A 57,671-nucleotide genomic window follows, 5' to 3' on the forward strand; every position below is an offset into this window, starting at 1 on the left:
TCAGAACGTCGTGAGACAGTTCGGTCCCTATCTGCTGTGGGCGCAGGATATTTGAGAGGATTTGTCCCTAGTACGAGAGGACCGGGATGAACGAACCTCTTGTGCACCGGTTGTTTCGCCAGAAGCACCGCCGGGTAGCTATGTTCGGAATGGATAACCGCTGAAAGCATCTAAGCGGGAAGCCAGCCTCAAGATAAGATATCCCCATGAGAGTCCAGGAAGACGACCTGGTTGATAGGCTGGGTGTGTAATCACCGTAAGGTGTTCAGCAGACCAGTACTAATTCTCCATTGTTCTTTTTCTGGCTTGATGCGCACCGTGCATTTTTTGATCTTGACGCTTCAGATCAAAAGAGATACAACCCTGAGTGTTTGGAAGAAACGCATATTCAACTCGACTGCCAGTCAGTCACGCAAAACCGTTTTTAACCGTTTTGCCTGGTACCTATAGGGCAGAGGCCACACCCGTTCCCATTCCGAACACGGAAGTTAAGCTCTGTTCCGCCTACGATACTTGGGCTTAAGCCCTGGGAAAATCGGACGGTGCCTGGCAAATTACCTTATAGATCAGCCCCGCAGGAGTCTTCCTGCGGGGCTGATTGCGTTGGAAAAGACAGGCAAAAGGTAACAGCAGACACAACAGCCGGAGAAGCTCTCCGGCTGTTTGTGCAGGGAAATCAAAAACGGTAGCGGAAGCTCAGGCGAATGTCTGACGCGCTGTCAACACCTGCTGCCAGGCGAGCTGGAAAACGGCGCTCCAGGACATATCCTTCATTATTTCAGGGCAATAAGCAGATTCTCCAGGTTTTTTCGCATAAGCGAGAAGTACGTTTGACCAGCTGCGAGATCTTCTCGTCGCAGATTTTCTATGGGATTGAGCACCAGGGTCTGAGCTCCGGTTTCGGTGGCAATTGTCTGGGCTACCCGGTTGCTGACGGTGGTCTCAAAGAAGACGTACCCGATGTCATTGGCTCGCAGAAAGTCTATGATGGCCATGACCTCACGTTGGCTGGGTTCTGAGCCCGGGTGAACGCCGGCTATGGCTATCTGCTCAAGATCATAGCGCTCTGCCAGGTAGGAAAACGCTTTGTGGGGTACGACAAAGTGACGGTTTGTCAAGTCCCGCAGGCTCTCAGTGTACTGCCTGTCCAGTTCAAGGAGTTCATCTTTGAGATGTTGGAAGTTCAAGGAAAAGAAGGGGGCATGCTCTGGCTGCAGTTGAATCAGGGTGTCATGAATTTTTTGCGCCTGCTGGAGGGCAAGGGTAGGGTCAAGCCAGACATGGGGATCGTCGGGGCCGTGGTCGTGATGATGGTGATGATGATGTCCAAAGAGGGAGCGCACTTTTCCCCAGGCGCTGCTGAAAAATCCATGGGAGTGGTCGTGATGATGGTGATCATCATCAGCTGCAAGAAGATCCATGCCCTCAGTAGTATTGACTATAGTCAGTTGATGGTCGCCTTCCAGTGCCTTCAGCAGTTTGTGAATCCAGAGTTCAAAGCCCGCGCCATTATAGACGAATATATCCGCCCTGGTTATCTCCAGCATTTGGCGGGCAGTGGGTTCATAGTCGTGAGCGTCGGCGCCTGGAGGAAGAATTGGCTTTACGTTGACTTTTTCGCCGCCGATTCGCTGACTGAATTCCGAGAGGGGATAGGTGGATGCGTACAGGGTCAGAGGAGCGGTCTGCTCCGCCCATACCGGGGTGGTAAGAAGAATCAACGCTGCCAGGAGAGAGAGGGATATTGCGCGCATGCTGGTGCTCCTTGTTTTTGAGGGTTGCATGGGGAGCACTGTACGAAATTTGCACGCTGAAGTAAAACGAAATCGTAACGATTACGATGTATGGGGTCGCTGGTGGAGTTGGGGTTCAGCTGTCGGGAAACTGCTTGCGAATAAGCCAGAATTCTTCTTCGTTGCGCAGGAAGGCATCTACGATTTCCGGATCGAAGTGCAATCCTCGCTCTTCGAGGATAATCTGATAGCACTGTTCACGGGGAAAGGCCGGCTTGTAGCAGCGTTCACTGCTCAACGCATCAAAGACGTCCGCAAGGGCGACGATGCGTGCACTGATTGGAATATCATTACCTTTGAGACCGTAAGGGTAACCGAATCCATCGAAACGTTCGTGGTGATAGAGGACGATATCCCTGGCGATACGAAGGAACTCTGAGCCGATCTCCTGATAAGCTTCATCGAGAATGGTTCCGCCGATTACCACATGTTCTTTCATGAGTTCGAACTCCTCTGTGGTAAGCTTCCCTGGTTTATTGAGAATCTCGTCGGGTATGGCCACCTTGCCGATATCATGCAGACTGGAGAGAGAGAATAACGTTGTGATAATACTGTTGTTCAGATCACTGTGACCATGCTCAGCCAGATCCTGGGCGAGCAGCCGGGTATAGTGCTGAACTCGCTCAATGTGGAAACCGGTTTCCGGGCTGCGATAGTCGGTGAGTTTTGCCATCAGGAGGATGATGCGTTCCTGGCTCTGGATGCGGATAAGTCGCTCGGATGCTTCGAGGCGAACGCGCATTTCATCGGGATGAAAGGGTTTGACAAGATAATCGCTGGCGCCGAGTGATATGGCCCGGATGATGTTCTCTTTTTCCGCCAGAGAACTGAGGACTGTGATGTGGGTATACTGAATCTCGTGTTTACGGATCTGTCGAATGAGTTCGAATCCGTCCATATTGGGCATTTCCAGGTCTGTGATCACTACCCGAGGTTGTATGGCGCGGAATATCTCTAATGCCTCCACGCCATCTGAGGCGCTGAGGACATTGTAGCCAAGGGTTTGCAGGTGATTATCAAGTATTTTTCTCTGGACCCGGGAATCTTCTGCTATGAGTATAGTAGTCGCAAAGCTGCTCTTACTTGGTGTGATCTTTTCGTTCATGGACTCAGGGGCCTCGTTGCAACCATCGCTTACTGGTTATGACGTTTGAGTGGAAAGTATACACAATTCCAGCGGTAAACATTACCATGGAACACCTTAGTTGGAAATACTTTTTCTGGAGACATATTATGAAAAGTTACCGTAAAGAATTATGGTACTGTGCTTCTCAGCGGCGGCAGCTCATCAATATTACACCGCAGTTGACTGAATGCCTGAGGGAAAGTGGAATTCGGGAAGGGCTTCTGTTGTGCAATGCCATGCACATCACTGCCAGTGTCTTTATTAATGATGATGAGGGGGGGCTGCACCAGGATTTTGAGCAGTGGCTGGAGCAGCTGGCACCGGAAAAGCCCTATTCGCGTTATCGTCATAACAGTTATGAGGATAACGCCGATGCCCATTTGAAGCGAACCATCATGGGACGGGAGGTGGTCATTGCGGTAACCGAGGGGAAACTGGACTTTGGTCCGTGGGAACAGGTCTTTTATGGGGAGTTTGATGGAATGCGCAAGAAACGGGTACTGGTGAAGATTATCGGGGCCTAGGCTGAACGGGGAGGCAAAGTGCCTCCCCGTTATCAGTTGTGGGTTACCACTCAAGTTTCGCATCTTGTTGTCTTAGGTTAAGGTGTTATTATTCTGATATTTATCGCGCTGAGACTGTATTGGTTTTGAATACTTGACTTATCTTGTATTCCACTTTTGTTTCCGGATATTGTCCTTTTTGACCGCGCAAAAAGGACGCAAAAACGCGCCCCCCCCGAACGCCCGTTTTTGCGGCTCGTTGGCTTGCCTGTTCTGGAGATCCGGCAGCAGGCTGCCCAAAGAGGCCCATCTGCTGCGTTGCCGGGCATCGCTCGTCACTGCGACGTACAGGGAGTACGCCTCCCTTCTCGCTTTGCCCGCGCCTTGCACCTGGGCCTCTTTGCGTTGCCTGACCGCTGCCTCCCTGCAGTGCTGCCGGACCACTCACTTCCTGTGAGTGTCCTGTTCAGGTCTTGCCAGCCAGGCTTCGCACTCACCGGACGGGCTCAGGGGGTCGCTTTTGCGCCACTTTTGGCGACCCAAAAGTGGCAAAAGAAACTCATAAACAGGGTGAGGGAATGTCAAGCGACGCAGTCTGTGCAGAACCATTTCCTCCATTTCAGCATGGCATGTGGGTCAGCGCCGACAACCTGCCGCTTCGGGGGTGCGAAACTTCAGTTACCAGTTGTAAGCCTTGATCTCAAAGTGATTTTTGGGGTGAGCGCAGGCGGGGCAGAGGTCAGGAGTTACCAGGTCGTCGTGGACATAGCCGCAGTTACGGCACTTCCACTTGACTGCGGTTTCCCGTTTGAATACGCGGTCTTTGATGATGTTGTCCACAAAGGCCAGGTAGCGTTCTTCGTGTTCCACTTCTACCCGCGCAATGTTCATGAAGATACTGGAAATTCCGGCAAATCCTTCTTCTTTGGCAATTTTAGCGAAACCAGGGTAGAGGATGGTGTGCTCTTCATGTTCGCCAGCTGCAGCTTCCTTGAGGTTAAAAAGAGTGTCTCCCAGGGCCACGGGATAATCCGCATTCACATTGACCATTTTGGGTTGCTCGTCAATGCCATCGAGAATTGCGTCAAAGAAGCGCTTCGCATGGGCGCGCTCGTTGTCGGCAGTCTCCAGGAAAATTTCTTCAATCTGGTTGTAGCCGTCCTTGCGGGCGCGGGAAGCGTAATAGGTGTAACGCATGCGCGCCTGGGATTCACCGGCAAACGCTTTCATAAGATTTCCAAGGGTTTGTGTGCCTTCAAGTTTTTTTGCCATTGAGGCCTCCTTCATGATCTAGTGCTTAGGGGGTTAACAGGAATGAATTCCATAGTTAGGAATTATTCTTATATAACTGAACGTAAAAGTCAAGAAATACCCCTGCGGTGGGCAAAAGAGCGCATTACCTGGAACAGGAATACATTGAATCCTATAGCTGCAAGCACCGGATTGACCAGCTCCTGGGATGATAACTCAAGCAACAGGGCGAGAGCTCCGGAAACAGTCATGGTAAGGGCGGCAGCCCATGGCCGCGCCCGCAGGCCGAGGAAGGCGTACAGAACCAGCATGGCCGGGCCAGCTGCGTAGAAGGTGTACGCAGTCTTCATCATGTCCAGGATATCCGAAAAGTACAGGGCCAGCAGAATTCCACTGATGCCCATGACCAGGCTGGCGAACTTGAGAACATTCAGAGACAGCGCATGGCGAAACAGGTCCCGGTTGAGGGTGGTAACCGCTGTCATTAACACGGTGTCAGCAGAGGATATCATGACCAGCAGAAACATGATCCGCAACAGTGCGTCAAAGGGTGAACTGAAAACCGTGTCTATGATGGTGGGGAAGAGCAGGTAGCTGTTGGTGAGCGCTGGCAGCACTGTCAGTGATTTCCATGCGATATATCCGATGGTCAGAGAAATACTAATTTTCAGGATGCCACCGAAAACGAGCCCCTGCCGGGCAGAAGCCACATTTCGCGAATACAGGGCGCGGCTGCTGACATCGGGCCCGGTCAGGCCGGAAAGAAACATCATGATGAAAAAGGCCAGCTGTTTGGCGGTTTCCAGTGACTGGGGGACGTGTTGGGGGGTGTAGGTGCTTTCGGCGGTGAACATGACCACCGCGAGGGTGATAAAACCACCGACCATGATGGCTGCCTGGAGAATATCCGTGTAAAAGACACCACGCTGGCCACTGAGGAAGATGTAGAGCAGAAAACACAGCCCTGCGGCAATAATCGCGCTGTTGCCCTGCAGGAAAAAGTCTGGTGGGAGAAAAAGCGTAAAGGACTTTATCAACAGGCCAAACCAGGTCAGCTCTACCAGGACAATAAAAATGGCACTGATGCGGCCGACCATCTTTCCGTACTGCAGTTCCAGATAGTGGGCCAGGGTGTCGGCACCGCTGTTGCGCAGAGTACGGGCAAAGAAGAGGCCGAAAACCAGCAGACCAATGCCAATGGGCAGGTCTATCAGCAGTCCGCTGGGTCCATGGTGATAGACCATATGGGCTAGCACAATGGTCGCGCTGCCCCCTATGGTCGTTGCCGCTGTGGAAAGGCCGCTGAGCCAGCCGGGAATATTCTTCCCGGCGTAGAGCCAGCCTGAGGTGTGTGTGTTTTCGCGAAAACGCCAGCCGAGGAGGATAAATGTACCGAAAATACCGGCAAACAGTATGGTAAAGGCCATTCAGCTCTTCTCCTCCAGCTGGATGCAGTCGATATTCGCTTCCTCGAAATACTGTCTGGTCATTTCGTCGGGGTAGCCATGGACGTACTTGACCTCACGTATCCCTGCGCCGATGATGATTTTTGCACAGATGGAGCAGGGTTGATGGGTGCAGTAGAGGGTTGCCCCTTCAACCGATGTCCCAAATCGCGCGGCCTGGAGAATGGCGTTCTGCTCGGCGTGCAGTCCGCGGCATATTTCATGCTGCGTGCCACTGGGTATATTGCGTTCATCGCGCAGGCAGCTGCCGATTTCCATGCTGGAACGCACACCCGGTGGAGCGCCATTGTAGCCGGTCGCAATGATGCGCTTTTCCCTTACGATAATCGCGCCGATCTGGCGACGCAGGCAGCTTGAGCGTCGGCCAACCTCAGCGGTTATATTCATGAAATACTGATCCCAGCCGGGACGCGCGCGATTCTCCATGGATCAGCAGCCCAGCTGCTGCAGCAGGTCACGGTAGAGGGGGAAGCGGGCGCTGAGTTGATGAACCTCGGTGCGTACTTCCTTCTCAACAGCTTCGTTCCCCATGTTTTCCAGTATGCGCACGATCATGCGTGCCACCGCACGCGCTTCCGCTTCTTTGAAGCCACGGGTGGTGATGGCCGGAGTTCCGACCCGGATACCGCTGGTGACAAAGGGGCTGCGCGTATCAAATGGTACACCGTTTTTGTTCACGGTGATGTCGGCATTACCCAGTGCCTTTTCCGCATCCTTGCCGGTAATGTCCTTGCTCGTAAGATCGATCAGGATGAGGTGGTTGTCCGTACCTCCACTGACCAGATGAAAGCCAGCCGCGCTCAGTTCCTCCGCCATGGCTCGTGCATTGCGAACCACCTGCTGCTGGTAGCTTTTGAACTCAGGGCTGAGTGCTTCCTTGAAAGCGACTGCTTTGCCGGCGATGACGTGCATCAGCGGGCCACCCTGCATGCCGGGGAAGACCCGTGAATTGATTTTTTTCGCGATGTCCTCGTCATTGGTCATGATCATTCCGCCACGGGGACCACGCAGGGTCTTGTGGGTGGTGGTGGTGACCACATGGGCGATGCCCACGGGGCTGGGGTGTTCACCGGCGACGATCAGGCCGGCGATGTGGGCGATATCGGCCACCAGGAAGGCGCCAACTTCGTCGGCAACCTTGCGGAAAGTGGCGAAATCAATAACACGCGGATACGCCGAAGCACCACAGACGATAATTTTGGGTTTATGCTCAAGGGCAAGGCGGCGAACTTCATCATAGTCAATCTGTTGGGTGTCCTGGCTGACCCCATAGGAGACGATCTTATAGAGCAGTCCGGAAAAATTGACGGGGCTGCCGTGGGTCAGGTGCCCACCATGGGCCAGATTCATGCCGAGAATGGTGTCACCGGCATCGCACAGTGCCATGTAGGCGCCCATATTGGCCTGGGAGCCGGAGTGGGGTTGTACGTTGACATATTCGCAGCCAAAGAGCTCCCTGGCACGGGCAATAGCCAGGTCCTCGGCCTTGTCCACCGCCTGACAACCGCCATAGTAGCGCTTGGCAGGGTATCCTTCGGCATACTTGTTGGTCAGGGTTGATCCCACGGCCTCCATGACCGCCGGACTGGTAAAGTTTTCACTGGCGATGAGTTCAATGCCTTCTTCCTGACGCATTGTCTCTTCACAGACGATATCGAAGATTTCACGGTCGACTTGCTTCAGCTGTTGCATAGGGTTCACCTCGTATATTGGAGAAAATAAAAAATGGCAGTCTGTTTGAAGGATTACATGAAGCCGTGCTGGCGCAGCAGCTCCATGGAGACGCCACCCTGGGATGCCGGGGTGGCGCCGGATGTGCCGAAACCGAGCAGTCGCTCAATGTACTTGGCCACCAGATCGCACTCAATATTCACCACATCACCGGATTTTTTTGTGGTCAGTGTGGTCAGTGACTGGGAGTGGGGTATCAGGTTGAAAGTGAAGGATGCTGTCGCGGTATCCACATCAAATACGGTCAGGCTGACGCCGTCGATGGAAGCGGATCCGCGTTCGATAAAGTAGCGGATGCACTCGGGCTGGTGCAGTCTGAGGCGAAACTTCCAGGAGTTGCCATCCCGTGAAATATCCATGATCTGCGCTGTGGTATCCACATGGCCCGCTACCATATGACCATCGAAGCGACCGGTGGCTGCCATGGCCCGTTCAACATTGACCCCGTCACCGCTTTTGAGTTGTCCCAGGGAGGTCACTCTCAGGGACTCATTGGAGATATCTGCCTGAAATCCGGCACTGTCATGCCTGGTTACGGTAAGGCAGACACCGTTGACGGCAATGCTGTCACCATCTTTGACACCACTGAGCACATGGTTGCAGCCAACACTGATGATGGCTCCGCTGTTGCTGCGGTGTATGGAGAGAACGTTGCCGACTTCCTCAATGATTCCAGTAAACATGGTGTCTGCCTTGAAAGTGTAATGTTGCCGGGGTGAGCGGAATACTGCACAGGACACGGAATGTACTGAAAGTTCCGCGTTTTGACAAGGGCAGCCTGGTTATTCAATGCCGCTGGAGCCAAATTTCTGCGTGCCGCGCTGGCTTGGAGAGAGCTCCTCGCTTATGACCAGATTGACGCGGGGTACAGGCAGGATCAGCATCTGACAGATGCGGTCGGCATTTTTTATCAGAAAGGGTTTGGCGCTGAGATTGGCGGCGATGAAGTGCACTTCACCGCGGTAGCCGCTGTCGATGGTGGCCGGAGAATTCGGGCAGATCAGGCCCTGCAGGCTCAGCCCACTGCGGGGACGTATCTGGGCCTCGTAGCCATCGGGAAGTTCAATGGCCACGCCCAGGGGAACCGGATGAATGAAATCCACATGCAGGTGGTTGCGGTCAATGCGCCTCTGCTGACACCAGCGTGCCGTGCGCTCCTGGGCGTCATCAACGTTGGACGCCCACTGGGCGGGCATCAGAAGCAGATCCTGCTCCAGGCGGGCGTAGCAGTCAAGGCCTGCGTCCCCTTCATAGGTATAGCGGGGAATGATGCCACCTTCGATCAGTTGAATGCGTATGTCGAGGGTTCTGATGTGTTCCAAGGGTGCCTCGCCTCAATCCAGGGTAATGATTTGCAGAAAGTTGCTCTCGCCGTGGTGCTCGAAGGGGTAGCTGCTGGTGATAATGACCTTGTCGCCGGTTTTCACCACGCCGCGATACTCCGAGATGCGCCGCGCGCTCTCCATCAGCTCCTCAATGGAGTGTACGGGTTCGATAAGTACGGGATGAATACCCCAGAGCAGGCTCAATCGCCTGTACAGGCTGACATGGGGAGTGAAGGCCAGTACGGGAATGCGGGGCCGGTGGCGTGAGGCCAGACGGGCAGTACCACCCTTCTGGGTATACACCCAGACCGCCTTGATGGGAAGCCGGTTGGAAATAGCTTCAATGGCGCCACCAACCGCGTGGGGAACGGCGTCCACATCGGCAAAGTTCATGGCCTCAAGACGCAGGGCGTGATCCTGCAGCATACCCCGCTCCACTTCGGTTGCGATACGCGCCATCATGCGCACGGCATCCACAGGGTATTTTCCCCGTGCCGTTTCGCCACTGAGCATCACCGCGTCGCTGCCATCCAGGATAGCGTTGGCCACATCACTGGCTTCAGCTCTGGTGGGCCGTGGATTGTTTATCATGGACTCCAGCATCTGCGTTGCCGTTATCACCGGGATCGCGCGCGCATTGGCCATGTGGATAATGCGCTTCTGGATAAGGGGAACCTGCTCCGGCGGAAGTTCAACACCCAGGTCTCCCCGCGCCACCATGATGCCGTCGGCGATGGAGAGAATCTCCTCCATGCGGTCAACAGCTTCAGGCTTTTCTATCTTGGCGATTATGGGGGTATTTTTGCCCTTGCCGGCGATGATGGTCTTGAGTTCCTGTACATCGGTGGCGGAACGCACAAAGGAGAGGGCTATGTAGTCCACCTCCTGTTCCAGCCCGAAGCACAGGTCCTCGTAATCCTTTTCCGTGATGGCCGGGATACTGACCTGAACTCCCGGCAGATTGATACCCTGCTTCTCTGCCAGGGTACCGCCGTTGAGTACTTCTGTCTGCACACTCCGGTCGTCGGCGGAGATAACCCGCAGCTCGATCAGGCCATCGGAGAGGAGAATGCGATCGCCCTTCTTGACATCCCGCGGCAGGGGGGTGTAGGTGGTGCTGACCTGTTCATTGTCGCCGATGATATCGTCTATGGTGATGGTGAATGTCTGGCCGACCCGCAGTTCCACTGGCGTGGCGTCCCTGAGTTTTCCGGTGCGCATCTTGGGCCCCTGAAGATCCTGCAGGATGGCGACGGGAATGCCCATTTCCGTGGAAACTTCACGGATCGTGCGGATCACCTCCGCGTGATCGCTGTGGGTGCCGTGGGAGAAGTTCAGGCGCGCGACACTCAGACCAGCGCGGATCAGGCTGGTTATAGCCTCTTTTGAGTTCGAAGCTGGACCTATGGTGGCAACTATCTTGGTTTTGCGCATGGTATTTGACCCTCCCAAATGGCAGAAATGTGTGTATACTACACCACAAAGCCTCTTCCTCTCCAGTTCTATTTCAAGGAGTACTCAAATGGTCCCCACCTATCACGTCTATGGCATTGGCAACGCATTGGTTGATTACGAATACAGGGTAAGTGATGCCCTGCTGGCTCGTATGGGCGTGGAAAAAGGGGTGATGACCCTTGTGGATGAGGCTCGTCAGCAGGAAGTGCTGGGTGCCCTGGGGGACACTTTCTGTAAGCGCGCCAGTGGCGGCTCGGCTGCAAACACCCTGATAGCGGTTTCCCAGCTTGGGGGTCGCGCTTTCTACTCCTGCAAGGTTGCCAGCGATTACAATGGCGACTTTTACTATCGCGACCTGGTGGCAGCCGGAGTGAATACGAATATCGGCTCTGCAAACCGCGAAGCCGGAGTGACCGGCACCTGCCTGGTCATGGTCAGTGAAGATGCCGAGCGCACCATGAATACCCACCTTGGCATAACTGCGGCCATTTCGGAAGCGGAGCTGGTGGAAGAGGCGATTCTTGACTCGCAGTACATCTATATGGAAGGGTATCTGGCCCCTTCGCCGAGTGGGCAGCAGGCGACGCTGAAGGCCCGCCAGATCGCCCGGCGTCATGGCGTCAAGGTGGCACTTACCTTCTCGGATTCCAATATGGTGCGTTTTTTCCGTAAGGAGCTCGACCTCATGGTTGGTGATGGCGTGGACATCCTCTTCTGCAATGAAGCGGAAGCACTCCTGTACACCGGCAAAGCAGACATCTTCGCTGCCGCCGACGCGCTTCGGAACATTGCTGGCACCTTCGCCGTAACGCGCGGTGAGCAGGGAGCCCTGCTGTGGGACGGCAACGCCATGGTTGAAGTGCCAACTCCCAGGGTGCAGCCAGTGGACACCAACGGTGCTGGCGATATGTTTGCGGGAGCCTTCCTCTATGGCATAACCCATGGGCTGAGCTTTCCGGCAGCTGGAAAACTGGCCTGCACAGCGGCAGCGCACGTGGTGACACAGTTCGGACCGCGATTGACCCTGGAGCAGACGCGCCAGCTACTGGAAGAAATGCACTGAATCTGCTACAAGGAGCAGTAAAGAGAAATGCTCCCGGGGTGCTTTGTGCGAGCACCGGTGGCACGCACAACACGGAACAGGATTTTTTATGTCAAGCAGTAAGCCGCGTATTGAAGAGGAACTGGATCTGGCTGTCAAGGAGCCGCGCCCCTATATGGTGTTGCTGCTCAATGACGACTTCAGCACCTGGGACTTTGTGGTCGAAGTGCTGGTGCGGGTTTTCCGTAAAACCCGCGACGATGCCGATAAAATTACCTATCACGTTCACCATAATGGTCAGGGCGTTTGTGGAATCTATCCCTTTGAAATTGCCCAGACAAAGGTTCAGCAGGTGCATGAACTGGCCAAATCCCGTGGGTATCCCCTGCGCTGCGTGATGCGGGAGGTGTGACCATGATCAGCAAAGCCCTGAACCAGGTACTGTCTGCAGCCTTTCAGGATGCCAAGGAGCGAGGCCATGAATACCTGACCCTTGACCATCTGCTGTATGTCCTGCTCGATGACACCACGGTGAGCCAGGTCATACGCGAGTGCAACGGCAACCTGGAAATATTGAAAAATCAGCTGAACGAGTTTCTGGGGACACTGGAGTGCTTGCCGGAGGGAACCCGTGAAGATCCTGTGCAGACGGTGGCATTTCAGCGGGTGGTGCAGCGGGTGATCATCCATATCCAGAGCGCCGGCAAAGAGTTTGCTGACACCACTGATTTGCTGGCAGCCATGTTCATGGAAAATCACTCCATGGGAATCTACTATCTGCGCTCCCAGGGGATTGAGCGGGTGGACGTGCTGGAAGTTATATCCCATGGTCTGGCCGTTCAGGAGGAGCGGCCGGTGGACGAGTCCCGGCACGACGAAGGAGTGACCGATGAGAAAACCGCTGACGGCAGCAAACACTCCATGCTGGAAAAGTACACGCGGGAGCTGGTGCAGGCTGCCCGAGATGGCCAGATTGACCCCATTGTCGGCCGCGAACGCGAGCTGCATCGCACCATGCAGATCCTCTGCCGACGCAAGAAAAACAATCCGATTCTCATCGGCGAACCAGGAGTCGGCAAGACGGCCATAGCCGAAGGACTGGCTCTGAAAATAGCAGAGAGCACTGTTCCCGCGCCGCTCAAGGACGCGCGGGTCTACCTGCTGGATATGGGTGGCCTGCTGGCGGGTACCCGTTATCGCGGCGACTTTGAAAAGCGTCTCAAGGCCATCGTGGCAGAGCTGCAGAAGGATGCCGCCAACAGTATTCTCTTTATTGACGAAATTCATACCATTGTAGGTGCCGGTTCTACAGGCGGAGGCTCCATGGATGCCTCCAATATCCTCAAGCCGGCCCTGGCTTCGGGAAAACTGCGCTGCATAGGTGCTACTACTTTTTCGGAGTATCGCAACAATTTCAAAAAAGATACTGCCCTGAGCCGTCGCTTCCAGAATGTGGACGTTGGCGAGCCTTCCATTGAAGAGGCCGTTGCCATCCTGCGCGGGCTGAAGTCCCACTATGAAGCCCATCACGGGGTACAGTACAATCGCACCGCCCTGCGCGCCTGTGTGGAACTTTCCAGCCGCTATATTACCGAGCGATTTCTGCCCGACAAGGCCATCGACCTCATGGATGAAACCGGTGCCGCTTTTCGCATGCTCAGCGGCAGCCGCAGGCGCAAGACTGTCACTGTTTCCGATGTGGAAAAGGTCGTGGCGACCATGGCGAAGATTCCGGAAAAAACGGCCACCCTCTCCGAGAAACAGCGTTTGCGTACCCTGGAAGAAGATATGCTCCGCCGCATCTTCGGGCAGGGTAACGCCATTACGCAACTGAGTCGCTCCATCAAACGCTCCCGTGCCGGGCTTGGCAATCCGCGCAAACCCATGGGATCATTTCTCTTCACTGGTCCTACCGGCGTCGGCAAGACCGAGGTCAGCCGGCAGCTGGCAGAGCTTTTGGGCGTTCACTTTCAGCGCTTTGACATGAGCGAATACATGGAAAAGCACGCCGTGGCGCGCCTGATCGGCTCACCGCCGGGTTATGTGGGTTTTGAGCAGGGGGGGCTGCTGACGGAGACCATTCGCCGCCATCCCCACTGTGTGTTGCTGTTGGATGAAGTGGAAAAGGCCCACCAGGATATTATGAATATCCTGCTGCAGGTCATGGATCATGCCACTCTGACCGATAACACGGGGGCCACAGCGGATTTTCGCAATGTCATCCTGATCATGACCAGCAATTGTGGGGTCACCGAACCCGCCAGCCTCGGTTTTGGCAGCTCTCTGCAGCCACGCGCCGCCGATGCCGTCGAGCGATTTTTCTCACCGGAATTCCGCAACCGGCTGGACGCCATGATCGCCTTTGCGCCCCTTGATCAGTCGGTTATGCGTCGCATTGTTGATAAATTCATTGCAGAATTGTCAATCCAGCTGGAAGAAAAGAATGTGTCCATAGCCATCAGCGAAAAGGCTGCCGACTTTCTGGCCCGCAAGGGGTACAGTCCGAAATTCGGTGCCAGGCCTCTGGCCAACCTTATTCAACAGGAGATTCACGATCCCCTGGCCGAAGAGATACTCTTTGGGCAGCTGGAAAAGGGTGGCATCGTCCAAGTGGATTACAATGACAGCGCGGATGCCCTGTGTTTTCATTACCAGTGATCGGGGCACACCGCAATGGTGGGCCTGAAAGGCAGTGCTGTGCACAACGGGCGGTGAGATGCGCGTGAACTGCTCAACCGCCGGTGTCTTTTTCCTGGCAGCGCTGCTGTTCCTGTGGCTGCTGCATGGCGCATGGCACTGGCTGTACCTGGGGCCGCCAGGTCTGACACAGCTTCTCGCCTGGCAGGTCTGGCTGTTCTGCGCCACCATTGCCCTGATGGTGACCGGGGCTGGTGCGCTGGCATGCCGCTCCTTTTTGCGTGGTGGTGCCATTGTCAATATCACGGGGCTGCGCTACGAGGAGATGTGGAACACGGCCCTTTTCTTTAGTGGTTATGGCGTCTGGGAGTGGTTTCCCTCCGAAGGCCGGCTGAAGTGCTCTATCATGTGGAGGCAGATGCAGGGGCTTTCCGACGATATTTCTGAATCCGAGGTACTGAGAGACTGGCTTGAACGCATTCACCCCGATGATATCAATATCATGCAGGCTCGGGTGCAGGAGATCATCGAAGGTGGTGGCGACGTCTTTGAGAGTGAGTACCGGGTGCGCAATGCGGCTACCTCCGAGTATATGTGGGTGCTGGACAAAGGGCGCGTATTGCGTCGCGGCAGCGATGGTCAGGCGTTGCACATTGTGGGTATCAACACCGATATTTCGCGACGCAAAACCATTGAAGAAGAATTGCGCAAAGCGAAGGAGAACCTGGCTGAAGCGCAGCAGGTGGCCCATGTGGGGAGCTGGGAGTGGGATCTGAACACCGATCAGGTCACCTGGTCCGATGAGCTTTTTCGGCTGTTTGGCTACGATCCTGGTGAAGTGGCCAACGGCTCTGTCAATACACCATCTATCTATGACCCCGGTTACTGGGATCCCAACGACTGGTATAAGCTGCAGATGGCCGTGGCCGGAGCCATGGCCGATGGCGAAGAGTATGAGCTGGATTTGAGGGTACATCGCAGCGACGCGAAGCCCTGTTACGTCTTTGTACGCCTCAAGCCCATCCACGATGAAAATGGGGCAATTGCCAAACTGGTGGGAGTGGTCATGGATATCACGGCCCGCAAGGAGATGGAACAGAAGCTCAAGGAAATCAACCTGACCCTGGAGCAGCGCATTGAGGAGGAGATGGCCAAGCGCACCAGACATCAGGAGCTCTTTGTGCAGCAGTCAAAGATGGCGGCCATGGGAGACATGATCGGCGTCATCGCTCACCAGTGGTCCCAGCCCCTGAACGCCATTGGCCTGCAGGCCCAGTTCATGATGTATGACTTTGAGAGCCATGATAAAGCCTATTTTCAGGACGCCTCCGACACCATCATGCGGCAGGTCGAGTTCATGACCCAGACCCTCAAATCCTTCCGTGACTTTTTCAAACCGACGCGGGAAAAGACCGTCTTCCACGTGGGCAAAGCCATAGAAATCATCGTGGACCTCTTCGGAGTACAGTTCACCAAACACAATATCCATATCACCATTGACGCCGGGGGGGTGGATTACGCCAGCCTCCATGTGCTGGGCCTGCCCAACGAATTCAAGCAGGTGGTCCTGAATATGCTGCTCAATGCCCGTGACGCTATTCTGGATTTCATAAAACAGCATGGGGACAGTGACGGGGAGCACTTTATCCGCGTGGTTTTCGAGGAGGAGGCTGGAGTCATCCGCATCCGTATTCTCGATACAGGTGGTGGTATCCCAGCTGAAATCAAAGATCAGATATTCGACTACTACTTCTCAACCAAGGGCAGTGCCGGAACCGGTATCGGCCTCTATATCTCCAGAATCATCATCGAGCAGAACATGGGGGGGCGGATTCTGGTCAGCAACTGGGAGCGGGGAGCTGAGTTCACCCTGCAGCTGTGTCGTGCCGAACCTGCCACTGGGCAGGAAGAAACCCTGCCGGACTTCCACTGACAGCGCCCGTTTCGTTACGATTCACCGTGAAGAGTTTCTCCACGCTTTGCCATAACCCAGTGGTAGACAATGGGTATAATAAAGAGGCTGATGGCCGTTGAGCTGAACAGTCCACCAATGACCGCGCGGGCCATGGGCGCCTGGGCCTCGCTTCCCTCGCCGATCCCCAGAGCCAGAGGCATCAGTGCCAACATGGTGGTCAGGGATGTCATCAGCACTGGTCGAAAGCGGCGCTTGGCCGACTCTATTCCCGCCTGCAGCGCGCTCAATCCGTCTCTGGCCTGCAGGCGAATGGCGTAATCGACGATGAGGATGGCATTGTTGACGACAATACCCGCCAGCATCATCATGCCGATCAGCGACTGCATGTTGATGGTGCTGCCGGAAATCCACAGCGCCATGATAGCTCCGATAAAAGCCATGGGGACAGAGACCATGACGATGAGGGGCGCTTTCACGGACTCGTAGAGGGCCGCCAGGATCATGAAGACCAGCAGCACAGCCAGGCTGATCATGATGATGAGCTCACGGAAGGCCTTCTGCTGCTCCTGAAAGTCCGACTCCAGGGTGGCGGAATACTCCGCTGACATCTCCAGCCCGATCAGCAGCTCTTCGATATCCCGTCCGATACTGCCGATATCGCGCCCTTCGTTATTGGCGGAAAGCGAAAGAAACCGCTGCTGATTGCGTCGGTTGATCTCCCGTGGCCCATCGGCACTCTCTATGCTGACCAGCTGGCGGAGTACGACTGTCTGACCGCTCTCACTGCGCACCCGCAGGTTGCCGATGGCATCCAGGTCACCCCGGCCCTCTCCCTCAATGGCAAGGTATACAGGTGATTCTCTGCCATCCTTGCGCAGCAGACTGACTTGATAACCATCCATGCTGGCGCGGATGGCGCGCATGACATCCTCCACCTGCACGCCCATGCGACTGGTCAGGTCGTGGTTGACCCGCAGGTGCGTTTCCACCGAAGAGGCAAACTGCCCGCGGCGCACATCGGTGATGCCAGGGATGGTCGCCAGCTCCGCTTCAATGATATCCCCCCAGCGCTCCAGTTCCGCGATATTGTGCCCCCTGATGACGACTTCAAGGCGGTCATCATCGGTACTGCTGAGCATGCGCATAATGAAGAGCCCCTGCTCGGCACGGGTACGCACAATGGTTCCCGGGCTGAGCTTTATCTGGCGGCGAAGGTCACTGGCGATCTGTTCGCTGGAGCGCTGGCGCTGGGAGGGTGGCAGCAGGGAAAGTCGAACTTCCGCCCGCCCGTTGCGGCTCACCCGCGTGTCGTAGGCGCGAAGCTCTGGTGTCAGCTGGCGCAGCTGTTCCTCAAGGCTGCGCACCTGTTCGTCCAGAACGTTCATGCGGGTGCCCAGGGGCATTTCCACGAAGATGCGCACGCTGCTTTCGTCAGCCGCGGGCATGAATTCGCTGCCGAGCCTGGTGGCCACATTCAAGGAGAGAATGAAGAGCAGCGCCACCATGGCAAAGGTGCCGAAGCGACGTTGCACAGAGAAGTGCAGCACCCTTTCATAGGCGTTCTGCATCCGGTTGAAGATCCGCAGCAGTGCCGAACTCCACCGGGAAGTGTGCGCCCCCCTGGTATTGCCGCCACAGTTGAGGACGGGCACCAGCAGCAGGGCCATAATCAGCGAGCACAGCAGGGCAAAGGCTACCACATAGGCCATCTGGCGAAACATCAGCCCCGAGATACCTTCAGTGAAAAACAGGGGGAGAAAAATGACCATGGTGGTCAGGGTACTGGCGATGATGGCGGGAGTTACCTGACGTGCGCCAAGGGATGCCGTCTGCCGCGTGTCCCAGGGAGGAGTGCGGCGCAGAAAGTTGATATTTTCCTGAACCACGATGGAGTTGTCCACCATCATGCCGATTCCCAGAGCAAGGCCGCCCAGGGTCATGATATTGAGGCTCAGTCCCGAGAAATAAACCGGCACAAAGGTCGCCACTACCGAGACGGGAATGGCCGTCGCCACGGCAACGGTACTGCGGATATCACGCAGGAAGAAGAGCAGCACAATGACCGCCAGGCTGCCCCCGTACAGCATGGAGTAGCTGATATTGGCAATGGCCCGTTGAATGTAGGTGGACGTATCCGACAGGGTGATCATGCGAAACTGGGGAAAGGCCCGCTCAATGTGCAGCATCTCCCGTTTGACCCGCTCGGCCACCTCAACGGTGTTGCTGCCATCCTGCTTGCGCACGGCGATGCGCACCCCAGGCTCTCCGTTGATGCGGGTTATGCGCTCCTGCCGGACATGCCCCTCTTCGATGGTGGCAATCTGGTGCAGGCGGATAATGTTGTCATTGCGCCGTTCGACGATGATATCGGGAAAGTCCTCCAGCCCCTGCAGTCGGCTTGGGTAACGCAGCTGATACTCAAAGTCACCGCGCTGAATCTCGCCGAAGGAGTAGTCGCGGTTGGCCTCTTCCACGGCCCTTTGCACCTGCTGTAGGGTCAGGGAGTAGGACTCCAGGGCCACCGGGTTGACTCTGATGGTGATTTGCCGCTCACGGCCACCCCATACCTCTATACCAGCGACACCGGCAATGCGCTCCAGGCGGGAGCCGATCTCTTCCTCGGCGATATGGCGCAGGGTAGCCGGGTCGAGATTGGCAGTGGCGCCCAGGATGAGAATCGGAGCGGCGGAGACATCGAACTTGCGCAACTGGGGGCGGTCGATCCCCTCGGGAAGAGTGCGCATGGCCCTGTCAAGACGGTCGCGGATATCGTTGGCGGCGACGTCCAGATCCGTACCCCAGGTAAAGCTGAGACGAATCACACTGGTGCCACGGGAGGAGGTGGAGTTGATGGTCTCAATACCACTGATGATGCCCAGGGCCCGCTCCAGGGGAATGGTGACCAGGCGCTCCACCTCTTCGGGGCTGGCGTTATCGTAGGTGGTGACGACACTCAGAGTCGGATAGGTCATGTCGGGCATCAGGTCGATGGGCAGCCGTGAGAGGGAAAGCAGGCCGAAGAACACCGCGACCATGATGACCATGATGGTGCCGATAGGGCGTTGTACTGCTAAAGATGAAGGGTTCATGGTTTTTTCTGCCCGCCTGAGACCGTGTCGCCGTCGCGCAGGCGCTCGTGACCAGCTACGATGACGAAACCGGAGATTTCCGGTGAGAGAACCTCCACCATGCGGGCATCTTCACGGCCAGTGTGCACCTCCACCTGTTGCACCGTGGAGCTGTTGGGATCAAAGAGGAAGATGGCCGGCCTGCCATTGCGGTAGGTAATCGCGTTATGGGGAACCTGATAGACAGGGTGTTCGCTCTCAGAGCGCCATCTGACCTGCACGAACATCCCCGGCTGCAGTTTCTGCTCGGGGTTGGGCAGGGAAATTTCCACCCTGGCGTGGCGGGACAGTTCATCAAAGGCTGGTGCCTTGCGCACAACGGTGCCATGGAATATTTCGCCCGGATGGGTAGGGACGGTGATTTCTACGGCATCGCCCGGATTCAGGGCGTAGTAGTCGGCCTGGGTCAGGAACACCGTAGCAGTGAGGGTATGGATTTTTGCCAGGGTGAATACGGGCGTTCCCGATGCCAGATAGGCACCACGCTGCACAAGGCGGCGCTCCACCACCCGGGGAATGCCATCGTTCCAGCTGGCGGTGATAGTGAAATAGGAGTGCTGCAGTTTGGCCTGCTCCAGTGCCAGGCGCTTCAGTTCCACCTGGGCCTGGGCCAGGCGCAGACGGGCCTGCTGGGCCTCCCACTCGGCTTCGGCCTGATCCAGTTCCGCCGAAGAGGTGATATTCTGTCGGTGCAGTGAGCGCACGCGTTCCATACTCACCTGAGCCAGCTGCGCCCGCGAGGCAGCGTCATCCTCGTTGGCGATGGCCACCATCAGCTCTGCACTGGCCTGGGCGACCACAAGGGACTGCTGGGAGTCCTCGAGATTTGCCAGTATCTGTCCACTGCGAACCCGGTCACCGATATCCACCTGGAGCTCCTGCAGCGTACCGGCAGCTCTGGCCGAGACATTGAACTGCTCTTCGGATTCCAGGGAGCCCGAAAATGTGCGCACCGTGTACATGGGGGCGAAGAGAACCTCGCTGATAGTAACCTGGGGCGCAGTGCGGGCTGTTGGAGACGTTGGCGCTGTGGGCTGGGAAAACTGCGGTGGTCCCTGGAACCAGAGGGAGATGGAGACAATGGCGAGGAGAAACAGCAACAGATTCTTTTTCATGGAAAGTCCGATTTCAGGTGGTGAGCAGGCTGTTGAAAATCATCTGCGACACGGACCGCTGATTTTTTCGTGTGCCTGCCGGTTCAGGGTATTGCTGGCAGGGGTTATTCATGGAAACACCCGCTTATAACGTGAATAAAGTGACCATTGCAACGGAAATCGGATCGAATGATGAGAAAGCCTCTCGTTTGCGTGGGTGCCCCGCAGAGCAGCCTGGCACAGGTTCACCTTGCCTGTGTATTGAGAATGAGGCATAGTAAGGACTGCTGTTTCGCACCCTGAAACGGCAGGTTGTCTGCGCCGACTCTGATGCCATGTTGGAATGGCGGAAATGGTTCTGCACAGACTGCGTCACTTGACATTGCCCTCATCCTGTTTATGAGTTTCTTTTGCCACTTTTGGGTCGCCAAAAGTGGTGCAAAAGCGACCCCAGTGCTGTCCTTTTCAGCCGTCCGCTTGCCTGGAACTGGGGACCGCAAACAACCGCCCTCCGTGGCTTTTGGTTTGCGGTTGCCGCCGTCGTGGCGGCAACCCTGCGGGTCCATAGCGTTCCAGTCTTCGCGTCCTGGCTGGGCCAGCCCACGGGGGAGAGACAGAAACAGGCCGTTCCCCCCCTGAGCCCGTCCGGTGAGTGCGACGCCTGGCTGGCAAGACCCGAAGGGACACTCACAGGAAGTGAGTGGTCCGGCAGCACTGCAGGGAGGCAGGGGTCAGGCAACGCAAAGAGACCCAGGTGCAAGGCGCGGGCAAAGCGAGGAGTGAGGTGTACTCCCTGTACGTCGCAGTGACGAGCGATGACCGGCAACGCAGCAGATGGGGCTCTTTGGGCAGCCTGCTGCCGGATCTCCAGAACAGGCGAGCAGGCGATCCGGAAAAAACGGGCGTTCGGGGGGCGCGTTTTTGTGCCCTTTTTGCGCGGTCAAAAAGGGCAATATCCGGAAACGAAAAGAGGAATACCAGGTGAGTCAAGCATGCAAGATCAATGCTGTTTTCGCGGGGTAAGTGTCATGTTAATAGTTCCTTAAGTCAAGATGATAGATGCAAAACTTGAGTAAGGACATATCGTTTTTATGTCATAACGCAGTTCCTGAGGAGAATATTTATGAAACGCTTTTTTGCACCTGCCCTGGTCGTTGCACTGCTGGCGTCACCGCTGTGGGCCAAGGATATCAGTATTGAAGATTTCCTCACAGAGTCAGAGCCCCAGAAGGTTTTCCGCAGCATGTCCGAAGATATCGGAGCCGCTTTCGCCTATCGTTCCGTGGCTCCCGCCTACCGGCTAGGGGGGGTGCTGCCCGGCTTTGAACTGGGTGCCGACGTCAGTGTTTCCAGCCTCAACAACACTGGCACCTGGGGAAAGGTGGGCGAGAACGATTTTTCCAGTTCACTACCCCTGGCCCGCCTGACAGCTCAGGTCGGGCTGCCCTTTATTCCCCTTGACTTTGGTGTCGCCTATACTTCCGTCCCCAGTTCCGACCTGAAACTGATGGGCTATGAGCTGCGCTACAGTATCTGGGATGGCGGGGCACTGGCTCCGGCACTGGCGGCCAGGCTGAGCCACTCCAAACTCAGCGGCGTAGACGATCTCTCTTTTGATACCACGGCAGTGGAAGTCGGCGCTTCCTACGATTTTGCCATTATCACACCCTATGTGAATGCCGGCATGGTCAAGGTTACCAGCGATCCAGACGGAGTGGATGAGCTTGACAAGGAGACCTTCTCCCTCAAACGCTTCACGGTGGGCGCGCGCATTGCCATCATGCCCCTGGTCGGGGTAACCGTGGAGGCAGACACGACGGGGGATGTGCGAACCCTTACGGCAAAAATTGCCCTGCGCTTCTAGCACAACGGGTATTGCGGACACGAGGAGGTACTCATGATCCATCATCACGGCACCAGGAGCATCGACGAACGCATCGACTGGATACTGGATCTGAGCCAGCAGCACTCCCAGGTTTTCTGCAGCCCGGAAGCGCAGCTGGCCCGTAAACTCTACCAGGCCAAGCACAATACCATGGTGATTGTGCTCAAGTGCATGGATGGACGGATCCATATCCCCTACGCTACCCAGACCCCCCTCGGCATCATCACCCCCATGCGGAACCTGGGCGGCATGTTTGACCTGGGCTGGCCCTACCTGGGAGAGGTACTCTTCAACTCCGTCAATGACGCCGTCAGCGCCGGCAAAAAAGTCCTGATCCTCATCACCTACCACTATTCCAAGGGAAGTCGTGAGCGCGGCTGCGCCGGATTTCATTACGACTGTGACGCGGCCATGGAGCACACCTACCAGATCCGCCAGCAGGTGGAGGCCATTTTCGGTTCCGCCCACCAGACAGTGTATCCCATGGTGTGCGGTTTCGAGACCGATGAAGACGCCCTGATTTTCCACGGTGACGAAGAACGCACCCTGAATATGGCGACCATCAGTCAGGCAGATGAAGAGGGCCTCTATGGAGCCATTCGCGCCCTCTGCCCCGATATGCCGGTACAGATTACCCGTGACCTGCTGCCCCTGGCCATGGGCAATATCCGTCACATTGCCCAGATGCGGCAGACCAAGCGTGAACTCAACATCGACCACCAGGAGTGGATGATCTGCGTCGGACGGGGCTTCGATTTTCTCCATGTACCCAATGTGGCCCTGATCGTCGGCCCTTACAGTCCCGATCTCAGTGGCCCCATTGCCAAGGCCGCTTCCATAATTGAAGCCAATATGCGCGAGGGGCGCATCCGCGACGACGGTTTCTTTCTGCTGGCTTCGGCGCCCTACCGCGAAGTGGGCATGGATCGCGCCCGGGCGGAGCTGAAGTCCCGCTTTCTCTCGGACTTTGCCGCCAGGGTGATCGCCGAGAGCCTGCCGCAGCTGTACCCGAAGATGATTCGCAAAACAGCGATCCTGAACTGGCAGACGCGGGCCCTGGAAATTATTCAGCATCATGGAAATGCACAAGAGGGGGCAAGAGAAGGGAAATGGTCGGAGTGAGAGGATTCGAACCTCCGGCTTCACCGTCCCGAACGGTGTACTCTACCAGGCTGAGTTACACTCCGACTACTGATTCTGTTTGACGGTCAACATAAGCGTATCAAATTTTTCGATGACGTCAATGGGCTTGATGATATCCATGACATGGGGATGGCGGACACGCTGTCCCCATCGCAGTTTGTCTTCAGACGTACCCATGTAGGTTCTGACAGCATGGGGGTAGCGGTTTACGACCCACTGCTGGCTGAGGTAAGGGCCGGTACGCAGGGGATTTGATCCGGCATAGAGGCCGATGGCCGGTGTACCCATGGCCGTGGCCATGTGCATGGGTCCGGAATCGGGGGCAATCACGGCGACTGCGCCACCGATCAGCGCCAGCAGAGTCTTCAGGGAGGTGCCCCCGATGGCATTGACGGTGGTGTCCGGGGTGAGCAGGCTGATCTGCTCACCGTACTGCAGCTCCGTACTGGTTCTGCCTCCAGTGAGGATCGTGGCGATGCCGTACTGCTGGGCTATATGCCGGATCACTTCAGCGTACCCTTGTGCTGACCAGTTGCGGAAATTGCGGGTGCGCTGGGTGGAGCAGGGGCTGAGGACAATATAGGGTGTATTCTCCGGAACCAGGAGTTGCGCCTTTTCCCGCTCTTCCGGAGGAATGGGGATATTCCAGCGCAGGCTGAGGTCACGGGCTCCCAGCATGCGGGCGAAGTCCAGAAAGCCGTCGAGCACATGCCCGTTTGCGGATTCGGGAATATGGTGGTTGGTTACAAGCCACTGAAAGTCCTTGGCCCGCTTCCGGTCGAAGCCCAGGCGCGTCCTGGCCCGGATCGCCAGGGAGAGCGCACTGGCCCGCAGTGCCACCTGCATAAGCAGCAGCACATCAAAGCACCGTTCATTCAACGAACGCCGAAGTTCCAGGAGCCCCTTCACACCACTGGCCTTGTCGTACACGATGAATTCCACACCCTCCAGGCCCTGAAGCAGCAGATATTCGGCCTTGCCGATCACCCAGGTGATGCTGGCCTGGGGGTGGCGTCGCTGGATGGCGCGCACCGCGGGCACCAGATTGCACACATCGCCCAGGGCGGAGAGGCGCAGGATACAGATGGTACGTGGACTTTCGGGCAGGGGCATGGGTGATCTTTCTCAGTCTGAAATTGTCAGGAGAATGTTATCGTTTGTGTAACTCTTCACGGTGTAGCAGCATTCGCGCCCGCATTCCTCACGGAGACACTCGCTTTCATCCGTGGCTCGAGTCTTTGCCGCTCGCCATCCGGGCTCGCTCTCGGAACACAGGCGCTCCTGCTGAAATACAACTGCGTGACCGTGAATGGTTACTCGTTTGTTAACACGGAAGCTTCACATCTTGTTGTCTTGGGTTAAGGTGTTATTATTCTAACATTTATCGCGCGGAAACTGTATTGATTTTGAATGCTTGACTTATCTGGTATTCATCCTTTTGCTTCGGGATATTGCACTTTTTGACCGCGCAAAAAGTACACAAAAACGCGCCCCCCGAACGCCCGTTTTTCCGGCTCGCCTGTTCCGGAGATCCGGCAGCAGGCGGTTAAATCAGTTTGGGTGCCCGGGGAAAGGGAATGACATCGCGAATATTGTGCACTCCCGTGACATATTGCAGCAGCCGCTCCAGTCCCAGGCCAAATCCGGCATGGGGCTGATTTCCGTAACGCCGGAGCTCCAGATACCAGTCCATGGACTCCATGTCAAGGCCGATTTCTTCCATGCGCTGCTGGAGGACATGAATGTCGTCCTCGCGCTGGGAACCGCCGATGATCTCCCCTATGCCAGGCAGCAGCAGATCCATGGCCCGCACCGTTGTGCCATCATCGTTGAGCTTCATGTAGAACGCCTTGATCTGTTTCGGGTAGTCGGTGACAAAGACGGGTTTCTGGAAGTGTTCTTCGCAAAGGTAGCGCTCATGTTCCGACTGCAGATCCACCCCCCAGGCTACGGGGAACGTAAAGGAGCGGGGAGCCTCCAGCAGGATTTCAATGGCCTGGGTGTAGGTGATGCGCGCAAATGATCCCGCAGTGGTCTGTTGCAGCTTCTGTAACAGACCCTTTTCCATATGCTGCTCAAAGAACGCCAGCTCGGCCGCAAAGGTGTCGCATACATGGCGGACCATGGATTGAACAAAGTCTTCCGCCAGTGCCATGATATCGTCCAGGTCAGCAAAAGCCACTTCCGGCTCCACCATCCAGAACTCCGCCAGGTGGCGCGAGGTGTTGGAATTTTCCGAGCGGAAGGTGGGGCCGAAGGTATAAATTCTGCCCAGGGCCGTGGCGAAGGCCTCTCCCTCCAGCTGGCCACTGACCGTGAGCGAAGCCGGGCGCCCAAAAAAGTCCTGCTCCATATGGGTGTCTCCCGCCGGCAGGGTGGTGACGCGAAACTGCTCTCCGGCGCCTTCACAGTCATTGGCCGTGATAATAGGCGTCTGCACCCAGTGGAAGCCCAGGTCAGCAAAGTAGCGGTGAATCGCGTGGCTCAGGGACGAGCGCAGGCGGAAAACCGCGTTGAAGGTGTTTGACCTGGGGCGCAGGTGGGGAAGGCCACGCAGGAACTCCAGGCTGTGGCGTTTTTTCTGCAGGGGGTAGGATTCGGGAGCTTCGCCGGTGATTTCGATGGACTGCGCCTGCAGCTCCCACTGCTGACCCGTTCCCGGCGAGGGTACCACGTGTCCGTGGCAGCGCAGGGCGGTTCCGGTGGAGATGTCTGCAGTCTGATCGGCGGGCAGTTCACTGATGATCTGCAGGCTTTCAAAGCAGCTGCCATCGTTGATGGCGATAAAGGTAATGTGCTTGGACTGGCGGCAGGTGCGCACCAGGCCGCAGACGGTCACGGACTGCTCCGTATGCTGGCCGCTGAGTATGTGGGCTATGGGGATATGCTTCATGGTGTTTCCTCGTGTGGTGGTGTTGACGGCTCGGCGTGCTGCTGCAGATACTGAACCAGGGCGCTGGCAACCCGGTCTCCGCAGAGCGCCTCCAGCTGCTGCTGGTTCTGGAGAATATCCTCGTAGCTGGAAAAGGTCGCCAGGATTTTCTGCAGGCTTTTGGGGCCGATGCCGGGAATGGCCAGCAGCGAGCTGGTCAGGGATTCACGGTCGCGCCCTCGGCTGTGGGCGGTGATGCCGAAGCGGTGCGCCTCGTCCCGCAGATGCTGCAGAACACGGTATACGGAACGCCCGCGCACGGCAATAGGATTTTTGCGGCCGGGAATATGGATTTCGTCATAGTGCTTGCTCTCCTGCCCCCGGCTCTTGCGGCTGCGCCCCTTGGAGATGGAGATAACCGCAATGCCCAGTGCCAGCTCCTCCAGAACTTTCTGGGCCATATTGAGCTGCGAGGCGCCACCATCGATGAGGATGAGATCGGGATGGCTCTCCGAGGCCAGCGATCCCTGGAAACGGCGCTGCAGGGTGCGGGCGATCATCAGGTAGTCGTCGTTCTGGTCAAAGCCCTCCAGGCGAAAGAGACGGTAGGCCGATGGCAGCAGTTCTCCATCCTTCCAGACCGACATGGAACCTATGGGGTAGCTGCCCTGGAAGGCCGAAATGTCATAGCATTCCATGCGCTCGAGCTTCGCCAGCCCCAGGCGCTGCATCAGTTCGCTGGCCTCTTCCTGGGCCTGCTTGTCGCCGTGCTTTTCCAGATTGACCTGCGCCAGTTCGAGATACCGGACCTTCTTGCCCCGCTGGGGCACGCGAAAATCAATGCGCTGGTGTTTCAGGAACGCCTCGTAGTGCTCCTGTTCCTCCTGGGGCAGTGGCAGATTGCTGACAATGAGATCCGGTGCGTTCAGCCCCGCCATGTACTCGCGCAGAATCGCCGCCACGGCTTCGGCGTCCGTGTCGCAGGAGAGCAGGCGCTTGACATAGCTGCCCGAGAGCTTGCCGTCGCGGATAATCAGGATGGAAGCCAGGTAGCGGTCCCGGGCGGGATGCTTTTCCAGGTAGTAGACGTCGATGTTTTCCCCGGCGCAGTCCAGCACCATCTGGGCGTTGATGACCTTGTGAATGGAGGCCAGACGGTCGCGGATTTCGGCGGCGCGCTCAAAATCCAGAGTGGCGGCGGCGCGCTTCATCTGATCCTCCATGCGCTGCACGGTGGCGCGGCTTTTGCCCCGGAAGAAATCCACCAGCTCCATGAGCTCCGCCTGGTAGGTATCCTTGACGGAGAAGACGCAGGGAGCCAGGCAGTTGCCGATTTCGTGCTCTATGCAGGGTTTGGAACGCTTCTGCAATTCCGTGTCACTGCAGCTGCGCAGCTTGTAAATATGCTCCAGCAGACGAAACAGTCGAAAGACGCCTGAGCCGTGGACAAAGGGGCCGAAGTAGCGGGCTCCATCGGGTTTGATCTTGCGTACCACCGTCATGCGAGGGTAGGGGTGGCGGAAATCGATGCGGATGAAGGGGTAGGTTTTGTCGTCACGCAGCAGGGTATTATAGCGGGGCTGATGCTGCTTGATGAGGGTGTTTTCCAGGATAAAGGCTTCATTTTCATTGAAGACCTGCACGTATTCGACCCGCTCCACCAGTGAGACCATGCGGGCGATCTTCACCGGCAGCTCCGAAGCCAGATAGCTGCGCAGGCGTTTGATCAGCGATTTCGCCTTGCCCACATAGAGAATGGTGTCCGCGCCGGCGTACATGGTGTAGACGCCGGGAGCATCGGGGGCCTGTTCGATCATGTGGGGTTGCAGCATCGGTTCTCTTTCCCTTTTCAGGAGGAGTCACAGGTTCAGAAACGCTTCCAGAATGAGCGGCTCAGGAGCAGGAAGAAGGTATAGCACTCCAGACGGCCGATGACCATGGCCAGGCTGAGGATCAGCTTATCGTACCACGCCATGAAACTGAAGTTGTCCATGGGGCCGACCAGGCCAAGGCCAGGACCCACATTGCCCACCATGGCCAGGGAGGCGCTCAGCGCTGTGGTCAGATCCAGGCCGCGCATGGAGAGGTAGATGGTCAGAGCGGCGTTGGTGCAGAAGTAGAGGGCGAAGAAGCCCAGCATGGCGGTCAGGATTCCCGACGTGATCTTGCGGTTGTCCATCAGCATCACGTATACCCCCCGTGGATGCACCATGCGCTTGATCTCCACCGCCAGCGCCTTGAAGAGAACCACGTAGCGGATAACCTTGACGCCACCAGCCGTGGAACCAGCGCAGCCGCCGATGACCATCACCAGTATGGTGAAGATGAGGAAGGCGTTGGTCCAGTCCACATAGTCGATACTGGCAAAACCGGTGGTGGTCATGATGGAGGCGATGGTGAAAAAGGAGTGCTTCATGGACTCATAGAAGCCGAGCTGCTGGGGTTGATGCAGGAAGATCATCAGACCCGCCAGCAGGGAAATGGCAAAAAAGAGCTGTAGGTAGAGGCGCGGCTCGCTGGTGCGGTAGCCGCTGAAGTCCTTCTTCAGCAGTTTGAAGTGGGCCAGGTAGTTGATGCCGGAAATCACCATGAAGAAGATGGTGATCCACATGATGGCGTCGTTGTGGGCATAGTGGCCAAAGGAGTCGTTCTTGGTGGAAAACCCGCCGGTGGCGATGGTGGAAAAGGCGTGGTTGATGGCGTCAAAGGGAAGCATCCCCGCCCAGTACAGCAGCAGGGCGTTGGCGATGGTAAAGGCCAGGTAGACCTTCCACAGGGCCATGGCGGTATCGCGGATGTGGGGCGTGAGCTTTTCATCCATGATGCCTTCGGCCTTGATGAGCTGCAGGGCGCCGTTGCCTACCATGGGGAGTACCGCGATGCTGAAGACGATGATCCCCATGCCGCCGAACCAGTGCATGGCGGAACGCCACATGAGCAGCATCTTCGGCAGGGCTTCGATATCGCTCATGATGGATGCCCCTGTGGTGGTAAACCCACTGATAGTTTCGAAGACAGCATCGCTGAACGAAGGGGTTGCACCGTAGAAAACAAAAGGAAGGGCGCCCACGACCCCGAGTATCAGCCAGATGGAGGTCACCACAAAGGCTCCTTCGCGGACATTCAGGTTGGCGTTATGGTGGCGCAGCCCCCACAGGATGGCGCCGCAGACAGCCAGGACACTCAGCATCAGCAGGAGGAAGGGCAGAAAAGGCTCGTCGTAGACGATGCCGGTGATGACCGGGAAGATCATGGAACAGCCCATGACAAAGGTGATGACGCTGAGGGATTTGAGCAGGTTTTTGAGAGTCACCATTACCTCGCGATCTGTTTTTTCACACTGGCAAGGCTCTCGTGCTTGCAGAAAATGATAATGGTATCCCCTTCCTGGGGCTCAAAGTCACCGGTGACGATAATGGCGGTGCCATTGCGAATAGCCGCCACGGCCAGCGCGCCTTCAGGGAACGCAATTTCGGAAATGCGCTTGCCGATGACACTGGATTTTTCGTGGACGACCCAGTGCAGCACCATACCCCGACCTCCCAGGAAGGAGCTTTCAGAGACGATTTTCTCACTGGAGAGGCGCTGGACGATGCCCGTTACCGTGGCCAGCTTGGGCCCAACGGCCACGTCGATGCCCATACTGTGGGCGGTTTCGTAGTAGTCCGCGTTGGAGTTCAGGCAGATGGCCCGCTTGATGCCGGTGCGCAGGGCGCTGATGCCCATGATGAGGTTGTATTCATCATCCATGGTGGCGGAGATCAGCAGGTCGGCAAGGTAGAGACTTTCCTGATAGAAGATGCCCTGGGTGGAGTGACGGTCGTTGATGACCAGCGCCTGATCCTGGAGGATCATGGCCGCCCTTTCGCATTCCTTTTCGTCGCGATCCAGGAGCTTCACCGAAGCGCCCTTCTCAATGAGCTTCTGGGCGACTTTGATGCCGATATTATTGGCTCCAAGCACCACGCAGCGCTTGGGGAATTTCGGCAGGGGGATTTTTGAGGTTTCGGCAAAGGTGTGCAGGTCGCTTTCAGTTCCCAGGAAGTAGATATAGTCGCGCAGGTGAATGCGGGTGTTGCCGCGGGGGATGACCAGTTCGCCGCCGTGTTCGCCGTTGTAGCGCTCGATGGCGCAGACAATGGTCCGGCCGCGAAAATTTTTCATAAGCTCGTAGACACTTATTCCATCAAGGTTTTCGTCGTCAATCTGCAGCGCCAGGGCTTTGACGCAGTCAAAGCGGAAGTGGATGATATCCCGCGCCCAGGAGTGTTCCACCAGATCGATGACCGACATAGCCGCCTGGTGGTGGGGTGAGATAAACATGTCAATGCCGGTACGCGCCCGCATCGCTTCGTAGTCAAGGGATTCATGGTTGATACGGGCAATGCGACGCGCCACACTCATCAGATCACAGATGAGCATGCAGGCGACAATATTGACCTCATCGGCATTGGTGACCGCGATGGCCACATCAAAGGCGGTATCCTTTTCCCGGAACGCCTCATAGGTTCCCGGTTCCACGGCGTCACCAAGGACAGGCAGGATATCAAGGTCCTCGGCCACCTTACTCAGGCGGTCCGGGTCATTATCGACGATGGTGACATCGTTATGGGCGGAAAAGACCTTGGCCAGCTCGCGGCCCACGCGACCCGCGCCGATTATGAGTATGTTCATGGGGAAATTCCTCGCATCACCGCATGGATTACGGTTGTTGCAGCAGCTCCAGGGCAGCTATGCGTTGTTCGATATTGCGCCTGATGCGCTGATTGTCTCCCGCCAGTTTCAGTGCCTGACGGTAGTAGTCAAGGGCATTGGCGTTGTCCTCCAGCATATCATAGGCATAGGCTATGCGATGAATGGTGTTCAGTTCCAGGCTTTGGTTGCCGCTGCCCACCTGGAGGTAGTAGGCGATTGCCCGCTCGTACTCCCCGAGCTCTATGGCACTGTTTCCCGCCATATAAAGGATAAATGGCCGCTCCTTGCCTTCCGAACCATAGGTTTCCAGGACGCGGATCAGCTCCTCAAATTCCTGGGCGTTGTAGAGGTCAGTTACATAGTTGAAGTACGCCTCGGGGGAGGGGAAGTTTTCAAAGATAAACTGGGAGATATACAGTACCGGCATGCCCCGCTGGTGGCGTATGGCATACTCGATGGCGTGGAAAGGGTACTGATCCTGGGGCTCCATGTAGAGCTCCAGGGCGCGGGATATCTCCTCCAGCGCGTCGTTTGTCCTGCCGCTTTTTTTCAGGGAGCGCACATAGAGCAGGTGCAGGTAAGCATCGGTCTGCTGGAGTTTTTCATATTCGCTGATATAGGTTGTAAATTTGTTCTCAGCGTAGAGTTTACGCAGGTAGAGCCGGGTAAATTCCTCGGAGTGGCGGGCAAAATCCATGAAGTACTGCAGGGAAACCTGGCGGAAGTTGGCCTCAAGGTACTGGGAGAGCAGTGGATAGGTGATTGTGTCCGGCGCGAAGAGCGCACAGTACTCCAGGCCCTTGCGCAGGCCGGCATCCTGATGGCCGGTGTTCAGGGCCAGCATGATGTACTGGGACATGACTTCGCGGGAAGGTTCGCTTTTAAGGCGCTCCAGTTCCTCGATGATGCCGAAGGCGTACTCAAAGTCCTCGGTGATGATGGCCGCGTTGATGAGATAGTAGAAAAAGGTGATACGGTCCTCTTCGTGGAGCTTTTCCGTTCTGAGGCGATCGGCGCGCGCAAGTGCCTGGTCGTAATCCTCCAGATGGTAGTGGGCTTTGACCAGATCCAGCAGTACCAGATCATACAGAGTGTAGTCGGCAGGGATCCTGTGCAGGTATTCCAGCGCCTCGACGTACTCACCCAGGTCGACGGCAATGCTGCCCATGGTATGCCAGGTGGCGAAATCTTCAGGTGCGGATTCTATATAGCGCTGGTAAAACTGCAGCGCGTTGACGAGGTCGCCGAGGATCTCATAGCACTGGGCCATGTACTGGTAGTTGATGACGCGGATGCTGCCGCCGTGATCCTTGGAGTCGGAAATGAGAAACCAGCGCAGGGCTTCCTTGTGATCGCCCTGCTGGTACTCGGAGATGCCCAGCATATGCAGCGCGTAGTAGTCCTCGGTGTTCTCCTGCACATAATCGCGCAGGAGGGTGCGGGCTTCGGCGGCAAAGCCGTCCTCAAGGAGTTTGCGGGCAACCTGCAGATCTTCGACGGTGCTCTGCGCCAATGAAGGTGCAGCCAGGATGAAAGACAGAAAAAATATACAGATACATCTAGACAGAATAGACACAGTTCCCCCTGAAATAGGTTGCCACCGGCAGTCCCTTGACCGTTTGGCCGATGAAGGGAGAGTTTTTGGACTTTGAAGCAAAATACTCCGTGGAGATGGTTGTGGAGCGCTCAAGGTCAACAATAACAAGGTCAGCCCACTTGCCGGCGGAGAGATCGCCGATTTCGTGGTCACGGCGCAGAATCTGCGCCGGCTTCCAGGTCAGCCGCTCAATCAGCGCGCTGAGGCTGAGCTTCTGCTGCTGGTAGAGGCGCAGGACGATGGGCAGGGCTGTTTCAAGGCCGATAACACCGAAAGCCGCATGGTCAAAATCCTTTTCCTTGTCAGTGATGGCATGGGGGGCATGATCGGTGGCGATAATATCGAGGGTTCCATCCAGCAGACCTTCAACGCACGCCTGACGGTCCTCTTCCGAGCGCAGGGGCGGATTCATCTTGAAGTTGGTATCGAAGGTCGTGATGGCACTGTCGTTCAGGAAGAGGTGGTGTGGTGTGACCTCCGCCGTTACGGGAATCCCCTGGGCCTTGGCCTGGCGGATCAGCGCGATACTGCGACCGGCGGAGACATGGCAGAAGTGAACCGGGGCACCGGTGTAGCGGGCCAGTTCGATATCGCGGGCCACGATCAGGGATTCCGTGATATCGGGAATGCCCTTGAGGCCGGTCTGGGAAGAGTAGCGGCCTTCGTGCACCACGCCGCCATGGCCCACATGGGGGTCTTCGGAGTGGCTGGCCATGATGGCGCCGAACATGGAGGCGTATTCCAGGGCAATGCGCATGACTTCGCTGTTATTGACGTTACGTCCGTCATCGCTGAAGCCGATGGCGCCGGCTTCGATCATTTCCGCCATGGCCGAAATAGTCTCACCCTTCATGCCGCCGGTGATGGTGCCAAAGGGCAGCACATTGCACTTCCCGTAGGCGCGGGCCTTGTTGACGATATATTCCGTGACCGTTTTCGAGTCGTTGACCGGTGTAGTGTTGGCCATGCAGCAGACGGTGGTAAAGCCACCCTTGGCCGCGGCGTCACTGCCTGTGTGCACGTCCTCTTTCCACTCCTGGCCGGGATCGCGGAAGTGCACGTGCAGATCAATCAGTCCGGGGAAAACGTGCCTGCCGCTGGCATCAATGATATCCGCGCCTTCATGCTGCAGGTTCTTGCCGACTTCCTGAATGCGCCCTTCACCGTTGATGAGAATATCGCAGACTTCATCGGTGGCGGTGGCAGGGTTGACCAGCCACCCGTTGCGTATGATTTTCATGGCACTGTCCTTGTTAGGGTTTGACAATGATTTTTGCAAAGCGACGCTTGCCGACTTTCAGCACGCATTCGCCGGGAACCTGAAATTCAGCGTGGGAGTCGCATATGGCGCTGCCGTCAAGGGAAACTCCCCCCTGTTCCATCAGCCGCCGTGCCTCGCCATTGCTTTTGGCAAAGCCCACAGAGGCGATAAACGTACAGATCCGCTTGTCGGCAGTGGCGCCGAGGGGCACCTCAAACACCGGCATCTCCTCGGGATTTTCTCCCCTGGCAAATACCTGCTCGAAGTGGCGTGCCGCTTCTTCGCCGGCACCTGCGCCGTGAAAGCGGTCGACGATTTCGCGACCGAGGGTGACCTTAACCTCTTTGGGGTGGAGGGAGCCGCTGGCAATGCCCTGTCGCAGCGCTTCAATGTCCGCCAGGCTGCGATCGCTGAGCAGCTCGAAGTAGCGGAACATCAGATCGTCGGAAATGGACATCACCTTGCCGAACATTTCGTTGGCCGGCTCCGTGACCCCGATGTAGTTGCCCAGGGATTTGGACATCTTGTTGACACCGTCGGTCCCCTCGAGAATCGGCATGGTGATGACGATCTGCTCTTCCTGACCGTAGCGACGCTGCAGCGTTCTGCCCATGAGCAGGTTGAACTTCTGGTCGGTGCCACCCAGCTCAACATCGGCTTTCATGGCGACGGAGTCGTACCCCTGGAAGAGGGGGTAGAAGAATTCCACCAGGCTGATCTCCCCACCGCTGCGGTAGCGGTTCTGGAAGTCATCGCGCTCCAGCATGCGCGCGACGGTGGTCTTGGCGGCCAGTTCCATCATGGCGCGGATATCCAACTCATAGAGCCAGTGGGAGTTGAAGACCACGCGGGTCTTTTCGGGGTCGAGAATTTTGAAGACCTGGGCCTTGTAGGTTTCCGCGTTGGCCAGGACATCCTCGCGGGTCAGCATCCTGCGGGTTTCACTTTTTCCGGAGGGGTCGCCGATCATGGCGGTGAAGTCGCCGATGAGAAAGTGTATTTCGTGGCCCAGAAGCTGGAAGTGGCGCAGCTTCTGCATCAGAACCGTATGGCCGAGATGCAGGTCCGGTGCGGTAGGGTCGAAACCGGCCTTGATAATCAGGGGTTTGTCCCGGGAAAGTTTTTTTCTGAGTTCTTCTTCTTCAATGAGCTCGACGCAACCACGCTTGATCAGCGCAATCTGCTCGTCGACAGAATGTGCGTTCATGCATCCTCCCCAATTCAATTGGCGACACTATACCATGTAAGGGGAGTGGTGGGGAATACGAAATCACCCGGACTTGTCGCGAAGTCCGGGTGCTCTGGAGCGATGTTACTCGCCGGGGCCGAAGTAGCGGCAGCGCGGGCTGATGCTGCGCAGAAAGCTGTCCGCTTCCGAGGGAGTACTGTACATGGTGACGCCGGGGCCCTCGGCGGTGGCCTCCAGGTAGAAGCCGGTGCCGTACTTGAGATTGTAGGGAATCCACATCAGGTCGGTGCGCACGCGGCTCCCGTTCTCCTTGACGGCGTAATAGGTGTAGATTTCCAGGGGATTCTTGCGGTTGAGACACGCTTCGGAGACGGGGCGCGTGAACTCCTGGGGATCATTGAAGCCATCGCTGATGCCGCGGTAGCGTTCGGTGACCACCTGGCGTACCGAGGCGAAGTTCCCGCCGACAACAGGGTCGGTGCGGTGAATGCGGTAGCGGCTGAAGCGGATGATGACATGATCCTCGCCATTTCGGAAGTGAAAGAGCTGGGGAGTGTTGATATCGCGTACCTGTTCAAAAGGACTCTGATCATCATACCAGAAGGGGGGTGTCACCGGTGGCGAGGTGGGCCGGAAGGCATCGGGATCCTTGTATGGCTCCAGGGCCATTTCAATGATCTCCAGGTTCAGGCTGTCGGCCTGGCGACGCAGCAGGATATTGAAGCTTTTGCCATCGGCGGTATTCCTGATGGGAAAGGTGACATAGTCGTTCGGGTCGGGTTGTGGCAGGGGCTCGATCAGGGTGATGGCGCCGGTTTGCGGGTTGACATTGACGGGCAGGTCTTCGCGGTAACTCAGAATTTCATAGGTGACACCCTCGAATTCAAAAAAGAGGGTGACGGTTCGCTCATAGCCTCCCGGAACCGCTTCGGGATCGTCGGCCTCAATGGTCAGATCCGCCAATTCGATGCCGATGCTGTTCATGGCGATCAGGCCGCTGGTAAAGGCGAAAATCGTATGGTGACTGGGATAGTTCAGCTGCAGGCTGAAGGCGCTGCTGAAGAGCAGCAGACACAGCAGCAGTGGTGTGGCGACGCGGATCATGGCTACTCCTTCACGGTCGGTGTAAAGGTCGAGATAACGATATCGGTAATGGCCGCCAGTTCCGAATTGCCCACCAGGGGATGCGTATTCTGGCCGTAGAAGTCGATGACGAAGTAGGTGTAGCTTTTGTGTTTATTGGAGTGGGCGGCTTTGGGATAGATCAGGGCTGTGCGACGGTAGTTGTCGTGGTGCACGGTACCATGATCATCGATCAGGTTTTCCTTGCCCCACATCTCCAGCATGGCGTACTTGTCGGGGTGGCCGATATACTCGACGTTTGGAGTGCCGAAGGTGGCCGAGATTTTGCGATCGGCGTATTCCTTTTCAAAGGAGTCCTTGACTTTGCCCATAATGCGGTCGTGGGTCTGGGAACCAATGATAATCCTCATGAATCCGTGCTCGTAGTGGTAGAGGGGGTTGGGGTAGAAAATCGGATAGTTCTCCGGCGTGTCGATGCGCTCCTTTTCCACACTGGCGAAATACAGGGAGTCGGCGGCCCTGGTGGTCATCTCGAAGGTGTTCTCCAGGGCGATTTCAAAGCGTGGATCGCCCTTCCACATCTCATGGATGTTCGAGGGAGCCTCCATGACCTGCAGGTGGCTCAGGACAAAGAGGTTCTCCTGGGGGTTCCAGGTATAGGTCGGTTTGACCCTGGTCTGACGGGAGGTGTCGGCGAAGGGGTAGCCGTCGATCTGCAGCAGTCCCTGTTCCTGCAGCTTGCGTGCGTCATCCACTTCGCCTGCGGTGAAGTAGACGGACTGTATGACGAAGCTGTCTTCCGAGGTGTATTCGACGATATTGTAGTAATCAACGACAATAAATCCGGCGCTCAGCACACAGAGCAGCAGCAGAGCCAGGAGAAGCAGCCTGTTCACTTTCATTTGGCACCCCCGCCACACAGACGGTTGTTGGTGCCTGCCACGCACACCACCACATCACGGTCGGGATTCCCATGGAAAATGATATGGTTGTAGGGGTGGCGCAGGGCATTCTCATGGTAGACGGCCACACCATAGATCTTTCCGTCTTCTATGGTCAGGCTGTACTCGTAATGGCGGGTGGCGTCAATGCGCGCGTGCCCCGTGGATGTCCAGCCACCGGCAGTCCGGATATCAGCGGTGTTGCGGATATCAATGCGTTGCCCGCTGGCGCCGGCTATGGCGGAACCCACATGGCTATGGTTGGCCGCCGCGCTGACCTTGCCGGAGCTGCCCGACGGTGTGTCGGTTTCCGTGACGCCACAGCCAGCCAGGGCCATCAGCGCCAGCGCTCCCCATGTCAGGAGCCGGTATTTCCATCGTACTTCTTCCATGAAGCACCACCTTGAAGAAAGATCGGTCGTCCATCCATGGACGTCTGCTGTAGCTCTTATCGGCACCAGCGGTAGAAATCTTCATCCCGGGTTATGAGTTTTTTTTCCAGCAGCTCACTGAGGGCTTTGTCAATGGCTGTGGTGTTACCGGAGCTGATGGTGGTGTACAGGTCTTGGGCGGTGCTTGGGCGCACCTGCAGGACGCGGCAGATGGCTGCCGCGATATCTTCCTCTGCCTGCAGTGCGGGAGGAGTGCCGGGGGCGGGTGTATCCGGGCGGGTGACCACTTCGGCGCCGGGAAAGAAGCGCGCTGCCAGGGAGTGCAGGTACTCCGCCGACGCCTTGACAAGGCCGGACTGTGTCCCGGGACGATCCATGGTGCCCAGTTGGATTCTGGTGTGGTCTATGGAGCGGCAGGCCGCTGCCAGGGCCTCCAGGTGGGCGGGATCGTCGTTGATGCCGGGCAGGATGAGAATCTCCAGCCAGATTTCCCCGCAAAATTGTCGCGAGAAATCGCTGAGGGCGGTGATGACCTCTTGTACGTCAATGGTGTGATGGGGCCGGTTGATGCGGGTGAAAATCTCCTGGGTGGCGGCATCCAGGGAGGGGACGACGATGTCCAGCTGCTGGCACTCCTGCCAGAGGGCGCGATCAGTCAGGGGAGTGCCGTTGGTGAGCAGGCACAGGCGGTATTGGGGGAACTCAGCTTTGATAGCGGCCACCAGCTCGCCGAAGCGACGGAAGAGCAGAGGTTCGCCGGAACCGGCAAAGGTGATGACATCGAGCTGCGGTTTGGTTGCCAGCAGGTGACGCAGCTCATGCAGCACCGCCTCCATGGGGACAAACTCCTGGCGGGTGGTGGTCAGGCGCGTGGTGGCACCGCATTCGCAGTAAATACAGTCCTCGCTGCAGGTCTTGTGGGGCAGCAGGTCGATGCCCAGGCTCATGCCCAGACGCCGTGAGCGGACGGGACCGAAGAGGTACTGACAGCGCACCATTCAGACCTTGAGCCCGTAGGCGCGGGCCAGCAGAATCGCCGGATGCAGGCCGTCCTTGCCCTTTGCCAGATGCTGTATCTGCATGCGGCAGGTGGGGCAGTCCGTGACACCGTCCACGCCCTCCTGGGACATGACTTTCCCCAGATCTTCGCCGATGGCAATGGAGAGATCATAGTTCTGCTTCTTCATGCCCCAGCTGCCGCTCATTCCGCAGCAACCGGCCTGGGACGCCTTGATGTTCAGTCCCGGAACCTGCTGCAGCACCTTGAGGGTGGCGTTGGCACCGGACTGCACGCGCAGGTGGCAGGGGCTGTGGTAGGCGTACTCATTGACGCGCTCAGGCATGGTGAAATTGAAATCCTGGCGCAGCTTGCCGTCCTTCTGCAGCATCAGCAGGTATTCGCCCAGGTGGTAGGTATTGCGGGAGACCAGGTGCGTGTCGTCGTTATCCACCGTAAAGAGCCACTCCTCCTTCAGGCTCAGGGCGCAGGAGGTGCAGCCGGTGATGATGTCGTAGCCCTTTTTGACATAGTAGGAAAAAAGACCCGCGTTGGAGATGACATCATAGCGGGCTTCCTTGACGTGGCCGTTGGAGAGTTTCGGCAGTCCGCAGCAGTGCTGCTCCGGTACCTCGACCTGAATGTTGTGGTGTTCCAGCACGTTGATAAGGGATTTCGCCACATCGGTCTGCATGTAGTTGGCGGCGCAGCCGGTGAAGTAGACGACCTTGCGGTCGGGGTTCTTCAGCTTCTGGCGACGTGAGGCGTAGTCCACCGCCGTCTCCTGGTGAAAGCGCATGGGTTCGCGTTTGCTGCTGATGCCCACCGTCTTTTCCATGATCTTGCGCATCAGGGCAGTGCGCATGACCGGGTTGACAAAGGGCGCCATGGCTGAGTTCAGGCGCGCGATGCGTTCCACCTGGGTGACCACCCGGTTCTGGAAGGTCTGGCCGTTGCGCAGGACGTAGCGCGCCTTGGCCTCCAGTACCAGCTTGGGAATGTCCACATTGGAAACGCACTCCAGATGGCAGCTCTGGCAGGAGATGCACTGATCGAGAATCTCCTTGAATTCCGGGCTGTAGGGGAACTTGCGGGTGTCCAGATTCCCCTGGATCAGGTGACGCAGAATGTTGGCCTTGGCCTTGGGCGCCGCCTTCTCGTCGCGGGTCACCTTGTAGACGGGGCACATGTTCACCACCTTGCTGACCGTGGTGCAGGTGGAGCAGCCGTGGCACATCTCAATCTGCTCCTGGTACTCCTGGTTCCCCTGGCCCCAGTGGAAAATGGTCCTGCGGGTATCGACCACAACCCGGTAGTCAGCGCCGTAACGCAGGTTTTCCGTGTCAGCGCTTTCTGATGCGTTGGTCTTGACATCGGGGTTCAGCAGGCCCTTGGGGTCGAATATCCCTTTGACCCTGAGGAAAACGGGGAAGAGATCTGGATAGACGCACTGAATATACTTGCTGCGTACCCTGCCGTCGCCGTGCTCGCCGCAGGGCGTGCCCTTGAGGCGTTCAACCACCTCGAAGAGCTCCCGGGAAATCTTGCGGAACTTCTCGATATCGTCGGGGTTTTTCATGCTGAGGATCGGACGCACGTGCAGCAGGCCTTTGCCCGCGTGGCCGTAGACATTGAAGGTGACCTTGTGGCGGCGCGAGCAGGCGTAGACCTCCTCGTAGTACTCCACAAGATGCTCCAGGGGCACAGCGGCGTCTTCCACAAAGCCGATGGCCTTGGCGTCGCCCTTGATCTTGTTAGCCAGGGGAACGGCAGCCTTGCGGATACCCCACAGCTTCTCCTTATCGGCCGTGGTGGTGGCGCTGATGAACTCAAAGGCCAGGGGCTGTTCGTCGCAGATGGCGGCGCGTACCTTTTCCAGGGAAGCGGTGCACTCTGCCAGATCGTCGCCGTCAAATTCAATCATCAGGACATTGTCCAGCTCTTTGGGCAGGGACTTGTCCAGGGCCTCATCCACTTCCCGGGCCTTACTGACCAGGGAGTTATCCATAAGTTCCACCGCTGCGGCGCCGTGGTCGACGGCAATGATGGTGGCGCGGCCACTGCTTTCGATATCCTTGAACATGGCCATGCCCAGGACTTCGTGGCGGGGAATGGGCAGCAGGCGGATTTTGATGCGGGTAATCAGCCCCAGGGTGCCTTCGCTGCCCACAAAGAGCGGCACCAGGTTGATCAGGCCGTTTTCGTAGACGCCACGCAGGTTGTAGCCACTGACGTTGTACCGGATATCCGGGTAGCCGGAAGCGATCTGGGTGCGGTTCTCGTCAATGCAGGCCATGATATTCCGGTAGACGGCGGCCTCCATGGTGTCGCGGCTGAGAATGGCCTGGAACTGTGGTGAGTCGACCTCGTAAGGCTTGACGTGGATCTTCTCGCCATTGGAGAGCACGACCTGCAGCTCCTCGATATATTCGCCTGTGATGCCGTATTTTACCGAATGGGCGCCGCTGGTGTTGTTGGCGGTCATGCCGCCGACGGTGCAGTAGTTGCCGCTGGAGGGATCGGGGGGGAAGAACAGACCATAGGGCTTGGCAGCCCGGTTGAGGTCGGCGTAGCGCACTCCGGGGTCAGTCCAGACATACTGGCCTTCGCGGTTGATCTCGTGAATTTTATGACGGTATTTGGTGAAGTCCACCACAATACCCTGCCCCAGTGCCTGACCGCCAATGGCGCTGCCCGCGCCGCGGGCGTGTACCTGGATGCCGCGTTGGCTGGCAAAGGCCAGAATTTTCTGGACATCAACCTCGTCTTTGGGGGAAACGGCCCCGAGGGGCAGGACCTGGTAGATGGAGGCGTCGGTGGAGAAGAGGTAACGGGTAGGCAGATCAAAATATACATCACCCTGGATGATGTCGCGAAGCTCTTGCGCTATGGTGTTCGTATCCAAGAAACACTCCTGGGGGAAGATGTTCAAAGCAGATAAACGCCGAGTATACCGATTTCCCTGTTGAACTGCAAGAAAGGGCGATTCGGCGCCATGGGCCTGCCTTCAGAACAGCTGGGATCGCAGGACGGGCCAGATCCTCTCCATCAGGAGCGGCTGCGCAGCCGTAGCGGGATGGATGCCGTCGGACTGCATCAGGGCGGGATTCTGCCCCACCTCTTCCAGAAAACGTTCCACCAGGGCGGTATCATACTCAGCAGCCAGATCAGGAAAGAGCCGGGCGAAGGCATCGGCATAGCGGGGGCCGTAGTTGGGTGGAATCTGCATGCCCACCAGCACCACGCGGGCACCCGCATTCCGCGAGTGCTCAATCATGGTGACGAGATTCTGGCGGATATGGTCCAGGGGCAAGCCGCGCAGGCCATCGTTGCCCCCCAGTTCAATCACCACGAGCTGGGGTTGGTGGCGCTGCAGCAGGTCATCGATGCGGCTGGCGCCAGAAGCGCTGGTATCACCGCTGATGGCGGCATTGATGATTTGGTGGGAAAATCCTTGTTCGCGCAACCGTTCCTGTAGTAAGTTAACCCAGGCTTCCGATTCGGCGACGCCGTAACCCGCCGCGATACTGTCACCCACGATGAGGATTTTCGGTGTCGGCTGGGCTGACGCCACGGCAAACAGGATTCCCATCACCATCAAAGCTGTCAGAAGGATACAACGCATATGTCAGACTCCTTTTCTTCAGAGACCATTCTTCAGGTTCACGAACTGCAGAAAACCGTACCCACTTCCGATGGTGAGCTGACCATCCTAACGTCAGTCAACCTTGAAATCAAGAAGGGCCGGACAGTGGCTATCACCGGTGTTTCCGGCTCCGGCAAGACCACCCTGCTGAGCCTGCTGGCCGGGCTGGACACTCCCTCTTCGGGCTCCATCTGTCTCGACGGACAGCGCATCAGCGACCTTGACGAGGATGGCCGCGCCGCAGTGCGCCAGCAGCGGGTGGGTTTTGTGTTTCAATCCTTTCACCTGCTCCCCCATCTGAGCGCCCTGGAGAACGTCATGCTGCCCCTGGAACTGGCTGGCGAGCGCGACGCCCACGGCATTGCCACCGGGCTGCTGCAGCGGGTGGGGCTGGAACATCGCGTCAAACACCTGCCCAAGCACCTCTCCGGCGGAGAACAGCAGCGGGTCGCCATAGCGCGGGCCTTTGCCACCAGCCCCGACATTCTCTTCGCCGATGAACCCACGGGGAACCTGGACATGCATAACAGCGCCAGAATCGCTGATCTGCTCTTCACCATGAACCGCGAGCGCGGCACGACCCTGGTGCTGGTGACCCACGATATGCAGCTGGCAGGACGCTGTCAGGATGTCTACACCATGGAAAACGGTCATCTGCGCCTGCGGGAGCGGTCATGAACCGCCCGGTCACTCTGCTGCGCCTGTTTCTGAAGTTTTTCCGCCGCGACTGGCGTGGCGGTGGGCTGCCGGCGCTCTTTCTGGCGGTGACCGTAGCCGTGGGAGCCACCACCACCGTCGCCTATTTTACCCAGCGCCTCAACCTGGCCATGCACCATCAGGCCCAGGATCTCATTGGTGCCGACCTGGTGGTTTCCGGCTCTCAGCCCGTCGATGAGCAGTGGCTTGCCACAGCAGCCTCCATGGATCTGCGCGTCAGTGTTCTGCTGGAGTTCACCTCCATGGTGGCCCACGGCGATGCGCTGGTTCTTTCCGCCATCAAGGCGGTGAGTGAAGGCTACCCCCACCGGGGCAACCTTGGCGTACGCCTTGCGGAACAGGAGCCCATGGTGGACGTACAGCAGGGGCCACAACCCGGTGAGGTATGGGCAGAGGCGCGACTGCTGGAGGAGTTGGGTGTCGGTATCGGCGCCGAAATCGAGGTGGGCAGCAGCCTGCTGCCGGTCAGCCGTATTCTTGACCAGGAACCCGACCGCACCGTCAGCGGCCTCTTTTCCATGAACCCTCGCCTGATGATGCACCTTGATGACATTGCCGCCACCGGCCTGGTGGTTCCCGGCAGCCGCGTCACCTGGCGCACCCTCTTTTCGGGAGCCAGTGATGACATCGCGGATTTTCAACAGTGGCTGCAGCCTCAACTGGGTGCCCACTACCGGATTATCAGTGTCAGCGAGGATCAGCCCGCCGTGGCCTCAGCCCTGGAGCGGGCCGGGCAGTTTCTGGGGCTGGCGACCATTGCCACCGTGGTGCTTTCCGGCGTTTCCATCTCCATGGCCGCACGCCTCTATGCCCGCCGCCACTTCCACACCAGCGCGCTGCTGCGCTGCCTGGGAGCGTCCGGCAAAACCCTGGGGGCACTCTACACGTCCCAGGTGCTCATGGCAGGGGTGCTGGCCAGTACCCTGGGTTCCCTGTTGGGGCTGCTCTTCTGTGAGCTGCTGATCATGGCCTTGCGGGAACTGCTGCCCCCCTTTATCCCTCCGGCGGGAATGGCACCGGCGCTGCTTGGCTATGGGGCCGGCGTGGTTCTGCTGCTGGGATTTGCCCTGCCACCACTGCTGCAGTTGCAGCGGGTCAGCGCCCTGCGCCTGCTGCAAAGCGACCTCTCCCCTCTGCCGCCCGCCGCCTGGCTGGTCTTTGCCGCAGCCCTCGGCAGCGTGCTGCTCTTTGTGGGATATTTCGCCGAAGACTTCCGCCTGGCCGGGATATTTGTCGGTGGCCTGCTCGCCTTTATGCTGCTTTCGGCGCTCATTGCCTGGACCCTGCTGCGGACAGTGGGCACGGTGCTGCCCTGGCTGCCCTTTCCCCTGCGCATGGGAATCCAGGGTCTGCTGCGCCGTCGCGGAACTGCCCTGCTCCAGATGGTGGCTTTCTCTGCCGGACTGTGCGCCATCGCGATCGTGGTGCTCCTGCGCACCGATCTGCTGCGCTCCTGGCAGCAGCAGGTTCCTCCCGATGCCCCCAATCACTTCGCCATCAATATTCAGCCCCACGACGCTGCCCGTGTGGCGGCCTTCATGGACGGACACGACATCAGACGCGCCTCACTCTATCCCATGGTGCGGGGCCGACTGACCCACATAAACGGGCGCTCCGCCCTGGAGGTGGTGCCCGAGAGCGCGCGGGACGACAACATCCTGCACCGCGAACTCAATATCACCTGGAGCGCAGAAGTACCCCGCCACAATGTGCTGGTGGAGGGGCAGTGGTGGGAAGACCACCGCGCGGAAGGCGAAGCGGTTATCTCCATAGAACAGGGAATGGCCAGACGCCTGGGCCTGCAGCGAGGCGATGAACTGAGTTTCTCCTTTGCGGGCCAGAGCCGCGCGGCCAGAGTCACCAGTGTGCGGCAGGTGGACTGGAACTCCTTTCAGCCGAACTTCTATGTGATATTCGCGCCGGGGCAGTTGCCGGAGCAGTGGGCCACCTCCATGACCAGCTTTTACCTGCCGCCGGAGCAGAAAGGCTTTATCCGGCAATTGGTGCAGCAGTTCCCCTCCGTGACCGTCCTGGAAGTGGATCGCATCCTGGGCCAGGTGCAGGGCATCATCAGCCAGGTCAGCCGCAGCGTGGAATACGTCCTGCTGTTTGTGCTGATCTCCGGCTTCGTGCTCCTCTTTACCATCGTACAGAGCACCATTGGCCTGCGGCTGCACGAAAGCTCACTGTTGCGTACCTTTGGCGCGTCCACAGCGTTTCTGCGCTCCAATACCCTGGCGGAATTCACCTTTCTGGGGCTGCTCTCGGGAATCCTGGCGACCCTGATTACCCATGGACTGGCCTGGATTCTCTACCGACAGGTCTTTGACCTGCCGCTGGACGCCCAATGGCTGCTCTGGGGCACATTGCCCCTGGGAGCCATGATTCTGGTGGGCAGTGCCGGGCTCTGGGCCTCGCGCTCCGTCGTCCAGCAGAGCCCGGTGGACCTGCTGCGGGAAAACCGTGACACTTGACCGTTTGTCAGCAGGCTATTATCGCTTCTGAGTACCTCCGCCGCGTGTGCGGCGATTTTCCCCTTTGCGTTTGTGGGGCAGGGGCGCGGCTGCTGCCGAGGGCGATTTGGCTTTTTTTGTCCGCGCCCTGGGGGCTTTGCTGCGTGAAGTTTTTTTTGTGTCTGCATGTTCCGGCTGGCTGCCGCTGCTGACCAGGATGAAGTCCAGCTCGCGCTTTTCCACGTCGGCTCTGACCAGCTGCACGGTCACCGGCATACCCAGGAAGAAGCGCTGGCGGGTGCGTCGTCCCACCAGTTCATGGGTCTCTTCCTGGTAGAGGTAGTAATCCTTGTCCAGGGTGGAGACGTGCACCAGGCCCTCCACGTAGCAGGTCTGAAGCTGTACGAAAATGCCCCAGCTGGTGACGCCGCTGATGATGGCGGAGAATTCTTCGCCCACAAAGGTGCGCATGAACTGGACGCTTTTCAGCAGCTCCATCTGGGTGGAAGCATCGGCGGCCTTGCGCTCCTGGCTGCTGCTGTGCTGGGCCAGGTGGGGGGCGCTGGCTTCCAGCCGTTTGTGGCGGCGGGCGCGCTTGGTAGTGTCCAGGGATGCCCGCAGGCTGCGGTGGACGATCAGGTCGGGGTAGCGGCGTATGGGGCTGGTGAAGTGGCAGTAGTGGGTGAAGCCGAGCCCATAATGCAGGCCGGATTCCGGACTGTAGACGGCGCGCTTCATGCTGCGCAGCATGAGGGTGCTGATGAGGTCTTCTTCGGGCTTGCCCCGGCTCTGCTCCAGGATGGTGTTCAGCTGGGACGAGTGGTAGCTGCGGCCCTTGAGGGGGTAGCCGAAGTTCCAGGCAATGCGGGCGAACTCTTCCATTCGCTGCTGATCCGGCTCCTCGTGAATGCGGAAGATGCCTGGATAGCCATGGCTGTCCAGGTGACGGGCCACGGTGACATTGGCGATCAGCATGAACTCCTCGATGAGCCGGTGGGCAAAGAGCCGTTCCGCCCGGCGCACGTCCAGCACCATCCCCTTCTCGTCGACAATCACCTCCCGTTCGGGGCGATCAAAGTCAATGCTTCCTTTGGTGAAGCGCTTTCGGCGCAGAATCTTCGCCAGCTTGGCCATCTGTTCCAGCGCAGCCGTGAAGGCCCGGTCGTGGACATTGCCATCCAGGATTTCCTGCACCTCTTCATAGGTAAAACGGCGGTCAGAACGGATGATGGATGGCGTGATATGATAACCCGTCACATTGCCCTGGCGGTCGATATCCATGACGCAGGTCATGGCGTAGCGGTTCACCTTGGGCATAAGGGAACAGATATCGTTGGAGAGCGCTTCCGGCAGCATGGGAATGCAGTAGGCGGGAAAATAGACCGATGTGGCCCGGTTCTGGGCCTCCAGGTCAAGGGCGCTGCCTTCGGTGACATAGTGGGACACATCGGCGATATGGACGTAGAGACGGAAGTTCCCCTGCTCTGTTTCGATGCTGATGGCGTCATCAAAATCCCGCGCCGTGGCTCCGTCGATGGTACAGGTAAGCAGCTTGCGGTAATCAGCGCGGCTGGTTGATGTCTTGACCACCCGCGAGACCGCCTGGGCTTCGCGCTCCACTTCGGGAGGGAAGTGCAGCTGCAGACCATAGGCTTCCAGCACCAGGGTGCGCTCCACCATGGCGTCGCTGGCATCGCCCACCACCTCTACCACTTCGCCTTCGGGCAGGGTGTTGCGACCGGGATAGCTGGTGATTCTGACCACCACCCCCTGCCCTTCGCTGACCGCTGCGGCACTGGTGCGATTGAGGCGAATCCAGGGTATCCCCTTGCGATAGGGGTTGAGCAGTGTCTGTTTGCCTTCCACCACCACCACGCCTGCCATGCGCTCCACTGCGCGCTGTACGATCTCCTTGATCGTCGCGCGGCCGTTGGGCAGAATGCGGAAGGTGATGATGTCGCCACTCATCAGCGTATCGGCATCGGCGGAAAGCAGCCGGTACTCATGGGAAGTAGTCTCGTCAGTCACAAAAGCCGTTCCCGGAGTCTGCGTCACCTGCACCCGCCCCTTGAGGGCAGAACTGGCAGAGAAATAACGATCGGAGGTATCGCGCCCCGCGCGCCCCTCCTTGCACAGCGAAAGCAGTACCCGTTGCAGGGTGGAAGTATCGGATTTGGAAAGCCCCAGGGCTCCACGCAGATGGCGCAGAGGCACTGGTTCGCCATAGGTATCGAGCAGGGCCAGGATCTCTTCGGCGAGAGACTTCTCGTCACGTTGCGGCATGGAGCCTCCTTGGGGCGCAGAATTACTGGGAATAACGAGGGGATAGTAGCACAGAAAGCCCGTGAAAACACCAGACCATCACGTACGTTGCAATGACGCGCGACGGCGAGCAACACCGCAGATGAGGGTTTTTCAGCAGCCTGTTAACCGTGGAAAGCTCGGTTTGCACAAAAGACTGCCAAAGACAGGAGGTCTCAATAAGGCTGATGCCGGGTGTGCTCTGGGGCTCTTACGACGCCGTTTCAACGCAGAACAATCGCCTGGCCGTGCCACGTCACCGTTGAGACTGTTCCTTATGACATGCTATAGGGAAGAGCCACAGTTACTCCGGTCAGTGGATGTTTTTTTACCGGCAAACTTGATAAATTTTGGTAAATTTGGCACAGTAAAACGGTATACAATTCAACGAAAATCCTATGTACATCCAATGAACACACCAAATCCTTGAGGAGTCGTGGAAAATGTCTTTGCCAAAATCCTTCATCATTGCCCTTTTCAGTACATTTGCGCTTTTCCTGGCTGGTTGCAGTCAGGATACTTCAACTCCCGCTGCTGGCAGCGGTTCCACATGGCTGTACGCCCACGAGGAGTTTGAAGGTGATGTGCAGGATGTCTTTGCCCATGAGTTCAAGAATTACATTGAGGCCAACTCAAACCACCAGGTTCGCATCTACCGGTTTGGCGAACTGGGTGAGTCTGATGACATCATGGAGCAGACCCAGGCTGGAATCCTGCAGTTTGTCAATCAGTCCCCCGGTTTTACTGGTTCACTGATTCCCGAAGCGCAGATCTTTTTCATTCCCTACCTGCTGCCTGTTGAGGATGAGCAGATTGTAGAGTTCTTTCGCACGAGTGTTGCCATCAATGAAATGTTTGGTGATCTCTATGCCGAGCAAGGCCTGAAGTTGCTGACCATGTATCCCGAAGGGGAGATGGTCGTGACGGCAGACACTCCGGTTCGCTCCCCGGAGGATTTCCGTGGTAAAAATATTCGCACCATGACTAATCCGCTGCTGGCGGAAACTTACCGTGCTTTCGGAGCCACTCCCACGCCTCTGCCCTGGGGTGAAGTGTATGGTGCTTTGCAGACCAACATTATCCAGGGCCAGGAGAACCCTATTTTCTGGATTCAGTCCGGCGGGCTGTATGAGGTTTCGCCGAACCTTATTTTTACTGGCCACGGGCAGTTTACCACTGCCATGATGGCGAATCAGGAGTTTTTCCAGGGGCTGCCGGAAAGTGATCGTCAGCTGATTCGCGAAGCTGCAGAACACGCCTTCAACTATATAACCGACTATGTTCCCGGACTGGGGGATCGCATGCTGGAAAAGATTCTCCAGTCCAGTGAGCGGGTGACGGTTACTCGCCTCACCGAGGAGGAGCGTCAGCCATTCCGCGCAGCTGCGGTACAGGTGGAAGATCGCTTTGTCGATATGACTGGTGAGCGAGGCAAGGCGCTGCTGGATCAATTCAAGGCAGACTTGCGGAACGTCCGCAGCAACTGAGGCAGGAGCACTCCATGTCCACCACCAGTCGCCAACCATCGCTGCCCGGTATTCTCGGAGCCATTGATCGCTGGATCGGCCATGCCGAGAGTCTGATACTGGCCGTCGGTGTGCTTTTGATGGCACTGAATACCATTGCTAATGTGGTGGGTCGCTTCGTCTTTGGTGAAAGCCTCTTTTTTGCCGAGGAAGTCAATCGCATCCTGATCGTCATGATTACCTTCGCCGGTATCGGATATGCTGCCCGCCATGGGCGTCATATCCGCATGTCGGCATTTTATGATCTCCTGCCCGTTACCGCGCGTCGTATCCTTATGATTGCCATCGCCACGTTCACCGCCATGGTCATGTTCAGTCTGTGTTACTTTTCCATTGGCTACATTGCCAGCACTCAGGCCACTGGACGGTTGCTGCCCACCCTGGGATTTCCCATTTACCTTATCTATCTCTGGGTTCCGGTGGGATTTGCAGTGACTGGTATCCAGTACAGTTTGACGGCCTACAGGAATGCCACGTCCCGCGAGGCTTATCTGTCAACCCATGTCATTGACCACTATCAGGATGTGGATCCGGAAAAACAGGTATAAACCAGGAAGGAAATTGCCATGGCAACCATAATGCTGGTACTGATGATCGCCCTGCTGGTGCTGGGCTTTCCCATGATGATTCCCCTGGTGGTTGCCGCCATGGTTGGCTTCTGGCTGAGTTTTGATGGGTTCGGTCAGATGAACACCCTTATCCAGCAAATCCTGGGGGGTATACGGCCGGCATCCCTGATTGCCGTCCCCATGTTTATTCTGGCTGCAGACATCATGACTCGTGGGCACTCGGCTGAGCGGCTGATCAATATGGTCATGGCCTTTATCGGACATATCCGGGGTGGCCTGGCGGTCAGCACCGCCGCTTCCTGTACCCTCTTTGGTGCCGTATCCGGCTCTACCCAGGCCACGGTGGTGGCCATCGGTTCTCCCTTGCGCCCACGCATGCTTAAGGCCGGCTACAAAGATCCCTTTACCCTGGCTCTCATTATCAACTCCAGTGACATCGCCTTCCTGATCCCTCCCAGCATCGGCATGATTCTCTACGGTGTTATCTCGGGCACTTCCATTGGTGAACTCTTCATAGCCGGAATTGGGCCCGGACTGCTTATACTGCTGCTTTTCTCCATCTATTGCGTCATATACGCCACTGTCAAGGGAGTTCCTACTGAACCCAAAGCGAGCTGGAAAGAGCGAGTGATTGCTGTGAGGCAGGCCCTGTGGCCCCTTGGCTTTCCCGTTATCATTGTGGGCGGAATCTATGGCGGTGTTTTCAGCCCGACAGAAGCTGCGGCGGCCTGTGTGCTCTATGCCGTCATACTCGAATTCATCATCTTTCGCGTCCTCAAACCCGCTGACCTCTACGCCATCGCCAAGTCCACCGGACTGGTAACCGCCGTTGTCTTTATCCTTGTCGGCGTCGGTAACGCCTTTTCCTGGATTCTTTCCTTTGCTCAGATTCCCCAGACTCTGCTCAGTGGACTGGGAATTTATGACATGGGAGCCAATGGCGTACTTATTGCCATCGCCATTGCCTTTTTTATTGCCTGCATGTTTGTGGACCCCATTGTGGTTATCCTCGTCCTTACCCCCATTTTTGCTCCAGCTGTTGCCAGTGCTGGAATCGACCCTGTACTGGTCGGCGTGCTCATCACCCTGATGGTCGCTATTGGCTCAGCCACCCCACCCTTTGGCTGCGACATCTTCACGGCTATAGCCATATTTAAACGACCCTACTGGGAGGTCATCCGGGGAACTCCACCCTTTGTACTCATGCTGGTCGCCTCCGCCATTTTGATCATCACCTTTCCCCAGATCGCCCTGTTCCTCAGGGACCTGGCCTTTGCCTAGGCAGGCCTTGTTCTTGCTGCTTCCCTTTCCCTGGCACCTGCCCTGGCGTGGGGGAAGTCCGTACGTATGGCATTCTGCCAGCTGCTTTTCCGAGTCTTTCGTTGGTGCTTCCTCTTCGCACGGTAGTGCTTCAATTTTCTTCATGCTCTGTGCTAAGTTGATTGCTTCAATCCAACGCTGTTTCTGGAGTTTGTATATGGATACTGCCCCTTATCTGAGCCGGATTGCCGACCGCCAGCCGGGTGCCAATCCCCTGATGGATTTCCTGCAGATTGAGCCTGTGAAGATGGGTCCCCAGGAGGTGCAGTTCTGTCTGCGCAGTTCTGGCGATCTGGCCCAGGGTGCCGGTCTGGTGGGTGGGGGTATTCTGGCGACGCTGGCCGATGAGGCTATGGCTCACCTGTGTCTGTTCCACCTGGGTGATGGCAAGGCGACGGTGACGGTGGAGTTGACGATGCGCTATCTGAAGCCGGCTATGCCGGGTGATACGCTGATTGGCCGCGCGTTTCCGGTTAAAATGGGCCGCACGATCATGCATGTTGAGGCTGAGGTGCTGCGCGAGCGCGACAATGAGTGCCTGGCCCGATCCCAGGCGGTGTTTATGGCCGTCGGGAAGTAGCATGGCCCCGACCTGTGTTCCCCTTTCCCTGAACCGGCGTCGCTGGCAGCAGTTCCGCAGTAACCGCCGCGCCTGGTACTCTCTGTGGATTCTGCTGGGCCTTTTTGTGCTGAGTCTGGGTGCTGAGCTGATTGCCAACGAGCGGCCCTTGCTGGTGCGTTTCGAGGGCACCTGGTATGTGCCGTTGGTGAAGGAGTACGACGAGACGGTTTTTGGTGGCGATCTGCCGATCAGTGCCGACTACCGCGATCCTTTCCTGCGGGAGCTTATCGAGGCGAATGGTTTCCTGATCTGGGCTCCCCTGCGCTATCACTATCGCTCCATCAATTACGCCAGCGCTCATCCCCATCCGGCTCCGCCTTCCCGTGAAAACTGGCTGGGGACCGATGATCAGGGGCGTGATGTTCTGGCGCGGCTGATTTACGGCTTCCGCGTCTCATTTCTCTTTGCTTTTGCCCTGACTGTCGCCAGCTGCCTGATCGGGGTGGCTGCGGGGGCGGTGCAGGGGTACTTTGGTGGTGCCATTGATCTGTTGGGTCAGCGTTTTATTGAAATATGGTCCGGGTTGCCGGTGCTGTTTGTGCTGATCATTCTCTCCAGTATTGTGCAGCCGGGTTTCTGGTGGCTGCTGGGCATTATGGTGCTCTTCAGCTGGACGGCCCTGGTGGATGTGGTGCGGGCGGAGTTTCTGCGTGGGCGCAATCTGGAGTATGTGCGGGCGGCGCGCGCCCTGGGGGTGAGTGACGTGGCTATTATGCGTCGCCATGTGCTGCCCAACGCCATGGTGGCGACCATGACCTTCGTGCCTTTTCTCTTCACTGGCGCCGTGACGACGCTGACGGCGCTGGATTTTCTGGGTTTCGGACTGCCGCCGGGCTCGCCTTCGCTGGGGGAGCTGGTGGCCCAGGCCAAGAATAATCTCCATGCTCCCTGGCTGGGGATCACGGCGTTTTTTTCCCTGGCAACGCTGCTGACACTGCTGGTTTTTCTCGGAGAGGGTACCCGTGACGCCTTTGACCCACGAAGACACTGAAAAAGACTCTGTAAACCTGGCTGAAGGGGAGATTCTCGATGTCAGGAATCTGCGTATATCCTTTGGTGCGATGGAAGTGGTACAGGGAGTCAGCCTGCGATTGCAGCGGGGGCAGACCCTGGCCCTGGTGGGGGAGAGCGGTTCCGGCAAATCGGTGACCGCGCTGTCGCTGCTGCGACTTCTGCCTCAAGGAGCCTCCGTTGATCCGGGGAGTTCCATTGTGGTCAGCGGCCAGCCAGTGCTGTCTCTGACTCCCCGTCAGCTGCGTCAGCTGCGGGGCGGTTCCGTGGGTATGATCTTTCAGGAACCCATGACTTCCCTGAACCCTCTGCACACCATCGAAAAGCAGATCGGCGAAACCCTGCAGCTGCACCGTGGCGTCAGTGGCCGGGCGCTTCGTGAACAGGTGCTGGCCCTGCTGGAAGAGGTGGGTATCGACAATGCTGCCAGACGCATGGGTGCTTTCCCCCATGAGCTTTCGGGAGGGCAGCGGCAGCGGGTGATGATCGCCATGGCCCTGGCCAACGATCCCGCGTTGCTGATCGCAGATGAGCCCACCACCGCCCTGGATGTTACGGTGGCCAGCCAGATCCTTGAGCTGCTGAAACGCCTGCAGCGCAAGCGTCACATGGCTATACTCCTGATTACCCATAACCTGGGCATCGTGCGCCGTTACGCGCACCAGATCGCGGTGATGCAGACGGGCCGGATCGTGGAGCAGGGCACGTGCACGGAAATATTCACGTCGCCGCGCCATTGCTGCACCCGCATGCTGCTGGATGCCGAACGTCACCATCCGCCGGTACCGGTGGTGGCTGGCGCGTCGGAGCTTCTGCGGGTGGAGGATCTGCGGGTATGGTTCCCCATCAAAAAGGGTATCTGGCGGCGTACGGTGGATCATGTGCGCGCCGTGGACGGGGTCAGTCTGCGTGTGGCCAGGGGCGAAACCCTGGGGATTGTCGGCGAAAGCGGATCGGGCAAGACGACCCTGGGCCTGGCGCTGCTGCGGCTGCTGCCCGCCAGTGGCGAGATCCACTTTGATGGCCACGCCCTGCACGCGTTAAAACACAAGGCCATGCGCCCGCTGCGCCGCGCTGTTCAGGTGGTGCTGCAGGACCCCTACGGCAGCCTCAGCCCGCGAATGAATGTGGCCCAGATCCTTGAAGAAGGGCTGCTGGTGCATGGGTTCAGTGTCAGCGAGCGCCGGGAGCTGGTGCAATGGGCGCTGCAGGAAGTGGGCCTGGATGTGGCCATGCTGGAGCGCTATCCCCACGAGTTTTCCGGTGGGCAGCGCCAGCGCATTGCCATCGCCCGCGCACTGGTGCTCAACCCCCGCCTGCTGGTGCTGGATGAGCCCACTTCGGCTCTGGATCAGAGCACCCAGGCCCAGGTCATGGCCCTGCTGCGCCAGCTGCAGGCAAAGTACGGGCTGACCTACCTGTTTATCAGCCACGACCTTGGTCTGATCCGCTCCATCAGCCACCAGGTGCTGGTGATGAAGGATGGCCGGGCGGTGGAGCAGGGTTCCACGGAAGCCATCTTCGCGGAACCACGCCACCCCTACACCAGACAGTTGATGCAGTCGGCATTGACTGTCTGAACGGGCGCTCCTTGTGTCGCGAGCGTATTTTGTGTAGTATAGCCGTTATGTATCAGGAGGTGCATCCATGGAGTTCAATAAGGATCTCAAGCTGGTTATCAGTATTGTGCGAGCCGAGCATACTGAAGAGGTGATTACCGCTTTGGAAAAAGCAGGTGCCGCAGGCTGGTCTATTGTGCGTGGCCGTGGTGCCAGTTCACGCAGCCAGTTGAAGGTTTTTGGCATGCGCCTTGAGCCCATGAAAGAGGTCATCTACACTATTGTTCCCGATACCCACGCGGTTCAGGTGATGCAGACTGCCTGTGAAGTAGGCCAGCTGAATGAGCCGGGCAATGGCATCAGCTTTATTGTGAACGTGGAAGCAGCGGCCGGAGTCCTTTTCGGCTGATCTGCCGCTTGTCTATCTTCGGTTGCAACAACCATGTCAGGTTTTGACTTCCTCTCCCTCCATATCCAGTCGTTGCTTTGTCAGTACCCGTTTCAGGCGACTGATATTTTCTTTGGCAACCAGTATGAAAAGGTGGTCATTGGCCAGGATTTTCGTATGTCCAGTGGGAGTGATGATCTGGTCGTCGCGTATGATGGCGTTGATCAACGTACCCTTGGGCAGGAGCAGGTCGCGTATTTCCTTATCCACAATAGCATCTTCAAGATTCACACAATATTCAATTATGTCGGCGTTGGCTTTCCCCAGTGATACCAGTTCAATGGTATATTTCTGCGCTTTCCCCCGCTTGCTTTCCAGGTTCAGCAGCTTTGCCAGGGGCGAGATGGTTGCTCCCTGGATGAGTGTTGAGGTGAGGACGATAAAGAAGACGACGTTAAAGAAGCTCTGACTGTGCTCTATGCCTGCCAGCAGGGGATAAGTGGCCAGAATGACTGGAACGGCACCCTTCAGTCCCGACCATGAGATGAATATATACTCCCGCACGCTGTAACGGAAATTGGACATACGTATAAAGGGTAGCAGGCTGGTGGCAACTCCCAGGGGACGAGCGATGAACATCAGCACCCCAGAGAGAATCAGGCCGACAATAAGGAATTCGCTGAGCACTTCGCCAGGGAATACCAGCAGGCCAAGGACAATAAACATGAGGATCTGCATCATCCAGGCGAAGCCCTCGTTAAAGCGAAAGATGGAGTGTCGGTAAGGGACATCGGCGTTCCCCACGATAATCGCCAGTACATAGACGGCCAGGAACCCGCTGGCATTGACCAGCGCGCTGGCGCTGAAGGCAAGGAATGCCAGACTGAGTGCCAGGAGTGGGTAGAGTCCACCAGAGTCAAGGCGTATGCGGTTCAGTATCCATACAGCCGCGCGTCCCAGAGTATATCCCATAAGCAGACCCATTCCCATCTGCCAGAAAAACTGGGGAATAAGGGTCAGCATATTGGTGTCTTCGTACTGGATCATCTGGATAAAAGAGATGGTGAGGAAGACTGCCATGGGGTCGTTGCTGCCTGATTCCGCCTCCAGGGTGCGCGCCAGTCTTTCTTTGATAGCTTTTCCACTGAAAACAGAGAAAACCGCAGCGGCATCGGTGGAACCCACAATGGAGCCCAGGAGCAGTGCCTCAAGCCAGCTGATGGGAAGAATAAGCTTGGCGGCCACGGCTACGCTCAGGGCGGTGAAGACGACGCCAATGGTTGCCAGGCTGAGCGCAGGCGCCAGAACTGGACGCACCGAAGACCACCTGGTCTGCATACCACCGTCAAAGAGGATGATGACCAGGGCGATAGTGCCGAAAAACTGCGCCAGGTAGGCGTCTGAAAAGTCAATAAGGCCCAGTCCGTCACTGCCCGCCAGCATGCCAAAGCCCAGGAAGAGCACCAGTGCTGGTACACCGAATCGCGTGGCAAAACGGGTAGCGAAGATGCTTATAATGGCAAGCAGGGCAAAGAGAACCAGGTAGTAGTTGGTGTAGAACAGTTCAGGTATTCCCGAGGAGAAAAAATCCGCGATCATGGTTGTGCTTCCCTTTTGAATCGGGTTTTCGTGATGATGTCATCATAGGAGAAAGTGTGAGTCGGGAACAAGAAGTTTCCTTGTCAATGGCTCCTGTCAACTATATAGTTGTATGGTTTTTTATATTTTTTGTGAGGTGTTCCATGAATATCGATCGCGTTGTCTTTGCTTTCGCCGGAACGGTTATCCTGCTCAGCGTGCTGCTGACCTATGCCATCAGCCCCTGGTGGCTGCTGCTCACGGCATTTGTGGGGCTGAACATGCTGCAGGCGGCCTTTACGGGTTTCTGTCCATTGGCGGTTATTCTCAAAAAGCTTGGGGTAAAACCGGGACAGGCGTTTTCCTGAGGCGGGTGCTGATCAGTCGAACAGGCCCTGGGGTTCCGCAGCGCGCGGAGAGTTCAGCCCGAAGTGACGGTAGCCGTTTTCCGTGATGATGCGTCCGCGTGGGGTGCGCTGCAGCAGGCCCTGCTGAATGAGGTAAGGCTCGCAGACATCTTCCAGGGTGCCGCGCTCTTCGGCGGTACAGGCGGCCAGGGTGTCCAGGCCGACGGGACCGCCACTGAACTTTTCAATAATGGCCAGCAGTACCTTGCGGTCCAGGTAGTCGAGGCCGGCTTCGTCCACTTCCAGCTGTTCCAGGGCGTAACGGGCGATGGCGTGGTCGATGCTGCCGTGGCCCTTGATCTGGGCGAAGTCGCGCACGCGCCGCAGCAGCCGGTTGGCGATGCGGGGAGTTCCCCTGGAGCGGCGGGCCAGCTCCCGCGCGCCATCGCCTTCAATGGCGATACCCAGGATGCTGGCGGACCGGGTGATGATGGCCAGCAGGTCGTCCACTTCGTAGAATTCCAGGCGGCTGTGGACGCCAAAGCGGTCGCGCAGTGGCGAACTCAGGAGTCCGGCCCTGGTGGTGGCACCGATCAGGGTAAAGGGTGGCAGGTCTATTTTGATGCTGCGCGCCGCTGGCCCCTGTCCGATGATGATATCCAGCTGGAAGTCCTCCATGGCGGGGTAGAGGATTTCTTCGACGGAGGTATTCAGACGGTGAATTTCATCGATGAAGAGTACGTCGCCTGACTGCAGGTTGGTGAGGATGGCGGCCAGGTCGGCGGATTTTTCGATGACCGGGCCGGAGGTGGAGCGGATATTGACGCCCATCTCATTGGCGATGATATGGGCGATGGTGGTCTTGCCCAGTCCCGGCGGGCCGGAAAAGAGGATATGGTCCACTGGCTCTCCACGGCCTTTGGCTGCCTGGAGAAAGACGGAGAGGTTGTCCTTGAGGCGCTGCTGGCCGATATACTGGGACAGGTTCTCCGGTCGCAGGCGCAGTTCCTGCTGGTCTTCTTCGTGTATCTGTCCGCTGATCAGGCGTTCTTCGCTCATTGATGGCCCCGCTGTCTGAGTACTTCACGGATAATAGAGGTTTCACTGTCGGCT

At 57.5% G+C, this 57,671-nt stretch carries 46 protein-coding genes, 1 tRNA gene and 2 rRNA genes (2 of these 49 cut by a window edge); 19 read left to right on the forward strand and 30 right to left on the reverse strand.

The window, feature by feature from the left end; genetic code table 11:
• Nucleotides 1–303 (forward strand): 23S ribosomal RNA (locus tag SELIN_RS05625) (it extends 2,587 nt beyond the left edge of the window).
• 133 nt (nucleotides 304–436) lie between these two features.
• Nucleotides 437–551, forward strand: a 5S ribosomal RNA gene (gene rrf, locus SELIN_RS05630).
• Nucleotides 552–773: 222 nt separating this feature from the next.
• Here the strand turns inward: rrf and SELIN_RS05635 are convergent.
• Complete coding sequence (locus tag SELIN_RS05635; RefSeq protein WP_013505705.1) at nucleotides 774–1,754, reverse strand: metal ABC transporter solute-binding protein, Zn/Mn family; 981 nt, start codon at nucleotides 1,752–1,754, stop codon at nucleotides 774–776.
• Between the two features lie 115 nt (nucleotides 1,755–1,869).
• Nucleotides 1,870–2,898, reverse strand: a complete 1,029-nt coding sequence (locus SELIN_RS05640) for an HD-GYP domain-containing protein (protein ID WP_013505706.1) — start codon at nucleotides 2,896–2,898, stop codon at nucleotides 1,870–1,872.
• A 128-nt stretch (nucleotides 2,899–3,026) separates the two neighbouring features.
• Here SELIN_RS05640 and SELIN_RS05645 point away from each other — a divergent pair, with 128 nt between their 5' ends.
• On the forward strand, nucleotides 3,027–3,443 hold the full coding sequence (locus tag SELIN_RS05645) for a secondary thiamine-phosphate synthase enzyme YjbQ (RefSeq protein WP_013505707.1): 417 nt from the start codon (nucleotides 3,027–3,029) through the stop codon (nucleotides 3,441–3,443).
• A 657-nt stretch (nucleotides 3,444–4,100) separates the two neighbouring features.
• Here the strand turns inward: SELIN_RS05645 and rbr are convergent.
• The 7 genes from rbr to pyk form a co-directional block, all read right to left on the reverse strand.
• Nucleotides 4,101–4,694, reverse strand: coding sequence for a rubrerythrin (gene rbr, locus SELIN_RS05655; protein WP_013505708.1), 594 nt, complete (start codon nucleotides 4,692–4,694; stop codon nucleotides 4,101–4,103).
• Between the two features lie 89 nt (nucleotides 4,695–4,783).
• A complete protein-coding gene (locus SELIN_RS05660; RefSeq protein ID WP_013505709.1) occupies nucleotides 4,784–6,100 on the reverse strand; it encodes a sodium:solute symporter family protein in 1,317 nt (438 codons plus the stop codon).
• Complete coding sequence (locus SELIN_RS05665; protein ID WP_013505710.1) at nucleotides 6,101–6,565, reverse strand: deoxycytidylate deaminase; 465 nt, start codon at nucleotides 6,563–6,565, stop codon at nucleotides 6,101–6,103. It abuts the gene before it with no gap.
• 3 nt (nucleotides 6,566–6,568) lie between these two features.
• Nucleotides 6,569–7,831 (reverse strand): serine hydroxymethyltransferase, encoded by a 1,263-nt coding sequence (gene glyA, locus SELIN_RS05670; protein WP_013505711.1) that lies wholly within the window; start codon nucleotides 7,829–7,831, stop codon nucleotides 6,569–6,571.
• A 53-nt stretch (nucleotides 7,832–7,884) separates the two neighbouring features.
• Entirely contained in the window at nucleotides 7,885–8,553 is a 669-nt protein-coding gene (locus SELIN_RS05675; RefSeq protein ID WP_013505712.1) for a riboflavin synthase, read from the reverse strand.
• A gap of 99 nt (nucleotides 8,554–8,652) precedes the next feature.
• Nucleotides 8,653–9,192, reverse strand: coding sequence for a dUTP diphosphatase (gene dut / locus SELIN_RS05680; protein ID WP_013505713.1), 540 nt, complete (start codon nucleotides 9,190–9,192; stop codon nucleotides 8,653–8,655).
• 12 nt (nucleotides 9,193–9,204) lie between these two features.
• Nucleotides 9,205–10,629 (reverse strand): pyruvate kinase, encoded by a 1,425-nt coding sequence (gene pyk, locus SELIN_RS05685; protein WP_013505714.1) that lies wholly within the window; start codon nucleotides 10,627–10,629, stop codon nucleotides 9,205–9,207.
• A gap of 88 nt (nucleotides 10,630–10,717) precedes the next feature.
• Between pyk and SELIN_RS05690 the strand changes: the two genes are divergently transcribed.
• The 4 genes from SELIN_RS05690 to SELIN_RS13845 all read left to right on the forward strand — a co-directional run bounded on the left by SELIN_RS05690 (nucleotide 10,718) and on the right by SELIN_RS13845 (nucleotide 16,262).
• Nucleotides 10,718–11,713: an adenosine kinase gene (locus SELIN_RS05690; protein WP_013505715.1), complete on the forward strand. Its 996-nt coding sequence runs from the start codon at nucleotides 10,718–10,720 to the stop codon at nucleotides 11,711–11,713.
• Nucleotides 11,714–11,801: 88 nt separating this feature from the next.
• Nucleotides 11,802–12,104 (forward strand): ATP-dependent Clp protease adaptor ClpS, encoded by a 303-nt coding sequence (locus SELIN_RS05695; RefSeq protein WP_013505716.1) that lies wholly within the window; start codon nucleotides 11,802–11,804, stop codon nucleotides 12,102–12,104.
• Nucleotides 12,105–12,106: 2 nt separating this feature from the next.
• Complete coding sequence (clpA, locus tag SELIN_RS05700) at nucleotides 12,107–14,350, forward strand: ATP-dependent Clp protease ATP-binding subunit ClpA (protein ID WP_013505717.1); 2,244 nt, start codon at nucleotides 12,107–12,109, stop codon at nucleotides 14,348–14,350.
• A gap of 64 nt (nucleotides 14,351–14,414) precedes the next feature.
• Complete coding sequence (locus SELIN_RS13845) at nucleotides 14,415–16,262, forward strand: PAS domain-containing sensor histidine kinase (protein WP_198007131.1); 1,848 nt, start codon at nucleotides 14,415–14,417, stop codon at nucleotides 16,260–16,262.
• Between the two features lie 14 nt (nucleotides 16,263–16,276).
• On the opposite strand, the gene SELIN_RS05710 is transcribed toward SELIN_RS13845, so the two are convergent.
• Both SELIN_RS05710 and SELIN_RS05715 read right to left on the reverse strand, forming a co-directional pair.
• Complete coding sequence (locus SELIN_RS05710; RefSeq protein ID WP_013505719.1) at nucleotides 16,277–19,333, reverse strand: efflux RND transporter permease subunit; 3,057 nt, start codon at nucleotides 19,331–19,333, stop codon at nucleotides 16,277–16,279.
• Nucleotides 19,330–20,487: an efflux RND transporter periplasmic adaptor subunit gene (locus SELIN_RS05715; protein WP_013505720.1), complete on the reverse strand. Its 1,158-nt coding sequence runs from the start codon at nucleotides 20,485–20,487 to the stop codon at nucleotides 19,330–19,332. The genes SELIN_RS05710 and SELIN_RS05715 overlap by 4 nt, the downstream gene beginning before the upstream one ends.
• A gap of 1,102 nt (nucleotides 20,488–21,589) precedes the next feature.
• On the opposite strand from SELIN_RS05715, the gene SELIN_RS05730 reads away from it, so the two are divergent.
• Complete coding sequence (locus tag SELIN_RS05730; protein ID WP_013505721.1) at nucleotides 21,590–22,330, forward strand: hypothetical protein; 741 nt, start codon at nucleotides 21,590–21,592, stop codon at nucleotides 22,328–22,330.
• 33 nt (nucleotides 22,331–22,363) lie between these two features.
• Nucleotides 22,364–23,473: a carboxysome shell carbonic anhydrase domain-containg protein gene (locus SELIN_RS14625; RefSeq protein WP_013505722.1), complete on the forward strand. Its 1,110-nt coding sequence runs from the start codon at nucleotides 22,364–22,366 to the stop codon at nucleotides 23,471–23,473.
• Here SELIN_RS14625 and SELIN_RS05735 read toward each other — a convergent pair.
• From SELIN_RS05735 to SELIN_RS05805, 15 genes are all read right to left on the reverse strand, one after another.
• Nucleotides 23,462–23,538 (reverse strand) — tRNA-Pro (locus SELIN_RS05735). The genes SELIN_RS14625 and SELIN_RS05735 overlap by 12 nt on opposite strands.
• Nucleotide 23,539: 1 nt before the next feature.
• The gene (locus SELIN_RS05740) at nucleotides 23,540–24,607 is read right to left on the reverse strand and encodes a glycosyltransferase family 9 protein (protein ID WP_013505723.1); all 1,068 of its coding nucleotides are present in this window, start codon (nucleotides 24,605–24,607) and stop codon (nucleotides 23,540–23,542) included.
• 433 nt (nucleotides 24,608–25,040) lie between these two features.
• On the reverse strand, nucleotides 25,041–26,387 hold the full coding sequence (gene asnS / locus SELIN_RS05745) for an asparagine--tRNA ligase (protein WP_013505724.1): 1,347 nt from the start codon (nucleotides 26,385–26,387) through the stop codon (nucleotides 25,041–25,043).
• Entirely contained in the window at nucleotides 26,384–28,198 is a 1,815-nt protein-coding gene (uvrC, locus tag SELIN_RS05750; protein WP_013505725.1) for an excinuclease ABC subunit UvrC, read from the reverse strand. Before uvrC ends, asnS begins: the two co-directional genes overlap by 4 nt.
• A 35-nt stretch (nucleotides 28,199–28,233) precedes the next feature.
• Complete coding sequence (locus tag SELIN_RS05755) at nucleotides 28,234–29,682, reverse strand: TrkH family potassium uptake protein (RefSeq protein ID WP_041725949.1); 1,449 nt, start codon at nucleotides 29,680–29,682, stop codon at nucleotides 28,234–28,236.
• Nucleotides 29,682–31,040: an NAD-binding protein gene (locus SELIN_RS05760; RefSeq protein WP_013505727.1), complete on the reverse strand. Its 1,359-nt coding sequence runs from the start codon at nucleotides 31,038–31,040 to the stop codon at nucleotides 29,682–29,684. The genes SELIN_RS05755 and SELIN_RS05760 overlap by 1 nt, the downstream gene beginning before the upstream one ends.
• Before the next feature lie 28 nt (nucleotides 31,041–31,068).
• On the reverse strand, nucleotides 31,069–32,574 hold the full coding sequence (locus tag SELIN_RS05765; protein WP_041725950.1) for a tetratricopeptide repeat protein: 1,506 nt from the start codon (nucleotides 32,572–32,574) through the stop codon (nucleotides 31,069–31,071).
• A 46-nt stretch (nucleotides 32,575–32,620) separates the two neighbouring features.
• Nucleotides 32,621–33,898 (reverse strand): dihydroorotase, encoded by a 1,278-nt coding sequence (locus tag SELIN_RS05770; protein WP_013505729.1) that lies wholly within the window; start codon nucleotides 33,896–33,898, stop codon nucleotides 32,621–32,623.
• Between the two features lie 13 nt (nucleotides 33,899–33,911).
• Nucleotides 33,912–35,126, reverse strand: a complete 1,215-nt coding sequence (gene tyrS / locus SELIN_RS05775) for a tyrosine--tRNA ligase (protein WP_013505730.1) — start codon at nucleotides 35,124–35,126, stop codon at nucleotides 33,912–33,914.
• Between the two features lie 105 nt (nucleotides 35,127–35,231).
• A complete protein-coding gene (locus SELIN_RS05780; RefSeq protein WP_013505731.1) occupies nucleotides 35,232–36,212 on the reverse strand; it encodes a hypothetical protein in 981 nt (326 codons plus the stop codon).
• A 2-nt stretch (nucleotides 36,213–36,214) separates the two neighbouring features.
• Nucleotides 36,215–37,093 carry a hypothetical protein gene (locus SELIN_RS05785; protein WP_013505732.1) on the reverse strand — a complete coding sequence of 293 codons (879 nt, stop codon included), beginning with the start codon at nucleotides 37,091–37,093 and terminating at the stop codon, nucleotides 36,215–36,217.
• Nucleotides 37,090–37,524, reverse strand: a complete 435-nt coding sequence (locus SELIN_RS05790; protein ID WP_013505733.1) for a hypothetical protein — start codon at nucleotides 37,522–37,524, stop codon at nucleotides 37,090–37,092. The genes SELIN_RS05785 and SELIN_RS05790 overlap by 4 nt, the downstream gene beginning before the upstream one ends.
• Before the next feature lie 56 nt (nucleotides 37,525–37,580).
• Nucleotides 37,581–38,522, reverse strand: a complete 942-nt coding sequence (locus SELIN_RS05795) for a radical SAM protein (protein WP_013505734.1) — start codon at nucleotides 38,520–38,522, stop codon at nucleotides 37,581–37,583.
• Nucleotides 38,523–41,426, reverse strand: coding sequence for an anaerobic glycerol-3-phosphate dehydrogenase subunit C (locus tag SELIN_RS05800; protein WP_013505735.1), 2,904 nt, complete (start codon nucleotides 41,424–41,426; stop codon nucleotides 38,523–38,525). It lies immediately after the preceding gene.
• A gap of 102 nt (nucleotides 41,427–41,528) precedes the next feature.
• Nucleotides 41,529–42,146 (reverse strand): arylesterase, encoded by a 618-nt coding sequence (locus SELIN_RS05805; RefSeq protein ID WP_013505736.1) that lies wholly within the window; start codon nucleotides 42,144–42,146, stop codon nucleotides 41,529–41,531.
• Here SELIN_RS05805 and SELIN_RS05810 point away from each other — a divergent pair, their 5' ends adjacent.
• Together SELIN_RS05810 and SELIN_RS05815 are read left to right on the forward strand one after the other, a co-directional pair.
• Nucleotides 42,147–42,845: an ABC transporter ATP-binding protein gene (locus SELIN_RS05810; protein WP_013505737.1), complete on the forward strand. Its 699-nt coding sequence runs from the start codon at nucleotides 42,147–42,149 to the stop codon at nucleotides 42,843–42,845.
• The gene (locus SELIN_RS05815; RefSeq protein WP_013505738.1) at nucleotides 42,842–45,358 is read left to right on the forward strand and encodes an ABC transporter permease; all 2,517 of its coding nucleotides are present in this window, start codon (nucleotides 42,842–42,844) and stop codon (nucleotides 45,356–45,358) included. The genes SELIN_RS05810 and SELIN_RS05815 overlap by 4 nt, the downstream gene beginning before the upstream one ends.
• Nucleotides 45,359–45,376: 18 nt before the next feature.
• Here the strand turns inward: SELIN_RS05815 and rnr are convergent, their stop codons facing one another.
• Nucleotides 45,377–47,620, reverse strand: a complete 2,244-nt coding sequence (gene rnr, locus SELIN_RS05820) for a ribonuclease R (protein ID WP_013505739.1) — start codon at nucleotides 47,618–47,620, stop codon at nucleotides 45,377–45,379.
• 461 nt (nucleotides 47,621–48,081) lie between these two features.
• On the opposite strand from rnr, the gene SELIN_RS05825 reads away from it, so the two are divergent.
• The 7 genes from SELIN_RS05825 (at nucleotide 48,082) to SELIN_RS05855 (ending at nucleotide 54,654) form a co-directional block, all read left to right on the forward strand.
• Complete coding sequence (locus SELIN_RS05825; protein ID WP_013505740.1) at nucleotides 48,082–49,125, forward strand: TRAP transporter substrate-binding protein; 1,044 nt, start codon at nucleotides 48,082–48,084, stop codon at nucleotides 49,123–49,125.
• Nucleotides 49,126–49,139: 14 nt separating this feature from the next.
• On the forward strand, nucleotides 49,140–49,712 hold the full coding sequence (locus tag SELIN_RS05830) for a TRAP transporter small permease (protein WP_013505741.1): 573 nt from the start codon (nucleotides 49,140–49,142) through the stop codon (nucleotides 49,710–49,712).
• An 18-nt stretch (nucleotides 49,713–49,730) separates the two neighbouring features.
• Entirely contained in the window at nucleotides 49,731–51,014 is a 1,284-nt protein-coding gene (locus tag SELIN_RS05835) for a TRAP transporter large permease (protein ID WP_013505742.1), read from the forward strand.
• A gap of 196 nt (nucleotides 51,015–51,210) precedes the next feature.
• Nucleotides 51,211–51,633: a PaaI family thioesterase gene (locus SELIN_RS05840; protein ID WP_013505743.1), complete on the forward strand. Its 423-nt coding sequence runs from the start codon at nucleotides 51,211–51,213 to the stop codon at nucleotides 51,631–51,633.
• A gap of 1 nt (nucleotide 51,634) precedes the next feature.
• Entirely contained in the window at nucleotides 51,635–52,666 is a 1,032-nt protein-coding gene (locus SELIN_RS05845) for an ABC transporter permease (RefSeq protein WP_013505744.1), read from the forward strand.
• Nucleotides 52,667–52,736: 70 nt separating this feature from the next.
• Nucleotides 52,737–54,266 (forward strand): dipeptide ABC transporter ATP-binding protein, encoded by a 1,530-nt coding sequence (locus SELIN_RS05850; RefSeq protein WP_049871166.1) that lies wholly within the window; start codon nucleotides 52,737–52,739, stop codon nucleotides 54,264–54,266.
• Nucleotides 54,267–54,333: 67 nt separating this feature from the next.
• Nucleotides 54,334–54,654: a P-II family nitrogen regulator gene (locus tag SELIN_RS05855; protein WP_013505746.1), complete on the forward strand. Its 321-nt coding sequence runs from the start codon at nucleotides 54,334–54,336 to the stop codon at nucleotides 54,652–54,654.
• A 36-nt stretch (nucleotides 54,655–54,690) separates the two neighbouring features.
• Here SELIN_RS05855 and SELIN_RS05860 read toward each other — a convergent pair whose 3' ends face one another.
• On the reverse strand, nucleotides 54,691–56,232 hold the full coding sequence (locus SELIN_RS05860; RefSeq protein ID WP_013505747.1) for a potassium/proton antiporter: 1,542 nt from the start codon (nucleotides 56,230–56,232) through the stop codon (nucleotides 54,691–54,693).
• Between the two features lie 143 nt (nucleotides 56,233–56,375).
• On the opposite strand from SELIN_RS05860, the gene SELIN_RS05865 reads away from it, so the two are divergent.
• Nucleotides 56,376–56,579 carry a YgaP family membrane protein gene (locus SELIN_RS05865; RefSeq protein ID WP_013505748.1) on the forward strand — a complete coding sequence of 68 codons (204 nt, stop codon included), beginning with the start codon at nucleotides 56,376–56,378 and terminating at the stop codon, nucleotides 56,577–56,579.
• Between the two features lie 12 nt (nucleotides 56,580–56,591).
• Here the strand turns inward: SELIN_RS05865 and ruvB are convergent, their stop codons facing one another.
• Together ruvB and ruvA are read right to left on the reverse strand one after the other, a co-directional pair.
• Nucleotides 56,592–57,617 carry a Holliday junction branch migration DNA helicase RuvB gene (gene ruvB, locus SELIN_RS05870; protein WP_013505749.1) on the reverse strand — a complete coding sequence of 342 codons (1,026 nt, stop codon included), beginning with the start codon at nucleotides 57,615–57,617 and terminating at the stop codon, nucleotides 56,592–56,594.
• A protein-coding gene (gene ruvA, locus SELIN_RS05875; RefSeq protein ID WP_013505750.1) for a Holliday junction branch migration protein RuvA crosses the window boundary here: on the reverse strand, nucleotides 57,614–57,671 show its 3' end. 551 nt of this gene lie beyond the right edge of the window; 58 of the gene's 609 nt are visible here — the last part of the coding sequence; its start codon lies off the right edge, out of view; its stop codon occupies nucleotides 57,614–57,616. Before ruvA ends, ruvB begins: the two co-directional genes overlap by 4 nt.

Source organism: Desulfurispirillum indicum S5, from assembly GCF_000177635.2.
In the GTDB taxonomy this organism is placed as follows: domain Bacteria; phylum Chrysiogenota; class Chrysiogenetes; order Chrysiogenales; family Chrysiogenaceae; genus Desulfurispirillum; species Desulfurispirillum indicum.

What these genes read in the sequence shown, in the direction of transcription:
- SELIN_RS05635 (WP_013505705.1), bottom strand. Translation starts at nt 1,754, where the DNA reads ATGCGCGCAATATCCCTCTCTCTCCTGGCAGCGTTGATTCTTCTTACC.
- SELIN_RS05640 (WP_013505706.1), bottom strand. Translation starts at nt 2,898, where the DNA reads ATGAACGAAAAGATCACACCAAGTAAGAGCAGCTTTGCGACTACTATA.
- SELIN_RS05645 (WP_013505707.1), top strand. Translation starts at nt 3,027, where the DNA reads ATGAAAAGTTACCGTAAAGAATTATGGTACTGTGCTTCTCAGCGGCGG.
- rbr (WP_013505708.1), bottom strand. Translation starts at nt 4,694, where the DNA reads ATGGCAAAAAAACTTGAAGGCACACAAACCCTTGGAAATCTTATGAAA.
- SELIN_RS05660 (WP_013505709.1), bottom strand. Translation starts at nt 6,100, where the DNA reads ATGGCCTTTACCATACTGTTTGCCGGTATTTTCGGTACATTTATCCTC.
- SELIN_RS05665 (WP_013505710.1), bottom strand. Translation starts at nt 6,565, where the DNA reads ATGGAGAATCGCGCGCGTCCCGGCTGGGATCAGTATTTCATGAATATA.
- glyA (WP_013505711.1), bottom strand. Translation starts at nt 7,831, where the DNA reads ATGCAACAGCTGAAGCAAGTCGACCGTGAAATCTTCGATATCGTCTGT.
- SELIN_RS05675 (WP_013505712.1), bottom strand. Translation starts at nt 8,553, where the DNA reads ATGTTTACTGGAATCATTGAGGAAGTCGGCAACGTTCTCTCCATACAC.
- pyk (WP_013505714.1), bottom strand. Translation starts at nt 10,629, where the DNA reads ATGCGCAAAACCAAGATAGTTGCCACCATAGGTCCAGCTTCGAACTCA.
- SELIN_RS05690 (WP_013505715.1), top strand. Translation starts at nt 10,718, where the DNA reads ATGGTCCCCACCTATCACGTCTATGGCATTGGCAACGCATTGGTTGAT.
- SELIN_RS05695 (WP_013505716.1), top strand. Translation starts at nt 11,802, where the DNA reads ATGTCAAGCAGTAAGCCGCGTATTGAAGAGGAACTGGATCTGGCTGTC.
- clpA (WP_013505717.1), top strand. Translation starts at nt 12,107, where the DNA reads ATGATCAGCAAAGCCCTGAACCAGGTACTGTCTGCAGCCTTTCAGGAT.
- SELIN_RS05710 (WP_013505719.1), bottom strand. Translation starts at nt 19,333, where the DNA reads ATGAACCCTTCATCTTTAGCAGTACAACGCCCTATCGGCACCATCATG.
- SELIN_RS05715 (WP_013505720.1), bottom strand. Translation starts at nt 20,487, where the DNA reads ATGAAAAAGAATCTGTTGCTGTTTCTCCTCGCCATTGTCTCCATCTCC.
- SELIN_RS05730 (WP_013505721.1), top strand. Translation starts at nt 21,590, where the DNA reads ATGAAACGCTTTTTTGCACCTGCCCTGGTCGTTGCACTGCTGGCGTCA.
- SELIN_RS14625 (WP_013505722.1), top strand. Translation starts at nt 22,364, where the DNA reads ATGATCCATCATCACGGCACCAGGAGCATCGACGAACGCATCGACTGG.
- SELIN_RS05740 (WP_013505723.1), bottom strand. Translation starts at nt 24,607, where the DNA reads ATGCCCCTGCCCGAAAGTCCACGTACCATCTGTATCCTGCGCCTCTCC.
- asnS (WP_013505724.1), bottom strand. Translation starts at nt 26,387, where the DNA reads ATGAAGCATATCCCCATAGCCCACATACTCAGCGGCCAGCATACGGAG.
- uvrC (WP_013505725.1), bottom strand. Translation starts at nt 28,198, where the DNA reads ATGCTGCAACCCCACATGATCGAACAGGCCCCCGATGCTCCCGGCGTC.
- SELIN_RS05755 (WP_041725949.1), bottom strand. Translation starts at nt 29,682, where the DNA reads ATGGTGACTCTCAAAAACCTGCTCAAATCCCTCAGCGTCATCACCTTT.
- SELIN_RS05760 (WP_013505727.1), bottom strand. Translation starts at nt 31,040, where the DNA reads ATGAACATACTCATAATCGGCGCGGGTCGCGTGGGCCGCGAGCTGGCC.
- SELIN_RS05770 (WP_013505729.1), bottom strand. Translation starts at nt 33,898, where the DNA reads ATGAAAATCATACGCAACGGGTGGCTGGTCAACCCTGCCACCGCCACC.
- tyrS (WP_013505730.1), bottom strand. Translation starts at nt 35,126, where the DNA reads ATGAACGCACATTCTGTCGACGAGCAGATTGCGCTGATCAAGCGTGGT.
- SELIN_RS05780 (WP_013505731.1), bottom strand. Translation starts at nt 36,212, where the DNA reads ATGATCCGCGTCGCCACACCACTGCTGCTGTGTCTGCTGCTCTTCAGC.
- SELIN_RS05785 (WP_013505732.1), bottom strand. Translation starts at nt 37,093, where the DNA reads ATGAAAGTGAACAGGCTGCTTCTCCTGGCTCTGCTGCTGCTCTGTGTG.
- SELIN_RS05790 (WP_013505733.1), bottom strand. Translation starts at nt 37,524, where the DNA reads ATGGAAGAAGTACGATGGAAATACCGGCTCCTGACATGGGGAGCGCTG.
- SELIN_RS05795 (WP_013505734.1), bottom strand. Translation starts at nt 38,522, where the DNA reads ATGGTGCGCTGTCAGTACCTCTTCGGTCCCGTCCGCTCACGGCGTCTG.
- SELIN_RS05805 (WP_013505736.1), bottom strand. Translation starts at nt 42,146, where the DNA reads ATGCGTTGTATCCTTCTGACAGCTTTGATGGTGATGGGAATCCTGTTT.
- SELIN_RS05810 (WP_013505737.1), top strand. Translation starts at nt 42,147, where the DNA reads ATGTCAGACTCCTTTTCTTCAGAGACCATTCTTCAGGTTCACGAACTG.
- SELIN_RS05815 (WP_013505738.1), top strand. Translation starts at nt 42,842, where the DNA reads ATGAACCGCCCGGTCACTCTGCTGCGCCTGTTTCTGAAGTTTTTCCGC.
- rnr (WP_013505739.1), bottom strand. Translation starts at nt 47,620, where the DNA reads ATGCCGCAACGTGACGAGAAGTCTCTCGCCGAAGAGATCCTGGCCCTG.
- SELIN_RS05825 (WP_013505740.1), top strand. Translation starts at nt 48,082, where the DNA reads ATGTCTTTGCCAAAATCCTTCATCATTGCCCTTTTCAGTACATTTGCG.
- SELIN_RS05830 (WP_013505741.1), top strand. Translation starts at nt 49,140, where the DNA reads ATGTCCACCACCAGTCGCCAACCATCGCTGCCCGGTATTCTCGGAGCC.
- SELIN_RS05835 (WP_013505742.1), top strand. Translation starts at nt 49,731, where the DNA reads ATGGCAACCATAATGCTGGTACTGATGATCGCCCTGCTGGTGCTGGGC.
- SELIN_RS05840 (WP_013505743.1), top strand. Translation starts at nt 51,211, where the DNA reads ATGGATACTGCCCCTTATCTGAGCCGGATTGCCGACCGCCAGCCGGGT.
- SELIN_RS05845 (WP_013505744.1), top strand. Translation starts at nt 51,635, where the DNA reads ATGGCCCCGACCTGTGTTCCCCTTTCCCTGAACCGGCGTCGCTGGCAG.
- SELIN_RS05850 (WP_049871166.1), top strand. Translation starts at nt 52,737, where the DNA reads ATGGAAGTGGTACAGGGAGTCAGCCTGCGATTGCAGCGGGGGCAGACC.
- SELIN_RS05855 (WP_013505746.1), top strand. Translation starts at nt 54,334, where the DNA reads ATGGAGTTCAATAAGGATCTCAAGCTGGTTATCAGTATTGTGCGAGCC.
- SELIN_RS05860 (WP_013505747.1), bottom strand. Translation starts at nt 56,232, where the DNA reads ATGATCGCGGATTTTTTCTCCTCGGGAATACCTGAACTGTTCTACACC.
- SELIN_RS05865 (WP_013505748.1), top strand. Translation starts at nt 56,376, where the DNA reads ATGAATATCGATCGCGTTGTCTTTGCTTTCGCCGGAACGGTTATCCTG.
- ruvB (WP_013505749.1), bottom strand. Translation starts at nt 57,617, where the DNA reads ATGAGCGAAGAACGCCTGATCAGCGGACAGATACACGAAGAAGACCAG.